37 protein-coding genes, 2 tRNA genes, 1 pseudogene and 1 riboswitch are annotated in these 44,280 nt (G+C 54.1%); of the genes and pseudogenes, 9 read left to right on the top strand and 31 right to left on the bottom strand.

The genetic code is table 11. The features are described 5' to 3' along the window. The first annotated feature begins 232 nt into the window (after nt 1-232). Nucleotides 233-937: an NAD(P)H-dependent oxidoreductase gene (locus SHM7688_RS08020; protein WP_058239426.1), complete on the top strand. Its 705-nt coding sequence runs from the start codon at nt 233-235 to the stop codon at nt 935-937. 45 nt (nt 938-982) lie between these two features. Here SHM7688_RS08020 and SHM7688_RS08015 read toward each other — a convergent pair whose 3' ends face one another. Both SHM7688_RS08015 and SHM7688_RS08010 read right to left on the bottom strand, forming a co-directional pair. Further along, the gene (locus SHM7688_RS08015) at nt 983-1,888 is read right to left on the bottom strand and encodes a LysR family transcriptional regulator (RefSeq protein WP_058239425.1); all 906 of its coding nucleotides are present in this window, start codon (nt 1,886-1,888) and stop codon (nt 983-985) included. Between the two features lie 101 nt (nt 1,889-1,989). After that, nucleotides 1,990-2,457 (bottom strand): DUF1036 domain-containing protein, encoded by a 468-nt coding sequence (locus SHM7688_RS08010; RefSeq protein ID WP_058239424.1) that lies wholly within the window; start codon nt 2,455-2,457, stop codon nt 1,990-1,992. A gap of 302 nt (nt 2,458-2,759) precedes the next feature. On the opposite strand from SHM7688_RS08010, the gene SHM7688_RS08000 reads away from it, so the two are divergent. After that, complete coding sequence (locus SHM7688_RS08000) at nt 2,760-4,418, top strand: thiamine pyrophosphate-binding protein (protein WP_058239422.1); 1,659 nt, start codon at nt 2,760-2,762, stop codon at nt 4,416-4,418. A gap of 182 nt (nt 4,419-4,600) precedes the next feature. Here SHM7688_RS08000 and SHM7688_RS07995 read toward each other — a convergent pair whose 3' ends face one another. The 7 genes from SHM7688_RS07995 to SHM7688_RS07965 all read right to left on the bottom strand — a co-directional run bounded on the left by SHM7688_RS07995 (nt 4,601) and on the right by SHM7688_RS07965 (nt 14,071). Further along, nucleotides 4,601-4,903 (bottom strand): hypothetical protein, encoded by a 303-nt coding sequence (locus SHM7688_RS07995; protein WP_058239421.1) that lies wholly within the window; start codon nt 4,901-4,903, stop codon nt 4,601-4,603. A gap of 119 nt (nt 4,904-5,022) precedes the next feature. Beyond that, nucleotides 5,023-5,222, bottom strand: a riboswitch (cobalamin riboswitch). 234 nt (nt 5,223-5,456) lie between these two features. Next, nucleotides 5,457-6,974, bottom strand: a complete 1,518-nt coding sequence (locus SHM7688_RS07990; RefSeq protein WP_058239420.1) for a sulfatase-like hydrolase/transferase — start codon at nt 6,972-6,974, stop codon at nt 5,457-5,459. A 4-nt stretch (nt 6,975-6,978) separates the two neighbouring features. Further along, nucleotides 6,979-8,640, bottom strand: a complete 1,662-nt coding sequence (locus tag SHM7688_RS07985; protein ID WP_158500680.1) for an ABC transporter ATP-binding protein — start codon at nt 8,638-8,640, stop codon at nt 6,979-6,981. Further along, nucleotides 8,640-9,779 carry an ABC transporter permease gene (locus tag SHM7688_RS07980; protein ID WP_058239418.1) on the bottom strand — a complete coding sequence of 380 codons (1,140 nt, stop codon included), beginning with the start codon at nt 9,777-9,779 and terminating at the stop codon, nt 8,640-8,642. Before SHM7688_RS07980 ends, SHM7688_RS07985 begins: the two co-directional genes overlap by 1 nt. Further along, nucleotides 9,779-10,783 (bottom strand): ABC transporter permease, encoded by a 1,005-nt coding sequence (locus SHM7688_RS07975; protein ID WP_058239417.1) that lies wholly within the window; start codon nt 10,781-10,783, stop codon nt 9,779-9,781. Before SHM7688_RS07975 ends, SHM7688_RS07980 begins: the two co-directional genes overlap by 1 nt. Before the next feature lie 67 nt (nt 10,784-10,850). Beyond that, nucleotides 10,851-12,881 (bottom strand): ABC transporter substrate-binding protein, encoded by a 2,031-nt coding sequence (locus SHM7688_RS07970; RefSeq protein ID WP_058239416.1) that lies wholly within the window; start codon nt 12,879-12,881, stop codon nt 10,851-10,853. Between the two features lie 410 nt (nt 12,882-13,291). Further along, on the bottom strand, nt 13,292-14,071 hold the full coding sequence (locus SHM7688_RS07965; RefSeq protein ID WP_158500679.1) for an inositol monophosphatase family protein: 780 nt from the start codon (nt 14,069-14,071) through the stop codon (nt 13,292-13,294). Nucleotides 14,072-14,326: 255 nt separating this feature from the next. Here SHM7688_RS07965 and SHM7688_RS07960 point away from each other — a divergent pair, with 255 nt between their 5' ends. Next, entirely contained in the window at nt 14,327-14,863 is a 537-nt protein-coding gene (locus SHM7688_RS07960; RefSeq protein ID WP_058239414.1) for a 2'-5' RNA ligase family protein, read from the top strand. On the opposite strand, the gene SHM7688_RS07955 is transcribed toward SHM7688_RS07960, so the two are convergent. The 19 genes from SHM7688_RS07955 to SHM7688_RS07865 form a co-directional block, all read right to left on the bottom strand. Further along, nucleotides 14,860-15,909: a LacI family DNA-binding transcriptional regulator gene (locus tag SHM7688_RS07955; protein ID WP_144432524.1), complete on the bottom strand. Its 1,050-nt coding sequence runs from the start codon at nt 15,907-15,909 to the stop codon at nt 14,860-14,862. The two genes, SHM7688_RS07960 and SHM7688_RS07955, sit on opposite strands and share 4 nt — an antisense overlap. Before the next feature lie 415 nt (nt 15,910-16,324). Further along, nucleotides 16,325-16,891 (bottom strand): hypothetical protein, encoded by a 567-nt coding sequence (locus SHM7688_RS07950; protein WP_058239412.1) that lies wholly within the window; start codon nt 16,889-16,891, stop codon nt 16,325-16,327. Nucleotides 16,892-16,966: 75 nt separating this feature from the next. After that, nucleotides 16,967-19,048 carry a methyl-accepting chemotaxis protein gene (locus tag SHM7688_RS07945; protein WP_058239411.1) on the bottom strand — a complete coding sequence of 694 codons (2,082 nt, stop codon included), beginning with the start codon at nt 19,046-19,048 and terminating at the stop codon, nt 16,967-16,969. 64 nt (nt 19,049-19,112) lie between these two features. Next, nucleotides 19,113-20,324, bottom strand: coding sequence for a PAS domain-containing protein (locus SHM7688_RS07940; RefSeq protein ID WP_058239410.1), 1,212 nt, complete (start codon nt 20,322-20,324; stop codon nt 19,113-19,115). 36 nt (nt 20,325-20,360) lie between these two features. Beyond that, nucleotides 20,361-20,705 carry a DUF8776 family protein gene (locus SHM7688_RS07935; protein WP_058239409.1) on the bottom strand — a complete coding sequence of 115 codons (345 nt, stop codon included), beginning with the start codon at nt 20,703-20,705 and terminating at the stop codon, nt 20,361-20,363. 25 nt (nt 20,706-20,730) lie between these two features. After that, nucleotides 20,731-21,117, bottom strand: a complete 387-nt coding sequence (locus SHM7688_RS07930; RefSeq protein ID WP_058239408.1) for a response regulator — start codon at nt 21,115-21,117, stop codon at nt 20,731-20,733. After that, on the bottom strand, nt 21,114-22,013 hold the full coding sequence (locus SHM7688_RS07925; RefSeq protein WP_188128140.1) for a CheR family methyltransferase: 900 nt from the start codon (nt 22,011-22,013) through the stop codon (nt 21,114-21,116). Before SHM7688_RS07925 ends, SHM7688_RS07930 begins: the two co-directional genes overlap by 4 nt. A 5-nt stretch (nt 22,014-22,018) precedes the next feature. Further along, nucleotides 22,019-22,489, bottom strand: a complete 471-nt coding sequence (locus tag SHM7688_RS07920; RefSeq protein ID WP_058239406.1) for a chemotaxis protein CheW — start codon at nt 22,487-22,489, stop codon at nt 22,019-22,021. After that, nucleotides 22,482-24,686 (bottom strand): chemotaxis protein CheA, encoded by a 2,205-nt coding sequence (locus tag SHM7688_RS07915; RefSeq protein WP_058239405.1) that lies wholly within the window; start codon nt 24,684-24,686, stop codon nt 22,482-22,484. Before SHM7688_RS07915 ends, SHM7688_RS07920 begins: the two co-directional genes overlap by 8 nt. Before the next feature lie 13 nt (nt 24,687-24,699). Then, a complete protein-coding gene (locus SHM7688_RS07910) occupies nt 24,700-25,065 on the bottom strand; it encodes a response regulator (RefSeq protein ID WP_058239404.1) in 366 nt (121 codons plus the stop codon). Next, nucleotides 25,062-25,364 carry an STAS domain-containing protein gene (locus SHM7688_RS07905; RefSeq protein WP_058239403.1) on the bottom strand — a complete coding sequence of 101 codons (303 nt, stop codon included), beginning with the start codon at nt 25,362-25,364 and terminating at the stop codon, nt 25,062-25,064. The genes SHM7688_RS07910 and SHM7688_RS07905 overlap by 4 nt, the downstream gene beginning before the upstream one ends. Nucleotides 25,365-25,738: 374 nt before the next feature. Next, the gene (locus SHM7688_RS07900; RefSeq protein WP_058239402.1) at nt 25,739-26,380 is read right to left on the bottom strand and encodes a DsbA family oxidoreductase; all 642 of its coding nucleotides are present in this window, start codon (nt 26,378-26,380) and stop codon (nt 25,739-25,741) included. Nucleotides 26,381-26,459: 79 nt separating this feature from the next. After that, complete coding sequence (locus SHM7688_RS07895; RefSeq protein WP_058239401.1) at nt 26,460-27,389, bottom strand: AEC family transporter; 930 nt, start codon at nt 27,387-27,389, stop codon at nt 26,460-26,462. Nucleotides 27,390-27,419: 30 nt separating this feature from the next. Then, nucleotides 27,420-28,223, bottom strand: coding sequence for an MBL fold metallo-hydrolase (locus SHM7688_RS07890; RefSeq protein ID WP_058239400.1), 804 nt, complete (start codon nt 28,221-28,223; stop codon nt 27,420-27,422). Beyond that, nucleotides 28,220-29,026: a TatD family hydrolase gene (locus tag SHM7688_RS07885; RefSeq protein ID WP_058239399.1), complete on the bottom strand. Its 807-nt coding sequence runs from the start codon at nt 29,024-29,026 to the stop codon at nt 28,220-28,222. The genes SHM7688_RS07890 and SHM7688_RS07885 overlap by 4 nt, the downstream gene beginning before the upstream one ends. A 3-nt stretch (nt 29,027-29,029) precedes the next feature. Next, nucleotides 29,030-30,181 (bottom strand): DNA polymerase III subunit delta', encoded by a 1,152-nt coding sequence (locus SHM7688_RS07880; RefSeq protein ID WP_058239398.1) that lies wholly within the window; start codon nt 30,179-30,181, stop codon nt 29,030-29,032. Beyond that, entirely contained in the window at nt 30,178-30,816 is a 639-nt protein-coding gene (tmk, locus tag SHM7688_RS07875; protein WP_058239397.1) for a dTMP kinase, read from the bottom strand. The genes SHM7688_RS07880 and tmk overlap by 4 nt, the downstream gene beginning before the upstream one ends. Then, the gene (locus tag SHM7688_RS07870) at nt 30,813-31,982 is read right to left on the bottom strand and encodes a D-alanyl-D-alanine carboxypeptidase family protein (RefSeq protein ID WP_083498990.1); all 1,170 of its coding nucleotides are present in this window, start codon (nt 31,980-31,982) and stop codon (nt 30,813-30,815) included. The genes tmk and SHM7688_RS07870 overlap by 4 nt, the downstream gene beginning before the upstream one ends. 13 nt (nt 31,983-31,995) lie before the next feature. Next, a complete protein-coding gene (locus tag SHM7688_RS07865) occupies nt 31,996-32,871 on the bottom strand; it encodes an SPOR domain-containing protein (protein WP_058239396.1) in 876 nt (291 codons plus the stop codon). Between the two features lie 209 nt (nt 32,872-33,080). On the opposite strand from SHM7688_RS07865, the gene SHM7688_RS07860 reads away from it, so the two are divergent. Beyond that, a tRNA-Ser gene (locus tag SHM7688_RS07860) sits at nt 33,081-33,170 on the top strand. Between the two features lie 695 nt (nt 33,171-33,865). Here SHM7688_RS07860 and SHM7688_RS07855 read toward each other — a convergent pair. Then, nucleotides 33,866-33,952, bottom strand: a tRNA-Leu gene (locus SHM7688_RS07855). A 202-nt stretch (nt 33,953-34,154) separates the two neighbouring features. On the opposite strand from SHM7688_RS07855, the pseudogene lipB reads away from it, so the two are divergent. From lipB to SHM7688_RS07840, 3 genes and pseudogenes are all read left to right on the top strand, one after another. After that, nucleotides 34,155-34,826 (top strand): annotated as a pseudogene (gene lipB, locus SHM7688_RS07850) (lipoyl(octanoyl) transferase LipB); the annotation flags it as partial. A gap of 156 nt (nt 34,827-34,982) precedes the next feature. Further along, on the top strand, nt 34,983-35,468 hold the full coding sequence (locus SHM7688_RS07845; protein ID WP_058239394.1) for a hypothetical protein: 486 nt from the start codon (nt 34,983-34,985) through the stop codon (nt 35,466-35,468). Between the two features lie 163 nt (nt 35,469-35,631). Continuing rightward, nucleotides 35,632-36,078 (top strand): c-type cytochrome, encoded by a 447-nt coding sequence (locus SHM7688_RS07840; protein WP_058239393.1) that lies wholly within the window; start codon nt 35,632-35,634, stop codon nt 36,076-36,078. Nucleotides 36,079-36,141: 63 nt separating this feature from the next. Here the strand turns inward: SHM7688_RS07840 and SHM7688_RS07835 are convergent, their stop codons facing one another. Further along, nucleotides 36,142-39,582 (bottom strand): pyruvate carboxylase, encoded by a 3,441-nt coding sequence (locus SHM7688_RS07835; RefSeq protein ID WP_058239392.1) that lies wholly within the window; start codon nt 39,580-39,582, stop codon nt 36,142-36,144. 177 nt (nt 39,583-39,759) lie between these two features. After that, the gene (locus tag SHM7688_RS07830; RefSeq protein ID WP_058239391.1) at nt 39,760-40,890 is read right to left on the bottom strand and encodes an alpha-hydroxy acid oxidase; all 1,131 of its coding nucleotides are present in this window, start codon (nt 40,888-40,890) and stop codon (nt 39,760-39,762) included. 124 nt (nt 40,891-41,014) lie between these two features. On the opposite strand from SHM7688_RS07830, the gene SHM7688_RS07825 reads away from it, so the two are divergent. Further along, on the top strand, nt 41,015-43,477 hold the full coding sequence (locus SHM7688_RS07825) for an ATP-dependent helicase (RefSeq protein WP_058239390.1): 2,463 nt from the start codon (nt 41,015-41,017) through the stop codon (nt 43,475-43,477). Between the two features lie 77 nt (nt 43,478-43,554). Beyond that, nucleotides 43,555-44,205, top strand: a complete 651-nt coding sequence (locus SHM7688_RS07820) for a glutathione S-transferase family protein (RefSeq protein WP_058239389.1) — start codon at nt 43,555-43,557, stop codon at nt 44,203-44,205. The last annotated feature ends 75 nt before the right edge of the window (nt 44,206-44,280 follow it).

Below are 44,280 nucleotides of genomic sequence, written 5' to 3'. Positions count from 1 at the left end.
GTTCGTCCGAAAATCTGCGTTTCATTGTCCATCCTTTGCTTGGACGGATTACTAACATCTCAATGGCCCGATTTCAGGGGGCTGGGTCAATTGCAAAGCTAACTTCCGCCTCTCCACCTCCCCCCCAACGACATTATCTGCCAAACCCGAATTCTGAATCCCCTCTTGGCGCTCTAACTCCTGTCGCGCATCCGACTTAGGTCTGCTGCATCAGTTAGTCAGAGTGAGCGACATGAAAGACATTCCCTCCCCCTCCGCCGTACAGAGCCAGATCCTTGACGCCTTCAACTTCCGGCACGCCTGCAAAGTGTTTGACCCAAGCCGCAGCATCTCGCCGGCTGAGTTTGACACCATTTTAGAGGCCGCGCGCCTGTCGCCGACCTCCTTTGGCCACGAACCCTTCAAGATCCTGATGATCCAATCCCCCGAGAAACGCGCCCTCTTCCGCGATTTCGCCTGGGGCGCAAACGGCGCCTTCAATGGCACTGACGGGCAAATCGGCACTGCCAGCCATTTTGCCATCCTGCTGGCCAACACCGCCACCTCCATGACCGCAGGCTCCGACCACCTCATGACGTTCTACCGCGAGGTGAAGCAGCTCCCCGAAGAGGTCATCGCCTTCCTCACCGACGCCTACGGCAAGTTTCAGCAGACCGACCACAAAGTCACCAGTGACCGCGAGATCACCGACTGGTCCGGCAAGCAGGCCTATATCGTGCTGGCCAATATGATGACCACCGCCGCGCTGATGGGAATCGACTCCTGCCCGATCGAAGGCTTTGACATGGACAAGACCATCGCCGTCCTCAAAGACAACTTTGGCATTGATCCCAAAGACTACAAACCTGCGGTCATGGTGGCCTTCGGCTATCGCGCAAATGACCCCGAATTTGGCAAGACCCGCCGCAGCATGGACGACACTGTCAGCTGGTTCTGAACCAAGGCGGGCGCGGGGGGATCCTCCCTGCGCCCTTCTCCGCATCTACGCCTTCCACGCTGGCGCTTTGCCAATTTCCTCAATCAGGAAATCCATGAACACCCGCACTTTGGCAGAGAGCTCATTGCTCTTGGGGTAAATCAGCCAGAGCACTGCCCCATCGTCCACGTCATACTCCGGCAACACCCGCACCAGCGCGCCAGATTGCAGCTCCTTGTGCACATTCCACACCGCGCTGAAGGCAATCCCCGCCCCCGCCACCGTGGCAATCTTGTGACTGGCCCCATCATCCACAATCAACCGATTGCGCGCGAGACCTGGGTCAAACCGCCCCTCAGCCCCGTTGCGCCCGCGCAGTTGTTTCACCTCCTGCCCGGCAAAGCCAACCAGATCATGCCCCGCCAGTTCCTCCGGCGTCTGTGGCGTGCCGCGTCTTTCCAGATATGAGGGAGCCGCACAGAGGATGCGGTGATCCTCCGCCAATTTACGCCCCTTCAGACTGGTGTCCTCAAGCGCAGAATTGCGGATTGCGAGATCAAAACTGCCCTCAATCAGATCGTACACCAGATCAGACAGTCGCATATCGAGGGTAATCTCCGGATACCGCGCCAAAAATTTATGCACGATCGGCGCAATATAGAGCTGCGCAAATGTACTGGGCGCGGTGAATCGCAACACCCCTTTGGGTGTCTCCTCTCCCCGCCCCAGCGCTGACAGACCGGCCTCCTCCTGCGCCAGCATCTCACGCGCATAAGGCAAGAACGCCGCGCCCTGCTGCGAGAGGGAAACCTTGCGCGTGGAGCGATGCAACAGATCCGCGCCCAGCGCATGTTCCAGCTTGGCAAGCCGCGCACTGGCCACAGCGGGGGCCAGCCCAAGTTTACGTCCTGCCGCACTGATATTGAGCTTATCCGCCGCAAGCACAAAGAGGCGCAGACTATCTGTATCCATAAGGCCCTCACTTGATCACCAAAGCGTTGCGACACTAAGTGGGGGCTGACAGGCAATCCTGCAACGCAAAAGCGCCGATCCTCGCGGATCAGCGCGCGTACTCACTCCAGAGTGAGGGTGTAATGTGGGCGCTCAGAGGTGATTTCCTTTACGCCAAATTCGACCAGCTCCTCGTCATCATCACAGGTATAATCGTCATAAAGTACCCGCTCAAACCTATATTCTGGGACGCAGAGTTCCGTCTCTGCGTTGCCGCTCCAGTAGTACCCATCATCATCTTCCGCATAGTAATAAAGATAGCTGTTGGAATACTGGCCAAAATTGCCCTCAAAAAGTGTGGAGCAATCGCCCGTTTCAATATTGCGCCAGCCAAATAGGGTCCGATACTCATCGGTGTCGTTCACCCGCCAGGCATAGGCCACATAGATCTTTGAGCCGGATTCATTGCAAATCGTGGCGGAGTAATCATCGTGTCGCCCGCTTGCGCTGTCTCGATCACTGGCAACCCCGGCAGTCGGCAAAAGCAATACCGCCACCACAGCCAGCTGTGTGACCCATTTCAAACCCATGTTCAAAAATCTCCCCAGTGCTGCCCCAACACAATACGTCGCGGCCTTTCAGTCCATGTGTTTTTCTAAAATGACAGCACCGCATCGCGCAACCAAAAGTAATATCAACGCAATTTTCGGAAAAACCTTCCGCCTTTCCAACGCGGCCCTCATTCCGCATGGCAAGGCGTCTGTCTGGAGCAGAGGGCGCATGTCGCGCGCTCCTTCTTTTTCACAAAGTGCCGCAAGGGCATTTTTAAATCGCAGCTCTTGTAACCCGCCAAACGCCCGCCATAACATCCGCGCGAATGACCAAAAGGGGAATGACCGTGCAAGGTTCAAAACACGGCGGCAAAGTGCTGGTAGACGCACTGGAACGACAAGGCATCAAACGCGTCTTCAGCGTGCCCGGCGAGAGCTTTCTGGCCGCATTGGATGGCCTTTATGATGCGGGGATCGAAAACATCGTCACCCGTCAGGAAGGTGGCGCCACGATGATGGCCGATGCCCACGGCAAACTCACCGGGGAACCCGGCGTGGCTTTTGTGACACGTGGTCCCGGTGCCACCAATGCCTCCTCCGGCGTGCACGTGGCGTTTCAGGACAGCACGCCAATGATCCTCTTCATTGGTCAGGTTGCAAGCGATCAACGGGATCGCGAGGCCTTCCAAGAAGTCGACTACCGCGCCATGTTTGGTCCCTTGGCCAAATGGGTGGCCGAAATTGACCGTGTGGATCGCATCCCCGAATATGTCGCACGCGCCTATCGCACCGCCATGTCCGGTCGTCCCGGCCCTGTTGTGCTCGCCCTCCCCGAAGACATGCTGTCCTCCCCCTGTGACGCCACCGTTGCGCCTGCGGCCACGCTGCCGTCTGCCAAGGCCCATGACGACGACGTCGATCAGGTTCTGTCTCTGATGCAAGCCGCGCAGAACCCTCTGGTGCTGCTGGGCGGCGGCCGCTGGACAACAGAGGCCGCACAAGCTGTCGGCACGCTTGCCGAAAAACTGGATCTGCCCGTCGCTGCAACCTTCCGCTGTCAGGACTATCTGGACAATCGCCACGCCAACTACGTGGGCGATGTGGGCATTGGCATCAATCCTCAACTCGCCGAGCGGGTGCGGAACGCAGATTATATCTTCTGCCTTGGCGCGCGTCTGGGCGAAATGACCACAAGCGGCTACACGCTGCTGTCCGCCCCAACCCCGATGCAGAAACTTGTGCATGTGCATGCTGATGCCAATGAACTGGGGCGGGTCTACCATCCCACCCATGCCGTCGCCGCCGATGCGGGCGTGTTTGCGGCCCAGCTTGCCGCCCGCGTCGCCGATCAGCCTGCCATCGCGCCCAGCGCCCGTGTGACCGAAGCCCGCGCCGACTACGAAGCCTGGCAACAGCCGGTGGAGACCCCCGGTGCGCTCAAGATGGAAAATGTCATCCACCACCTCAACGAGGTGCTGCCCGATGATGCCATTCTCACCAATGGCGCGGGCAACTACGCCGCATGGCTCCATCGCTACTATCGCTATCGCGATTTCGGCACCCAGCTTGCGCCGACGTGCGGCTCTATGGGCTACGGTCTGCCCGCCGCTGTTGCCGCCAAGCTGGAACGCCCTGAGCAGGAAGTCATCTGCCTTGCTGGCGATGGCTGTTTTCAGATGACCATGCAGGAATTTGGTGTGGCTTGCGAACAGGGCGCCAATCTGATCGTGCTGATCTCCAACAACGGCATGTATGGCACCATTCGTCTGCACCAGCAGAAGAAGTTCCCCAAACGGCCCAGCGGCACCACTGTGTTCAACCCCAACTTTGCACAGCTGGCCCAAAGCTACGGTGCCTTTGGCGCGGCTGCAGAAACAGACGCGGAATTCCGCGATGCGCTGGCGCAAGCGCGCGCGGCCAACAGCCCCGCCATCATCGAGCTGCGTATTGATCCCAAGGCACTCGGTCCGATGGCCCAGCTCGAAGAGCTTGACAGCTGAATGAAACATTTCGGCGAGGCGGCGTGAATTGTCTTAACGCCGCCCCGCTGATTTTTCGGGCCCCCAAAAGCACCTCCGCGATACCGACGGGAAACCGACGCAATACCGACGTGCCATTTGGACCGTGAGAAAAGTTAAAACAGCCCCAGATGTGGCGCGGCGCCCCCGACCGGGGCAGCGCATTACACCATCCGACGCCGCGCTTTTGCGCCGCCACGACGTCTGCGCTCAGGCATATCCAAAGACAGAACCTGCAGAGGGTTCTGAAGCGACTCCCGCAGCAGCGCACAGAACGCCTGCACCGCCGGATCGGTATCTTCAAAGGCTTCCGCCATCTCCAAAGCCCGCTCCGCTTCTTTCGGATAGCCGACATTCCGAGGCAATCCAGCCAGCCACTGCAAATAGCCCAAAGTGCCGAGCTCTTCCGCTCGTCTTGGGGATTCTGTACGTGTTTGCAACGTATTAAGTGTGCGTTCCAACAGCATAGCGCCCTCCGCGCATGCAGCGTGCCATAAAGAACAGCGATGTCATCGGCCCAGTTGGATCCATCACGATGTCTCTGCTGCCCAAGGCACCCCGCCTGGGTTTGAGTGACTGCGACGCGGGAACCGCGCCGGAGATGGCAGGTCTCCTGACTTACGGGTCATCACGCTCTTGAACCTTCCCAGGCAGAGGCCCAGTGGTATTCTTCAAGTACGCTCACCGCTTACAGTTGCGGGGGCAGTCGTGGACTTGAGCTCTCGCTCGCACCACGTTCCCTTTTCAGCCACTCCAAAAAGCAGCACCATCAAACCCCTTCTGCCACGCCATCTCTAACAGGTCCAGAAAAACTCCTTACACCTGCAGAATTTCCGAAAATCCCAGCCAGCCTCACCAACGCAATCACTTGATAATGATTGATATTTTACACCAAACAAGGTCTTTTCCACGCGTAGCTTTACCGGATCAAACAGAGGTCGAAAGGCGCTCCAAACCATCGTCTGAGAGCCGTGAGTCGGCACAAAACAACCGCCGACTCAAACTGATTTTGATCGAACCCTAGGTGCCAAAAAGGTCCGTCGCTCCATTATCGGACAGGCGCAGATTGCAAAGGGTCTGCTCATTGGCGCGCATGCGATCAACAATCAAAGCCTCAGCTTCTTTCAAGCGCAAATCGATATAATCCTGATCATTCAATACGTTACGCATACAGCCCGGATCTTGCCTTCGATCAAAAAGAAGATCAGGCGCATTAGGGCATCGCACTTGCAAAGCCTCCGCGCCAAGACGTGCAAGCAAGTGAGAGCCCCGAGCATAGTCGCGCGGCTCGACGCCCTCAGGTGCAGGCCAGTTGGACCGGAAATCAAACTCCCAGAACACAGCCTCCCGTGACGGCGCACCCGCATTCTGCAGTTGCGGCATCAGGCTGCGTCCATCCAGTGAATTTCTGGGCTCAACGCCCCACAACTCAAGCAAGGTAGGCATCAGATCAATAGCCGACGTCAACCCTTCACAGACCTGGCCAGCTGGCGCACCTGGAAGCCGCATAACCAAGGGAATATGCTGGCTTTCCGGGAAAAATCCACCCTTACCCAAAAGCCCATGATCTCCCATCATCTCACCATGATCAGAGGTTAAGATGAAAAGCGTATTGTCCCAAACACCCAGCTCTTTCAGGCGGTCCATCAAACGGCCGATTTGTGCATCCACCTCGGAGATCAAGCCATAATAGACCGCCCGAATGCGCCTGAAATCTGCTTCCGTCAACTCGTCCAGCGCCGCTTCTGCGCCCGGGACATAGTCAGAGACCCGAATGTTGCGTTTCAAGAGCGAGATCACTGGATGGTGGGCCAATTCCTCTTCCTGTTCCGCAAACCCTGCCCCCTCTTCTGGCGCATACATCGTATTGTAGGGTGCAGGCGCTCCAAATGGGGGATGTGGATGGATCAGAGACAAATGCGCAAACCATGGCTGATCAGACGGCTGCTCTTCTACCCACTCAATCAAACGCCCTGTCAAATAAGCCGTTTGACTGTGCTCCGCCGCAAAGCCCGTCGGTGCGGTTGAAATGCGCTCTCCCTCTTGCGCTGTCAGGCGGTAGGGGTCTTCAGTCACCTCAGGGCCATAGCCCAGTGATTTTAGCCAGCGACGCCAAGGCGCTGCATTGCCCACAAGTTCCTGCTCCACTTCGAAACCGGGCAAGATGCCCTCATAGGTTTTCAACGCAGGATCTTCTGGAGCATGGCTGCGCGGATCTGCAGAAATATCCGTATAGCCAAAAAGGGTTGGCCGATAACCCGCCCGCCGCGCCGCGCGTGCCATATTGTCAAAACGATGCGCCAAAGGGGAGCCATTGGCCACCCCGCGATTGTTCATCTGCCACAGCCCGGTATACATCGCCGCACGGGCTGGAGAACATGGCGCGGCGGCGGAATAGTGCTGCAGAAATGCAGTGCCTTCTGCGGCCAAGGCATCCGTATGCGGCGTTTTCACCACACCGTGCCCAGCAAGGCCAAGGCAATCTCCCCGCCATTGATCGGCAGTGATGAACAGAACATTGAGTTTTTTTTCAGTCATCGTTTTATCCAGCTCTCAGCACTGGGGCAGCAGCCAGCAATGCCTTGGTATAATCCCGCTGTGGATTTCGAAACAATTCAGGTGTTGGCGCACTTTCAACCACCTTACCCTGCTGCATGACCACAGTATGGTCACAGAGATTGGCCACAACCGCCAGATCATGGCTGATAAAGAGGATCGTAAGACCCAGCTCTTTCTGTAATGATTTCAACAGGTCAAGGATCTCAGCTTGAATAGACACATCCAGCGCCGCGACAGCTTCATCCGCAATGATGAACTTGGGGCGTGAAACGAGCGCGCGTGCGATAGCGATCCGCTGACGCTGCCCGCCTGAGAAGGCATGCGGGAAGCGGCGTAAGTGCTCTACATCCAGTTTGCACAGTCTGGCGATTTCTTTGACCCTTTCATTGGTCTCAGACCGGTTTTTGGTCAACTTCATCATCTCCAGCGGCTCAGCGATGATATCGCGCACGGTCATACGTGGTGAAAGTGCAGCGTAGGGATCCTGGAAGATAAGCTGCGCGCGGCTGCGGTAGTCTTTGAGCTCCGCCTTTTTCAACGACCCAATATCGTAGCGCACATCCCCATCGTCATAAGTGACCGAGCCGCTCGCGAAGTTATTGATCTTCAGCATAGAACGGCCAGCCGTGGTCTTTCCCGATCCACTTTCGCCAACCAATCCAAAAAAGCTGCCTTTGGGAATATCAAAGGAGACTTTATCCACCGCCGTAAAATAGGTGTGACGCCCAAGCAAAGACTTTCCAATTGAGAATTGGATGGTCAGATCTTTCACCGACACGATCGGCTTGTCAGTGTCACCTTCGGTTTTAACAGGTTTGGCCGGAGCGTTGAGAATGCTCTCATCAATGCGGGGCACTGCCGCGAGAAGACGTTTGGTATAGGCGTGTTGTGGTGCTCGGATCACCTCATCAACTGTACCTTGCTCTAGAATTTTTCCTTTCTGCATCACTGCAACGCGGTCTGCGATTTCTGAAATCACGGCAAGATCATGAGTGATGAAAATAACACCCATCCCGAATTCGGCGATCAGCTCTTTCATCAGTTTCAGAACCTGCGCCTGAATGGTAACATCAAGCGCTGTTGTGGGTTCATCCGCAATCAGAAGTTTGGGCCGCGTGGACAAAGCCGTCGCAATCATGGCCCTCTGGCGCATACCGCCTGACAGCTCAAACGCATATTGATCAATACGTTTTTCCGGCATCGTGATGCCAACCCGATCCAGCATATCGATCGAGAGCTCTCGCGCCTCAGGATAGCTCATGCCGCGATGCAACATCAGCTGTTCGGTCATCTGCTTACCAATGGTCAAGGCAGGCGCAAAGCTGGCAATAGGCTCCTGAAAGATCATCGAAATCAGATCACCACGCACTTTGCGGAGCTGCTGATTGCCTTTCAATGAGAGGATATCCACCGGCCCGCCATCCGAATTGATGACCATTGATGATCCTTCAGAGAAGCGCGCATAATTTGGGTTCAGGCGCATCAAGGAACGGCCCGTCACCGACTTGCCGGAACCGGATTCACCAACCAGCCCCAGAACCTCGCCCGGAGCGACATCAAATGACACGCCAGAAACCGCTTCGACGGTGCGATCATGGGTTTCAAAGGCAACATTCAGGTCACGAACAGAAAGCAGCTTTTCCATCATTTCGGCTCCGAATAGGGGTCAGCAGCATCACGCAAGCCATCACCGACAAAGACAAAGGCCAACACCAGCCCAATGAAAAATGGCACAGGGATGAAATACCACTGATAGTTCAACAGCACGTCCACGCGTGTCACATTTTGAAGCATGACACCAAGAGAGTTGACCGGATCTTTCAAACCCAAACCAATAAAGCTCAGCGCAGTTTCACTCAGCACCATGTAGGGGAAGGAGATCACCAGATCGACGATGATGTAACTTGTAAAACTGGGCAGAAGATGGCGGCGAATGATCTGTGCCGCCGAGGCACCGCTCAATTGCGCGGCCAGCACATATTCCGCGTTACGCTCCGCAAGAACATGGGTTCTGATGCGCCGGGCCAGCGTGGACCATCCCAGCAGGCCAAGCAGCATTGAAATAAAAAAGAAACGCTCCTCCGCGGACCATTCCTGCGGCACAAAAGCGGCCATGGCCATAAACAATGGAATGGTTGGCACAGCTTTCACCGTATCCATGAGCGCTTGCAGGATCGTATCAACCCAGCCTCCGAAATACCCGGCAGCACCCCCAATGACCAGCGCAAGAACAAACGAAATCAGAACCCCAATCGTGCCCACGGCAAGGCTGACACCGATGGAGTGCAGCAACCGCGAGAAGATATCCTTACCACCAGAATCCGTACCAAAAACATGCATGAACCCGTCTTCGACACCAAAGAGATGGCGATCCATGGAAAGCCCTAGAAACTTGTAGTCCCAGCCCGATGGGAAAAACACAACATAGTTACGTTCCTCAGTCGGGCGGGTCACCCATCGGAAATTGGTATCCGCACCACGATAGCGCTCCACTTTATGAATGAAAGGCCGGATAGAGCACCCCGCTGCATCGCAAAACTGTGGAATTTGCGGAGCTCCATTCACGTAATCCGCGTTCCGCCCCGCTGCATTAGGCTCATAAGGTGAGAGAAACGGGGCAAAGACACCGCATAGAATGAACGCAATGAGAATGGCCAAAGCCACGACAGCGGACCGTTTGCGTCGGAAACGCTCCCAGATCAGCGTGTATTGACCTGCCGTATAATAGCTTTCATCGCGCTCGACATCTTTGTCGGCGGCCGGGGCTTTAGAGAAAAGTGCCATCAGAAGAACCCCTTTCTTACGCGCGGATCAAAGAGGGCCAAGAAGATGTCCGTCACAAAGTTGAAAATCACGATGGTGGCCGTCAATGCCATGATGATGGCTCCAGCCAATTGCTGATCATTGGATTTCGCCAACGCATCCAACAACAACGCACCCGCATCCGTCAGAACCAAGACGGCCGCGACGATAGGCAGATCATTAAAGATACGGTTCAAATCGTACCCAACCGAATTGATCACAGGACCAAGTGCATGGCGGGAGGGGTATCTCCACAATAATCCCCAGCCAGATTGCCCCCTCGCTCGCGCTGCCGTCACATAAAGCTTGTCTTTTTCGTCAGAGACCAGAGCCCGCACTGTCTGCATCTGAATGGCCGTCGCAGACCATGCCAAAATAACGATCGGCAACCACGCGCGGCTCATCATGTCGGCAAATTTCGCAAATGACCAAGGGGCGTCACGATACGCATCACTGAACAAACCCGTCATGGTTTCGCCAAAGTAGATTGTCGAAAACAGCATGACGCAGAGCGCCAGCAGGAAGTTTGGAAGAGCCAGTCCCATGTAGCTGAAAATACGCAGAGAGCTGTCAAACCAGCCATCGCGCAAATTCGCAGAGATGATGCCAACGGGTACAGAAATTGCATAGGTCAGCAGCAAAGCAACAAATGACAAACCAAGCGAAATGAGCAGTTTATCCCCAATCAGCTGTGTCACATCCACACGCCACAAACAGCTTTCACCCAAATCAAACCGCAAGAAGATGTCTGTCACCCAATTGGCCCAACGGATCACATAAGGCTGGTCGAGCCCCATGCGGATTTCTTCCGCCAAGATGTCTTCGGCCGTGATTTTCAGGCCCTGAGTGTCTTTATATGCGAGAAACCGTTCGGCACAGTTGCCTGGCACAAGTTCCATCAAGGTGAAAACCAGAAACGAAACCAGCAGCATTGTGGTGAATGCTGCAAAGAAACGTGTGGTGATGTATCGTAAAAACGCTGACATGAGCCCTCAGCCTAATAAGAAGCCCGGCCAGCGGTCACCGGCCGGGCAATTGCTTTAAGTACGGATCTTATTCGTCCAGCCACCACTGATCTGGGTGGTAGGGGTGCGCACGGTAGTAGTCGTAGGACCAAGTCTTGAACTCATCAAAGTTCTTCAACTTGTTGGACCGATAGACCAGGTTCTGTGTCTGAACCGTGCCGATATATTGCATATTCGCAAGTTGCAGATCGATGATCTTGGAACCCAACTCGTTATATGCGTCGCTGCCTGGGGTTGTGGCCTGCCATTCGCGGGCCAGCTCAGCAAGTTCTGCCACCCATGCTGGTGGCTCTACGCCCTCTGCACCATTGGTGGTTTCATAGCGTTCCCACAACATGCCGTTACGCTGATGGAAGAAGGATCCAAATGGAACCACCAGACGGTCAATATTACCCTGCATTGTTGCCGCAGGACGGCCATTGCGCCATACAGTTACATCAAGTTCGTTCGCAGACTGAGCGGCGCGATATTCATCAGAGGTCACTTCCTTGATCGCGGTCTGAATACCGGCATCGCTCCAGTACTGAGCAACCGCTTCGACAGTTTCAACAGAGGTCCCCTGAGTGGAGAACTGGATATTGACGGTCAGTTTGGCGCCAGAGGGCAGTTCACGATAGCCGTCGCCATCGGTATCAGCCAGACCAAGTCCATCAAGCAATTCAGATGCCTTGGCAGGATCGAACTGAGTTGCAAAATTAATTTGCTCTTCAGTGGCAAACTCAGGTGCAGGATCAAAAGAAATATACTGCGAAGGTTTGCCCAGCCCCAACTGAGCCAGTTCGTTCAGCTCATCACGATTGATCGCGTGGCTCATGGCCAGATTGAAATCCTGAGACGCGAACACCGCGCGCTTCTCTTCATCTTCGTGAGTATGATTGAAACCGAAGGTCTCAAACGTGATCTGAGGACGCAGGATCACAGTGTAGTTCCCACCATCCTGACCGTCGAGCAGTGCAGGCGCTTGTGGCAGAAGGTTAGATTGAGACTTGTAGTCTGCTTCACCGTTGAGCAACTTGAGCAAACGCACTTCAGCATCAGGGATATACTGCTCATAGATCTCATTGACATATGGCAGCTGCTGACCCGCGGTATCAACAACGTGATAGTAAGGGTTCGCAACAACGCGACGTGTCTCTGTTGTGTCTTCGACCACGATGTGGCTTTCCAGAGTTGGCACAACCGCCGCTGGCAAAGACGCAATTTTACTGGCGTCCTTCAGGTATGGGGACGGCACGTCTTTCCAGTCAGAGCCACCATAGTAGAAAGCGATAACCTCGTAGCCGTTTTCGAAACCGGCTTCTTTGGCCAGTTTATCAGCGTCTTGGTTGATGGCCGGATGATACTGCCCAAGGAAATGCTTGGGCTGGAAAGGCTGACCATAATACTGAGAAATCGCGGCCAGAAAGCCCGGGTTTGGTGCCGCAAAGGTGAACTTGAAGGTCTGTTCATCGATAATCTCGATGCCCATTGGCTCACCGCCAGCCTGCCAGACGTCTTTGATGGAGCCAACGACGTTTTCGTCTTTGGTCATATTCTCCAGCCAGAACTCCACATCCGCAGAAGTGAACGGCGCACCGTCGGACCACTTATGTCCCTTACGAAGAGTGAAAGTGATAGCTGTAAAATCGTCATTCCACTCAAACGATTTTGCGACATTGGGCTTCACTGTCAGCAGGTCGCTGTCAAAGCGGGTCAGGCTTGCATGACGCAGAGACAGAAGATCGGATGTACCTGACTCAGTCGCGTTAGAATAACCATCGATAACGCCACCATATTTACCAACAGAAGCGAAAGGCAGAACAACCAAGGGCTCTTGCGGCAAGCGATCGGCCACAGACGGCAGCTCAGGGTTGCCTACGATACGCGCATTCAACTCTGCGATCGCCGGGTTTTCACTAAAAGACAGATCACAGTTCGCTGCCGCTTCAAAAGCGCCGAGCTCAAACTGCTTTGGGTACGCCCCTTCCAGGCCCTGAGTGTCGGCAACTGTAATCGCCGGGCACTCGGCGAATGCCGCGGTCCCAAGCGCGATGAGGCTGACGGTAAGTAGCGGTCTCATAGGGTTTATTCCTCCGTTGAGCATGAATTTATTTTGATTTCATCTTCGAATTTGAACCGGCGCTCTGAAAGCAAACACCCCCTTCAAAAACTTCATAGACAAGACATGGCACCAAAAACCATGCAATCGTGTGCATATAAAATTCATGAGGCATGTTTTTCTCATCTAAGAAGAGAGCTATTCGTTCGAGTTCACGGGCAGCGTATAGCGACGAAAGCTAACGTTTTTGTGACAAACATCGCAGTGGAAAACCTTCTTTAATTTCAATACAAAAGCCCCGCCCTCCCTAACCAGCCACACAGAAAGCGGTTCTCAGCCCTTCTAAAAACCTCAGCAAAACGACACCTCATGGCCAAAGACTTCGCCATTTCAGGCATAGATAATTGCGTAATGCTCACCATGCTTCTCCACTAACCCGAAATCATGACGTCAAATACCCGCTCAACCTCAGGGCAAACTCCGGGCGCCGCGACACAAACAGGCCCTCCCTGGGCTACGAGCTCAGCAAAATTAGGCGCATGGACAATGGCCCCCGCCTCCCTTGCTACCAGCAGACCAGCGGCCACATCCCAAGGATTGAGATGCGCCTCAATGTACCCCTCCGCTCGTGCCATACACACCTGAAGCAAACTCACCGCGGCGGAACCAACACGACGGTACTCCATTCCCAATTCCAAAGTACGCTCTACACCGCGCAGATAAGACTTCCGGCCCGCACGCTCTGAACGCCCCAAAAGAAGCAATGCATGCGCAGCTTCGCCGCAACCAGACACCACAAGGGAGCCTTCCTTGCAATATGCACCGACCCCACGCTCAGCCCAGACCGAAATACCCAATGCAGGCGCAACGATAGCACCACACGCCAAGCCCTTTTGATCCGCAAAAGCAATGGACACAGCCCAATCCTCCAAGCCGTGAAGGTAATTGGTCGTGCCATCAATTGGATCAATAATCCAAAGTCCGACCCCATCACCGGTTGCTCCACCTTCCTCGCCAAGCACCGCTTCTTCAGGAAACACCTCAGCAATGCGATTGCGAATAAACCGCTCAGTTGCGAGATCCGCATCAGATACAAAGTCCTGCGGACCCTTTGACTGAATCGAGCTCCGTTTCAAATCTCGACGCAGACCAAGAGCGAGCTCACCTGCTTCATGCGCAATAGCGACCAGCTCGCGACACCGAGATGACAAGTCAGATACTTCCTCCCGCAAAAGCGACGCCACCATCTACACCCCCAGAGGCCAAGGTTGAGAACACGAACCAACGCCAGATCCGGCCAAAAGAAACATCTCGCACCCTCCATTTATGATCAGGTGATCACGTGATCACTGTTGCCTCTTAAAAAATCCAAATCAACAAAAAATCTAAGTTGATTTCATTTTTTTTTGCAAATACGACATGTGATCACGTGATCATATCGACTCTTAGGCATTTTTCAAACCCCCATGAACACCTCAGCCGATCTATTTTCTTTGTGGCTACTCCTGCCACCTGACGTTTCGAAACGCCTGCGCCAACACATAAATCGCCTTAGCGAACTCGCCGATAGCCCGCGCTTCGAACCCCACATCACCATCGCCTCAGACCTCACCTGGGAAGACTGCCTTGAAATTGAACACAAGGCATCGATCCTGAACTGCACACAGGAAGATACACTTAGATTTGACAGGATCGCTTGGGGAGAGCGCTACTTTCAGTCAATTTATCTGCCTGTTCGCCTTCCCGCCCCAATTGCGGCCCTACGCGAAGAAGCTTTCGCCAAGCGGGACGTACAACCAGATTTCCCACCACACATAAGTGTCGCATACGGCGCAAAAAAGTCACCCGAACTGGGGGCTCCCATCGCAGAGATAGAAGACGAGTTTAGCGGGTTGCAGACCGCCATTGGCAGCTTTGCACTGGTAGCATCCTCGGAGAACCGCCCGATTTCGCAATGGAAAATCCTACGCACAACAAGCGCGCGCATTCACAACCCAGACTAGTGCGTATTTCGCAAGATGATTTCCGGCTTGATTGCAACATGCCGAGACGGCGCCTCAGGATTGGCCAGACGTTCCGTAAGCAGCTCCATAACCCCTTCGACAGTTGAAGAAATAGGGTTCGCAATAGTTGTCAGCTGAAAATCCGGCCATTGCGCCATAGGGATATCATCGAACCCGATGATGGAAACGTCGTCCGGCACGGCAACCCCAAAGCGCGCGCGGACAGCAGAAAGCACCCCCAAAGCAAGGGCATCGTTGGAGCAAAAAATGCCATCAGGCCTTACACCGGCCCCAAAAAGCTCTTCGGCTGCACCTTCCCCCCCTGGAAAACTAAAATCACTATGCACCACGCGCACCGGTGACAATCCATGCGCCCCCAAAGCGCCCAAGAACCCACCGAAACGCTCCTTTTCGGAAACGAGGTGTTTTGGCCCGCCAACATAGGCAATTCGCCGGCGCCCCCTATCATGCAGACATTTGACGGCGAGCCCGACACCGAGCGAATTCTCGCAGCACACGGAATCGCCGACGCTACGATCATCCGGACGCGCGCCTGACAAAATCAGGGGTATCCCCAATCTACCGCACTGCTCCGACAGTGCAGAATCCAGACTTCCAGCACGCAAAATCATAGCCTCAAGAGGGTACGCCAAAACATCCAGAACATGTGACTGTAACAAATCATCGTCCCCTCCACTTAAAACCACAGGCCACTTTCCATTGCTCGAAAGGCGCTCCACAAGCCCACTAACAATTTGAGCATCGTAAAAGTTTGAGAGGTTTCCAGAAACAATTCCGATCAGCTTGGTATTTTGCCCCTTTAAACTCGCGGCGAGGGCATTAGGCCGATACCCAAGTTCATTGGCTACGGCCACGATTTTGGCACGCTTTGCCTCAGAAAGATAAGTACCTTCGCGAAAGCATCGCGACACCGCATGCCTAGACACGCCAGCCCTGTCAGCAACATCCTGCGCTGTAACCCGCTTACCCTTCATATCCTCGCCGTAGTATTGAAAGTTAACTTGAGTAGGCAAAGATCGCAACAAATCCGCACATGCCCATACTCACCACAATTTGTGATAACTTGAAATGTCTCTAAAGTACAAATGTGTATGCAGATCCGTTATCCGGAATCATTGCCGCCAATTCTTCTGTCATGACCGCTTCCTCACGAAACGCGACAGACGATTGACCAAGCGTCCATAGCGCTAAGTCCTAAAAGGCAGCTTCCCAGCCTAATGCGGCATCAACAAAACCTGGCTTTAGCTCCCTTCACTTGGGATTGTCGCCAGAATAGAATGGCCTCCATCTTGCAGCCCCCTACTGGCAAACAATACCAACTAAGTGACAAACTGCGCAGAAAACTTCAATCTCTGACTTGCCTTGTGTTTTGCCCACTCCAGAGGCGGAGTTCTAAAACCGCAAATGACACAAGCATCACTGATTGGGCGCCTGACATTACTAGAACAATTGTACATCGCCAATGCTGCTGTCCATCTTTGGCTTTCGCGCAACCGGTTTGGGGACGGAATCTTCTTCTAGGATGCGGGTGTCCTTCATGAAGCGGCGTTGAATTCGGCCACCAACCGGCCAGAAACGAAGGTTGCGACCGCGTTGTCCACCAAGACAACAATCAACCAGTTCAAAGCCTTCGTTTCTGACAAACCAAGTCGCGAACTCTGCGTTTTTTGTGCCGATGTCGATCCGGCTGTTGAACATTTTTGCGCCACCAAGAAGCTTAACACGCAGCCGATCCCTACTGGCCCCGGCTTGGATCAGCCCGTTCACGAGAAGCTCCATAGCATGCACACCATGACTCATCGCGCCCGCACTACTGTCATCATTCCCCGGTAGCAGGAAGTGGTTCATGCCTCCCACCCCAGCGAATTCATCCCACATGCAGGCCGCAACGCAGGATCCGAGAATTGTTGTCATCACCAATTGATCGTCATTGGAGACTTTAACGTCACCCTGCAAAAGAGCTTGAACTTGGTACCCTTTGATCGCTTCTGCTTCACTTAGGCTCATAGCGCGTTCCGTTTTTTGGTTGATTTTCGTTGAGATGACACAATCGCATCATGAGATGCGTGACTAAATTGGATGTCAAAAGTCCTCCCAATTCTCGTCTGCCACAACACGTTCGATCGGGCGTTTTTTCTGTTGTAGCTGCGTCTGTCGGTGCGCCTCAATGCTTGCCACTGGAACATCCTCTTGATCAGTGTTTATCTTTTTTGCCCGGGCATGCGGATCGGGATTACTGGCACACTTCGCGACGCCCTTATCAACTGATTTCTTTTTGCCGCACTTACTGACCTTTGCGTCCTGCTTAGCGTCTGCATCCCACTCCTGCTCGATGGCTGTACGTTCCGCGTCAGCTACAACAGAACACATGTCTGCTGCCGGAGACTGTGTTGCGGATCTAATGTGCCTAACTGATTTTTGTGGTGCCAGCCCATCAACAGCCGCTGGCGCTAGTTGAAAGACTTTCAACAGATCAGCCATGCCTACAGCTTCTTCGACGAGATTGCGGCTCGCCGCGGATGATTCTTCGATAATGGCCGCGCTGCGTTGTGTAACGCGATCAAGCTCGGTCACACTCTCTTTGATTTCGCGCAGATTGTCTGCTTGATCACGCGATCCCGTTGCAATCAGGGCAACCAGTTCCGAAGCTTGCGTTACACCTGTAATAATCTCCTGAAGAGAGGCGCCGGCTTTGTTCACCAACTCGCTTCCTTGTATGACTTGCTCTCCGGAGCGCATAATGAGCTCTTTGATTTCACTTGCTGAATCTGAAGCGCGCTGAGCAAGAGCGCGGACTTCAGAAGCAACAACCGCGAAGCCGCGACCCGCCTCACCCGCACGCGCAGCTTCTACACCGGCATTCAAAGCCAAAAGGTTTGTTTGAAAGGCGATATCATCAATCACGCCAGTGATGGCAGCGATTTGCTCAGAGCTCTCTTCAATATTACGCATAGCCTTAACTGTCAGTTCAACAACTTCTCCACCAGCCTGCGCCTGCTTGTGGTTCTGCATGATCCTCGCGCGGGCCTCTGCGGCGTTTTCTGCCGTTGTCTCCACGGAAGAACTCAAGCTTTCAATCGCTGCCGCGGACTCCTCTAGAGTAACAGCCTGCGCTTCTGAGCGTTTGGACTGACCTATGATGTTGTCGGAAATGTCTCGTGCGCTAGATTTTACAGATTCTGCTGCTTGCGTGGCGCCGGAAAGGACCCTCTGCAGATTGGCAAGAACATCGTTGAAATCCTCACAGACCCGAAGATAGTCTTGATCAAGACTCGAGAACTCTTTGATATCAATAGGTTTATCAACACGGCCACCTGCAATCTCCGCGAGGCCCGCCCCCAAACGATCAAATAGCCGCATGCGTGCTTGATCTTCGGCAGCACGCAGATCACGTTCTTCTTCGTCTTTCGTAAGGCGGTCGCGAACATGAAGGAGGCTTGTTGCTATTTTGCCGACCTCATCTTTTCTCTCAATAAATGAAATCTCTGATTGATAGTCGTGTTCTGCGAGTCTTTCCAACTCACGACCAATTTGCAGGACTGGGCGCGTGACCATGCGACCGATCAGAAGGATCATCAAGCCAATGCCAAAAACCGTTGCGATTGAACTGACAATCAAACTTTTGAAGGCATCTCCCGCCGCTAGGGCCTGCGCAGGGGACAGATCCCAAGCTATGAGAAAGAAACCAACAGGTTTGGAGCTGCTTGTCGATTTTATCGGGGAAGCCGCAACCACCACTTCGGAAGTGATCAAAGAAGCCTGTGCCTCTCCTCGTTCTAGGAGTTCCTGCGCTTCAGCCATTGTAGCTGCGACTGAAGGCGCACGCCCTTCTGTAGCATCGAAGGCAGACAGGTTGCCTTCACTCACATGTATGACATCAATCGCGACAATACTTGGATCCTCTTCCAACACGGATTCGTAAATTGCCGAGACTCGTGTGCTGTCCAAAAACTTGGTAGGCGCACCGAGCTGGCTTGCCACCAAATCAGAAATCAAACCAGAGTTCTGTACCAGTACTGCTTCCAGCGACGCCCTTTTGTTCGCCACTTGTAAATTGTAGCTAACAATCAAAGCAAAGATGGCGATCAGCGCCACGGCTCCGGCTAGTTTCGCCTGAATGCCAAGGCTCGTCATGAAAGTGCGAAATCGTGCGAACACAATCATCTGGTCTTCCCGTTCAGTGATTTGTCCGATCGCAAAAGCGGATCAAGACGTACAAAACAAAGATTTAGAGCGAAGCACCTTTCTGTGTGATCTGAGACGATTTGGCCGAAAGCTCTGCAAGATGACGGTCGGTGTTGTCGTGAAAGTTTTCCAAACGCGCAATGATACCGTCGAGGCCGCTGTCTACATCACGCATACGACCGCTTTCGACTTTGCAGAGCAACTTCACCACATCCAGCCCATTAATACGACGCCGCAAGCTGCGACAGATATCTGGGATTGATTTGCCAACAGATGCGATTTCAATCAAACGCGTGCGGCTGAGTTGTTGCAGCCTCTCATTGTGATCTTCCAGTAAACGCAGACCTTCTGCAGCCATACTAGCATCTATTGTCGCATCGCTTCTAGCTTGCTTCAGCAACTGTGCCATTTGAAGCGCCGCTCGGCCATGGCCCACAGCATCAGACATCTGGCGCAATGCCCCGGATTCAGGATCATGCAAACGCCCTACTAGCCCATGCATCTCCTTGGCCATAGCGTCGTAGTTCTGGGAAATAGTACCGAGAGCTGCGCCAGCGCCCTCAAGACGTCCGGCCAGGATCCGCAAGTTCACGGGTTCACCGCGAACGCGGGCAAAACCCTGCTCAATACTGTTCACAAGATTTTGCATATCACATACGAGGCCGGCCAAGTCATCCATTAAAGCGAAAGATGTAACATGCTCGGCGTCAACAATGTTTCGGAGTTTAAATTCCTCGTTCAAGATGCTGTATCCGTAGCTCTTAATGTCATCGTAGCCCATCTCTTGGAGCCTTTCGGTCAAGAGCGTTGCGCTGTGCTCGGGTGTCATGCCCGACGCTTCTTCTTTCAAGAGATCCGCATATACAGCTTTGGTTGCCTCAAATAACTCCGAACCCGGGCGAATACGGGCGGATAGATAGCCGTTTTCTGTATGTGTGATCACAGCTAGAACCCAGTAGTAACCGCCAGATTTCGTCTTGTTTTTGACATAGGCGCAAACCGGTTTGCCTGCCTTCAAATGATCCCACAAAAGATAGAAGACTCCCTTAGGAGTGTCCGGGTGACGAACGAGTTTATGGGGCGCGCCGAGAAGTTCGTCACTTGTGAAACCAGAGACCTCACAAAACCGCGGGCTTGCGAAACCAATCACACCACGTTGATCCGTTGCAGAGGTTAGAATTTGTTCAATGGGGAAGCGCACCTCGTTAGACGCAGTATCTGCCCCGGAGCTTGCGATCTTGGTCATGGCGTTCATTTTGACATTCCAGTTTTGACTGATGAGTTGTTAGGCTCAGAAGAGGTTAACGGTGCCCGCGTCGGGGGACATGTCTGCGGCTTTGTCGCGGCTACACAAGCGCGACTTTAGGTAGTCCAGCCGCACACTGTTTTTCAGATCCTTCACGCTCAAATCAGGCCCGGAACCAATCATTTTGGACATGCTGGTCAACAGCACAGCGATGTCGTCGAGATGCTGAAAGAGCGCATCAACCCGCTGCAGATCGCGAATTTTAGTTTGGTCAATGCCAGACAAATCCAACTCGCAAGTAAGGTTGTCCAAAGCATGAGCAATAGACGCCAAGTCCGCCACGTCTTCCGCGATCGTGGAAAGGACATCTGCTGTGGTGCGTGTTGTCATGTGAAATCCCTCTCATGTGCCCCCATCACAGGGGGCCCACGACCTTCTCGATACAAGCTTTCAATTGGGCCGTTTGGAAAGGCTTCTTGATGAAGTTATTCATACCCAACTTCACACCCTTGTTGATAGTATCCGGATCTGCACGACCCGTTATCAAAATAAAGCCAGTGCGAGCGGTAGCTTTGTTGGTACGAATACCCTCCAAAAGCTGCAGACCGTCCATGCCGGGCATATTGAAGTCTGACAGAATCAGGTGCACAGGCTTGGACGCCAGACTGCGCCATGCAGTGGCGCCGTCATTTTCTGTACGGTAGTTGGTGATCCCGATTTCATCGAGCGCCTGTGTAATGAGACCACGGCTGGTGGACATGTCATCTACGACCAGGATATGCAGCTTATCTTTCAAGCTCATTGTATGTTCCCCATGTGCAAAGTTGCATTGGATTTATTATTTCCAACGCGAGAGGTGTCTGTTGAAAAAACGCCTCGCCCAACCATTGTGAATAGTTCGGCATGTTCAGGGCCAATCCCCTCGGAATGGCCTATGAAGAGGAGTCCGTTCTGGCAAAGCTGCTCGCCAAACCTTTGCCAAAGCCGACTCTGGGTCGGCGCATCAAAGTAGATCGCAACATTGCGACACATAATGATGTCAAACTTGCCCGTGAACGGCCACTCGCCGTGCAAATTCAAGCGCCGGAAGCTGATCAGATCACGCACTTTGTCGTTCACTGAACGCCGCTCTCCAGACCTATCCACAGGCATGAAGTACTTGTCTCCCTGACCGTTGGGGAGCGTACCCGTGGATGACGCTGGATAGACACCGCGTTTGGCAGTGGCCAAAATTTCGGTATCAATGTCGGTCGCCAAGATTTTGACGTCCAAATCACCGGCCTCAGGACAGGCATCCAATACGTTGAATGCCAAGCCATAAGGCTCCTCACCGCTGGAACATCCTGCAGACCAAATACGAACCCGTTTGCCTTTACGGGCCTGGTTCATAAGGTCAGGTAAGATGTCGTTGGCGAGCTGTTCAAAATGATGCCCTTCGCGATTGAAGCGCGTCATATTGGTTGTATACGCGCTTACAAACCGCGTTTTCTCATCCTGCCCTTGAGCCGAAAGCATGTAGTCGATGTAACCATCGACGGTGTCATAACCAGTGGCGCGCAAGCGCTTTGAAAGCCGGGATGCAACCATCGTGCGCTTGTGCGGTTGTAGGTCTATGCCCATCATCTCCCGCACCAGCCCGGCAATGCGGGCAAAGTCCGCATCACTGATTGAGCCTTCTTCAAGTATATGCTGCGCCATCTGATTCATGCTGCTGACAAAGTTTCTTGAGGCATGATCTGATGTACGTCGATCGCCCGTACGATGGTTTCTTCAAGCGTATAAACGCCCCGAATAAACGCCGTTGTCTTGGTCGAGGAAACCTCCGGTGTTGGTTTCATTTCTTCGGTGTTGACGGTGATAATGTTGGAAACCGCATCTACTAGGAAGCCTACGCTTTTTTCGTCGATATGTGCGATGATGATCACATGGCGAGATTCTGGGATGGTTTTTCCCAGACCAAGACGCATAGACAGATCGATCACAGGAAGAACCGCGCCCCGCAGGTTCATCATACCGACCACATAGTCTGGGGCATGTGGCAGCGTGGTCGTGCTCGTCCAGCCGCGAATTTCCAGCACATGACCGATGTCGAGGCAAAAGGCCTGTTCACCGATTGTGAAAGACACAATCTCAATCCGATCGTCTGTCTTCTCGAGTGTTGCTTGTTCAGACATAAGAGTTCACCTCTGCGAGTTCGGACCCCTTGCGCAGCCCTGGATTGCCGTTACCGGGCGATGGGATCATTTGGTCAGTATCCACAATCAAAGCGATCTTGCCGTTGCCTAGAATTGTGGCGGCCGCGATACCCGGGATTGACTGATAGTTCTGCTCCAACCCTTTGATGACGACTTCGCGTTGTTCAACGATGCCATCCACAGCAAGCGCAGAGCGCCGCCCGGACTCACCCTCAATCAACAAAAGCGATTGATTGTTGAAGTCATCCAAGGGCGTTCGGAAGCCAAGTGCTTCTCCGAGATCCACAATCGGCAGCATGGAGTCGTTCACTGACAGACCGCGATCACCATCACAGAAATCGTGTATGTTGGCCTGTCCCGGTTGTAGTGTTTCACGCAATGCCACTGTGGGGACCACCAGAGATTCTCCGGCGACTTCGATCAGCATGCCCTCCATAACCGCTAGGGTTAGCGGCAACGATATGGTGATTGTCGTTCCCTTTCCGGGTTCAGACTGTAGATTTATACGTCCGCCAAGAGCTTGGATTTCTGAACGCACCACGTCCATGCCAACCCCACGACCAGAGAGCTGAGAAATCTCATCAGCCGTTGAAAAGCCTGGTCGGAACAACAGATTATCGATGTCGCTATCCGTCAGATCATCCTCCGGACGCACCAGCCCCTTTTCTTCGGCCTTCTGGCGCACTTTGACGCGATTCACGCCAGCACCATCATCCGACAGAGAAATCACCACCCGACCGGAACGGTGTGCCGCTTCCAGCTTGATTGTTCCCATTTCCGGCTTACCTGCGGCGACGCGATCTTCTGCCTTCTCCAGACCGTGGTCAACGGAGTTACGGATCATGTGCGTCAAAGGCTCAACAAGTCGTTCCGTGACCGTCTTGTCGACCTCGGTGGCTTCTCCCACCATCACCAAACGTGACGTTTTACCTGCCTGACGGGAAGATTCACGAACGATCCGACTCATTCTCTGAAACAATCCCCGTACGGGTTGGGCACGAATAGCCATAACGCTTTCCTGAAGTACTCCGGAAAGTGTTTTGAGCTGTCCGATGGCTTCGCTAACGGCGCTGTTGGCGGACACAGGAAGTTCATTCATCGACTGGCGCAGCATGGCTTCGCTGATCACAAGCTCACCTACAAGATTGATCAGGCGGTCGACCCGATTCAGGTCGACACGGATCGTACTGTTGCGCGGCTCAGACGACTTTTTTCCGCCGTCTCCACCTTTGGCCTCCTGCTTCTCAGTTTTTGTCAATGCTGCTGGCGCCTTAGCTTTAGGCTTCGGAGCGGTGTTTACAGGAGCTGCTGCGACTTCCTCTACGGGCGCCGGAGCTGGCTCTGGTGCTTCAGGCTCATCTTCGGCAACAGTTTCGGAGATGGTCAAAGAGCATTGACCTTCCACAAACTCAAAAATTTCGCGGATCGCGCTTTCATCTATGCCGTCATCCGGACGCAGCGTCAGCGTCCATGAGATCGCAGCCGGTGCATCTTGCAGGCTCTCTAGAGGAGCAACCTCGCTGCGATCCGCTGCGACAGTCAAGTCCCCCATTTCACCAAGTGCTCGGAAGAGAAGAGCTGGGTCGTGCCCCCGAGCATAAAGTACCGGCTCAGCTTTGAAGGTGACCACATAATATGTTGCACCGTCGGCAGCAGGCGACAGAGTTGGCAAGCCAAGTAGATCGCCCGGACCTTCATCGTCGCCGCCCAGATCCAGACCAATGTCCAATGTCAGCGCGACAAAATCGTCCTCGGAAACTTCGTTTGCGTCGTCTTCGTCGTCGCCGGATCCACCGTTGGCGTTCTGGGTTGTCTGCTTTAGTTCGGCAAGGACAGCCGCACCGTCAGAATCCGGAAGGTCGTTGTCTTCGCGGGCTGCATCCACCAAATCGCTCAGGTGGTCAAAACCGGAGAACATAAGAGCGGTGATGGTGGGGTCTACGTCCAACTTGTTAGAGCGTAGGTCATCCAGCACATTTTCAAATGCATGGGCAAATTTAATCAGGCGATCAAGGCCAAAAGCCCCGGCGCCGCCTTTGATGGAATGCACGGAACGGAACATCGCATTGATGGTTTCCGCATCCGAGGTCTCGTTCTGGAGATCATCCAGACCGGTCGACAGAACCTCTAGCAGGTCGTCGCATTCCTCAAAGAACATGTCACGAAGATCGGACATCACTCAGTTCCTTTCAGACAACCAGACGGTTAATGATTGCAACAAGCTTCTCGGCATCAAAGGGTTTGACGATCCACCCCGTCGCGCCAGCAGTACGAGCGCGTTGCTTGAGCTCTTCGCCACTTTCGGTGGTAAGCACTAGTATAGGCAGCGAAGCGCACTCAGGGCGGGCACGTACGCCCTCGATCATGCCGAAACCATCCAGGCGTGGCATGTTGATATCAGTGATGACGAGGTCTGGATCGGAGCCGCTCAGTTTGTCGAGCCCGTCTACACCGTCCTCGGCAAGATCAACGTCAAAACCAGCATCAGTGAGAGCGGTTTGAATCATCGCGCGCATCGTTCGCGAGTCATCAACGGCGAGAATCTTGGTTGTCATGCGTTGCCCCTTTCAACAAGACAGTCATGGGGCAGGCCGAGCCGCTCCATGCCTTTCAGGAATTCATCGGATGGTTGTTTCAATTCAAAAGCTAGGCCGCGCGCATCCCATTCCGCGCGTGTCGCTAAAAGCAATTCTGCTCCAGCTCCGCCGAGGAATTCCACATGGTGCGCATCAAGTGCCAGTGGCTGACCGCGAGAGGCTTCGATCGCAAGTCGAAGTTCAGAGCAGTGAGCAAAATCCAGCTGCTGCGGCAGCGCAATGCAGTCTGGTTGAGGAGAAGTGTTTTCTGTGTTCATGGCTCAGTTGGATTTCGGTTTCGGACAGGCTGATTTGAAGCAACGTAATGCGACATGCCTTAACACCGCGTTACCCCCTGTCCCCTCGGTTCTAAGACGCCAAAATTATTGAAAAGCTCTGAGGCTACTCCGTTTGAAAGGAGTGATTTAAGGCACTGAAAAAGAAGATAAGTTTCAGATCTTCGGGTGCGGGATTCACGTCGAGCATTTCAGTGCGAGAGAATGGCACAATGAGAAACAGCACCCGTAAGGACGCTGCGAAACTGAGCTATAGGATTTGGTGCTAGGCTGTGGAATCGCACGCGGTTTTGTGTTCAGCAAGAATCCTATTGGTTCTCGTTGCTAAGATGCGATTTTAGCTTCAAATAGCGCTTTTAAGAACCGGCGATCTCGGTGAGAATTCTTGTAAAAGTCTCGACGCCCTGTGCTCCGGACGTGGCCTGTTTGGCGGCGAAAATCATAGTTGGAACGCCAGAGACACCGCGCGATGTCCAGAAGAACTGTTTCTTTCTGACCTCTTGCGCATAGGCTTGGCCGTCTAAAGCCGCTTGTGCTGTTGCAACATCCAATCCAAGTGTGGCGACTACATCTAGCAAGACACTCTCGTCACTCACATCACGTCCGTCTGTGAAATAGGTATCAAACAATGCAAGTTTCAACCGATGTGTTTGACCGATGGTGGAGGCCCAATGCAACAATTGATGCGCTTGAAAGGTGTTGTAGATGCGGCTCTCTTCCGTCCAGTTAAATGTGATGTTCAGCTGCGCTCCCACTGCCGAGAGATGTGCGCGAGCGTCCTCTGATTGTTTTGCCGTTGAGCCATATTTCCGCATGATATGCTCTTTTAGGTTTTCCCCCTCAGGAACCATATCGGGATTGAGCTCGAAAGGATGCCAATAGGGCTCAATTTGAATGCCCGCGTTTCTGGATGCTTGCTCCAATTGGCGGAAACCGACAATGCACCAAGGACATACAACGTCAGATATGACGTCGACACGAATAGGATCAGAGGTCACGAGATTTTCCCTTACGGCTGGAGCGTTGTTGCATGCTTGACGACAACCAGAGCAAGAGGCAAATCACCCTTGGGTGATATCAAGGCAAAGCCCCCAACCACAGCCAGACCGATACAACAGAGAAGGCCGTCCCGATCAGGACGGTAGAGGCCGCTACCCGCATGCCTCTGCCATACATATTTGCAAAGAGATATGCATTTATGCCTGGCGCCATGGAGGCTGTGACAACCGCTGATCGTAGGCTCTCTGTCGCGATGCCGTTGATTGAGCCGAACCCATAGGTGAGAGCAGGGTGCAACCCGAGAGAAACTGCGCAACAAAATAGAATCGTGCGCATGTCGCCTTCTGGCCGGTATCGATACAAGACACCGCCCATGCCAAACAATGCTGCAGGAAGAGCAGCCGAGGCCAAAAGGTTGACGGCATGCATCGCTGATTCGGGAACAGGCACACCACCAAGGTTAACTGCAAATCCAAGACCAATACCTAGTATCAGCGCGTTTGAGAACATTGCCTTGAGCACCGTGAGCAGGACGCGAGACTGTGCTGTACGGCGCGCGCGCATGACTTCCATAGTTGTTATGCCCAAGCCATAGCAGAATGGCGCATGGATAGAGATAATGGCGTAGTTTCCAGTCAAACTATCTGTGCCATAGGCCCTCTCCATAATTGCCAAGCCAAGAAGCAACGAATTTGAGAACAGGCAGACAAAACCAATAGCGGTGGCGTCCTCCCAATCGCGTCCAAACAGAAACCGGGCGCCAATCAATCCCGTTCCAAAGCACAAGAAGGCAGCGCCATAGAAGCTGCCCATCATGCTCATGTTGTATTCTGCGGCGAGATCCAAATTTGATATCGCACGAAAAAGCAGCACAGGAACCGCGAAATTCGTCGCAAACCGCATGAGGCCATCGACATTGGTTGGGCTGAAATAGCCTCGCCAAGCTGCCAAATAGCCAAAACCGATCAAAATAAAAACTGGCATGATGACGGAGATCAGCGTTTGCATGGGCGTATGTCTCCGCGCGCACAGAGGGTGTTATAAGTCGAAGACCACCTTCATGCCGTCAAAAGCCGGAACGACATGATCCGGCGTTTCTGCGGCAACTGTGTCATAGTCCAGATCGATATGCATGTTTGTCAGAATCGCCTGTTCGGGCGCAAGTTTTTCGATCCACTCAAGAGCCTGATCTAAATTCGCATGCGTCGGGTGCGGGGCACGACGCAGTGCATCAACGATAAAGCACTTCTGATTGGCCAATTTCGGCCAAGACTCATCATAGATTTTCGCGGCATCAGGCATGTAAACAACGTCATTCACCCGAAACGCCAATGCATCAATGCTGCCATGGTCCACGCGGATGGGCTGAAAAGTGATATCGCCGCCTGCCCCAGAGATGACGAAGTCATCTTCATCAATTGTGTGTAGCTCTAGGATCGGAGGGTATGGTGAATCCGACGGTTGCACAAAGGCATAGCCAAAGCGTGACAAAAGATCGTTCTGCGTTGCCCCATCCGCCCAGACTGGCACACGTTTGCGCATATTGAAAACGATCATGCGCAGGTCATCAATGCCATGCACGTGATCGGCATGAGGATGCGTGTAGACGACAGCATCCAGTGCGCCCACATCTGCCGATAGCAACTGCTCTCGCATGTCCGGCGACGTGTCGACCAACACTGTGGTCTTGCCTGCGTTAGTTTCCTTTTCAATCAGAAGGGAACACCGCCTGCGTCTGTTTTTTGGGTTGTCAGGATTACATTCACCCCAGAGGCCGCCGATACGCGGCACCCCTCCTGAACTGCCGCAACCTAGGATCGTAAAGGTGAGGCGTGATGTCATGCGGCGTCAGCTTTCAGTTTTGCTTTGCTGAACAGGCGTTCGAAATTTGCCTGTGTTTGAGCTGCAAAGGCAGGATAGTCGAGATTGAAAACCTCCGCACCGATACGCGCTGTTTTCTCCACATAGGCGGGCTCGTTACGTTTGCCGCGATAAGGAGGAGGCGCAAGGTAAGGTGCGTCTGTTTCCAACAATATGCGCTCGACAGGGGCTGCTGCAAAAATATCTCGCACGTCTTGAGAGCGCGGAAATGCAGCAATGCCCGACATGGATAGATAAAAGCCCAAACCCAGCATGCGTTTTGCCAGCTCCGGACCAGAGCTGTAGCAGTGCATCACACAGGAAAAGTCGCCTTGTTTGTGCTCTTCTGTGAGAATGGAAGCCATGTCTTCATCAGCATCGCGGCTATGAATGATCAGCGGCAGCCCCGTTTGACGCGCAGCTTCAATATGGATTCGCAGCGACGTTTGCTGCACCGCCTTACTGTCCGCCGTGTAGTGGTAATCCAGACCTGTCTCGCCTATCCCGACCATCTTTGGGTGCTGAGCGATTTCCACCAGTTGATCCACGGTTGCCATGGGTTCGTCTGCCGCGCTCATGGGATGCGTTCCGGCCGCATAGAAAACAGGTGTATGCGCTTCGGCGATGGCGCGCACCGATGGCTCATTTTTCAGTTTTGTGCATATCGTGACCATTCTTGTCACACCAGCCTCTGCGGCCCGTGCAATAATCTCAGGCAGTTGGCCTTCGAAATCGGGGAAATCCAGGTGGCAATGGCTATCGGTAATGGGTGGGACGTTTGACAAGGTTCAGGCAGCCGCTGTTTGGTGTATCTTGAACACCGTATCCAGCACCAAAGAGGCCGGGTCAAGGTTCACGGCCTTGCCGTGGCGCGTTCTGTCTGTAATCTCCTGAGCAGCTTGCGCCCATGCGCGCGCTTTATGCGCAGAGGGGGCCAGTCGCATCAAAGTCTCGGCCTCATGAGGGACAATTTCCACTGGCGGCGGATGGCCCAATGCACCTGTGCGTGCGAGACGTGTCAGGAAAAGGTCGATAACCGTCAATAACATTTCAAAGCGAGCTTCAGCACCTTTGGTGCCAAGAGAGTTCACCAGGTTCAACGCCTTGGCACGATCAAATCCACGCGGCCCCGCGAACAGATTGAGCAACTCGGCATAAAGTGGCAGCCCGTCCTGTTGTAGGATCCGCAAAGCCTCGCCAACAGATCCTCCCGCCATTTCGGAAAGAGCTGGGCTCTCACCTGCTTCAAAGCCTGCTTGCTGTAGCGCAAGATGCATATCGTCTGGAGAGAGAGGGTGCAGACGCAGCTCCCGGCACCTCGACCGAATAGTAGGCAAGAGCCTTGAGGGTTGATGTGAAATCAACAGCATGATCGTTCGCGCAGGCGGCTCCTCAAGCATTTTGAGCAAAGCATTTGCGGCGTTTACGTTCATCTCGTCAGCACTGTCCACAATAACCACACGGCGTCCGCCGTCAGCCATGGACATATGTAGGAAGCTACTGAGCTCACGTACTTCGTTCACGCGGATCTCGGCAGCAAATTTGCCTTCTTGTCGCGACTTTTCTCGTGCACTGTCCGTGCTGCCGGCAAAGCCACGTCTCAACAAGAATACACCCGGTTCGGACAACGCGCGAATGCGGTGTGCAACAGGGTGTTCCGGGTCTACGTTGAGTGATGTGTGCTCAAGGGGTTCAGTGGCGAACATCCCACCACCCCCTTCTGCCGGTTGGCTGAGCAGGAAGCGAGCAATACGCCATGCCAGCGTTGCTTTTCCAACCCCCATTGGCCCGGAAATCAACCATCCATGATGCAGACGATTGAAGTTGAACGCGGTAAGGAAGTCTTCCTCAGCACCCGCCTGACCGTAAAGATGGTCTGTTTCTCGCGGATGCGGTGCGCCTTCTACGCGATCAGGTTCATGTTGAGGATCTGCGCTCACGCGTTCAGACCTTTTTGAAGATGCGGCGTGACGGCGGAAAGCACATCGCCCGCCACAGCCTCCTTGTCGTCAACGCCATTGATAACAACAAACCGCTCGGGAAATTCTTTTGAAAGACGAAGGAAACCTTGGCGCATCTGCTGTTGCAGGCCTACTCCAAAATCTTCAAAGCGTTCTTCACTGGTTTGGCGGGACTTGGCGCGGGCCAGCCCGACAGAGGGATCCATGTCAATCAGTACAGTCAAATCCGGTTCTCGCCCGATCATCAGGCTGTGCAACTGATCCACAAGTGAACGCAGATCTCCTCTGGAGAGACCCTGATACATGCGAGTGCTATCTGCAAAGCGGTCGCAGATTACGGTTTTCCCAGCAGCAAGCGCTGGCAAAATTGTACGCTCTAAGTGATCACGTCGCGCCGCGGTAAACAGCAAAATCTCAGTTTCTGCAGACCAACGATCCGGGTCACCTTCCAGAACAAGGCTGCGAATTTCCTCAGCCCCGACCGATCCTCCGGGTTCGCGGGTTAAAATCACATCATGTCCCAAATCACGCAGTTGATCCGCCAACAGCGCTGCCTGTGTGGATTTGCCAGAACCATCAATGCCCTCGAAGGAAATAAAACGGCCTTGGGTCACGAGGCACCTTCGGCTTGAGGACCAAACTGAGAAATCAAAAGGCTGGTTGCTGTCCGCAACCTCACCATGAAGCCCCCCTCAGGAACATCAGTCTCCGCGACCAAGGGAATACGCATTTCAGGCAGATCATCTGGGGACAGCACTAGCTCCGCCAAGGGCATGCCTTTGGTGATGGGGGCTTCGATCGGGCCGTTGAAAATCACTTCCCCCTTGACGGCACTGCGAGACAAGACTGGAAGCAAAATTTCAAGATCTTGGGCAGGGACAAGACCCACTTTGGGAGTTTTCCCCATCCATACATCCGCTTGTGCGACACGCTCCCCCTCCCGAACCAAAGTGGTTTCGGAAAACTGGCGGAAAGCCCAGTTTACGATCTGTTCTGAGACTTCTGCGCGATCCTTCGCGCTATCCAATCCTGAGAAGGCAAAAATCACCCGACGCGGGCCCTGCTTGGCAGATCCGACCAGCCCATAGCCCGCTTCTTGCGTGTGGCCGGTTTTTAACCCATCTGCACCAATGTCCAGCCGCAGCAATGGATTCCGGTTCTGAGTGTTCTGTGGTGCCCGTCCATCAAACGGGAACTCGGTCTCAGAGAACATCGGGTAGAACTCAGGAAAATCGGTAATCAACCGATTTGCAAGCAGAACCAGATCACGCATGCTCATTCGGTGGCCTGAAGCGGGCCAGCCATTTGAATTTACAAAGGTTGAATTGGTCATGCCCATCTGACGGGCGCGGCGTGTCATTTGGCGCGCGAAGCCTGCTTCTGTGCCGTCTGGGCTGAGCGTTTCCGCCAAAACAGCACAGGCATCGTTGCCGGACAAAACAATCACGCCGCGTAAAAGGTCTTCGACTTTCACACGATCGGTCGTGTCCAGAAACATCGTGGAACCACCATAGTTCATGGCGTGTTGGGACACCGGCAATGTTTCACTCATGGACAAGCGGCCATCCCTGACAGCTTCAAAAGCCATGTAAAGTGTCATCAATTTGGACATGGACGCTGGCGGTAAGGCATCATCGGCGTTTTTGGCCATCAAAACCGTGCCCGTTGTCTGGTCCATCACAAAGGCAGCTTTTGCTTTGGTCTCAAAGGCCGCAGCCTGTACGGCAAACACCACGCCACATAGAGTTGTCAGCATAGCTTTCAGAAAGGGCTTGTGCATCGAGGTCTCTCCGTCAATTCGTTACCGCGTAGGCGTCGGTGAAGCCAATGCCATGAACTTTGTCTGTCATGGATTTTAACTCAGATTTGCTGCTGGCCGGACCGACCAGCACACGCCAGAACTGTTTGTCACCTGATGTGGTCTTGCGAATGAGTGGCGTCAGTCCGGCCCCGGACATTTGCGACGCAGCGCGTTTCGCATTGGCTTCTACCGAGAAGATACCAATCTGCACGTAAGGCTTTGTCAACGAAGACGACATGGGCTTGGGGGCAACTTCAGATTTTGCGGCTGTCGTTGCAGACGCTTCGGCTGCAGCGATGGCGGCCGAAGCAGCGGCGATCGGCTCAAGCGGGGCTTCTTCAACAGCGCTTGGTGATACATCCTCGGCTGTGGCGTCGGGGGCTTCTGGCGTTTCTTCGGCAACAGCTTCTCGCCGCAAGGCTGTGACGTTGAGCGCGACGGGTTGTCCTGCGATCATACCCAGTGCAGCAGCTGCGTCAGAAGAAACTTGAATGCGGGGACCGGGGATGTCCCGTTCCCGTCGGAAAAGTGCACCAATCACGAATTTACCATTGGATTGGTTGCGGATGATAACGCGCTCCGGATCATTGACATCTGGATGCGCGGCCCACACGCCGCCCAGGGAAGGGCGACCGTCCCAAAGCCCCGACTCTGACGTAGAGAAGACCTCTGGTGCCTCCACATCGCGCTCCACCAATTTCGTCGTCTGCCCCGCCGTTCCGACCTCTTGTTCAACAGGCCCTGATCCATTTGAAGCAAAGGGATTTGATACATCCGAGCACGCTGACAGCGCCGCAGAAGCGGCCAGTGTGACAGCCAGAAGTTTGCGGTGTGAGTGGATTCCCATTACGCCTGAAAAAAATGTCATTCGGGTCCCTTTGCCTGCTCGTCGTTACGCGAATGTATTGCGTATGTTTGGTGCTGGTCCTTTTGCGATTTCGCGCTTTGCCAGCTTTGTTTTGCGCAAACTCTACCCTGCACTCTTGCGCAAGGAAAGTCCGCCTGTGCCTCTGCGCAAAAAATTGCACGGGTTTTTCACTTGAACCTGTGTAATTTGCAATTTAGTGAAGCTCTGTCGGAGGAGTGGCAGAGTGGTCGAATGCACCGGTCTTGAAAACCGACGAGGGTTAACGCCCTCCGTGGGTTCGAATCCCACCTCCTCCGCCATGATTGGCACAATACTAGCACCTCAAGGGCTCAGCCCCGCCCGCCTTTCGCAAACGTGATTATACGCTAGTGTGGCAGCTCAGACAGCACACTTTGACTTTCAAGCACTTGCCTTGGCCTTGTTGCACAAATCGGTTCAGGGATTCACTGTTTGAAGCCAGTGTGATAGCTGGGCGGCATGAGCAGTTGGGTCCCCGCGAAGCACAAGACCACGAACTGGTCGACTTACAATGGCGCGTTGAAGCAGCGTAGATCGTTGTCGATGCTGAAACACGCATGGGATCAACGCGGCGATTAGGCCAAGCAAGCCAAAGCTGAAATCAAACGCCAGCACAAAGAATTGGATAAACAGCAAGACGCGCTTGTCGAGCGTATGGTCGAAACCACGAATCCAAAGGTTATGGCTGCGCTCGAAACCAAGATTGCGAAGCTGGAAGAGGACAAGCTTTTACTGACTGACAAGCTATCCCAAAACACAAAACCGAAGAGCACACTCGGCGAAATTATCGAACTATTGAGAGTCTTCCTCTCAAGCCCTTGGAATATCTACGAAAAGAGGTCACTGGAAGTGCGCAAAACCATCCTGAAAACAGCTTTCAAAGCACCATTGGCATACGACCGCCAAAACGGCTATCGAACCCCACAAGTGTCTGTAATCTTTAATTTTTTAGAACATTTCACATCAAAATGTAAAATGGTGCGGTCGAGAAGACTCGAACTTCCACTCCGGTTAAAGAACAGCGACCTCAACGCTGCGCGTCTACCAATTCCGCCACGACCGCACTTGCCCTGGTGGGTGAGGGGCTAATACCGAGAGCTGGCGAGGATGTGAAGCCCCAAAAGACCTGTTTTGAAAATTTTTCTGATTGCATCAGGCTCTGCCCCTCTTCTTCACCAGACTATTAACCCCATCGACACAAACACAGCGATTGAACACCCTGTAAAGCAGGCTTAGATAAATGGGCACGGAAAGCAGACGGGTGGCCTATGGTTGAATGGATTCACAGCAACGATCAAGTCGCATACGATGTCGCCTTGGCGTTTATGGAGCAGCGGGTCCGAGACATTCACGAAGGGCGTGCAGATGAGTGTATCTGGCTTCTGGAACACCCCCCACTCTACACGGCAGGCACATCCGCAAAGCGCGAGGATCTGACCGATCCCGAACGCTTTCCTGTTTTTGAAGCCAGACGCGGCGGGCAATATACCTATCATGGACCAGGACAGCGCGTGGTTTATATCATGCTGAATCTGAACACTCGTGGGCGGGATATCCGAAAGTTTGTCGAAAATCTCGAAACATGGGTTATCGAGACACTCGCCGATTTCAACCTAAAAGGCGAGATCAAGCCGGGACGCGTTGGCGTGTGGATCGAGCGCGATGACAAACCCTTGCAAGCCAATGGTCACAACGCCGAAGATAAGATCGCCGCAATTGGTATCCGGCTGAAAAAATGGATCAGCTTCCACGGCATCTCGATCAATGTGGAACCGGATCTTTCCCACTTCGAGGGAATTGTGCCCTGTGGCATCTCAGAACACGGCGTGACGTCCCTTGTGGACCTTGGACTACCTGTCTCCCTAGAAGACGTTGACGTCGCCCTCAAGCGTAGTTTTGAGCAGGTCTTTGAGAGCCAATCTCCGTCGGCTTCCTAACTGACGTCCGCGCCTCTCTCAGAAGAAAACGCACCCTACGCAAGACAAAATTAACTCCGCGTTTGCTAGCATCAAGCACACGCGCGCCTACTTTGCGTGTCTGACGGCTTCTGAATGATATCTGAAATGCACGACACTGTGAAAGGCGGATAGTCCATGCGCACTCTGAAGACCTCAACGATCTGCATGATCTTGGCCCTAACCGGGAGTGTTGGTCATTTTGCACACGCGGAACAAAAGACGGACGCCAAACAGAGCTTTTTGCGCAAAGCCTTCACAGAGGACAAAGGTCTACTTGCGGGGCTTGGCACCCTCATCCACCCGCCACAAAAGGATGCGCAGGAAGTGTCCCAACTGCCTTCAACCGACACAGCCAATAGACGTTCAATTCGCGATGTCATTCGCTTTGATATAGAGAATGGATCGGTGTACGGCCTCTTCACCGGCACAGGAACTTCCGAAGCCAATAGCGTCGCAAGAGCTTCCGGTAGCTCTGCGGTGGTTGGTTTTGGTGTGGAGCGCCCGATCGAAGATGGGGTAGCGCTCAACTTTGAGGTCTTTCAGAACACCGACACAAGTGAATCACGTGGCAGCCTTCTGGAAAACACCAAGGCAGCCCTGCGCCTCCGGCTGAAGTTCTGACCTCCCTGCCCGCGCGATGCCCTGCTTGTGTATCCGCGCCCGATCGTCGCGGAAGGCGCATCAAGGCCCCGTTTGAGTTGTTTTGATTTGTGCATTCCCCATCTTTGCCTAAGTGTATGAGCGCGGAATGCGCATCGTAGAAATCTAATACGAGGAAACTCACATGAAAGTTGCAGCAGCAGCAATGGCCGCCGTTTTGGCAGCCTCGCCACTTCTTGCAGAAGCTGATGTCGAAGCTGGCGAAAAAGGCTTCAAGAAATGCAAAGCCTGCCACTCCATCGTTAACCCGGAGGGAGACGTACTCTACAAAGGCGGCAAAACCGGCCCCAATCTCTATGGTGTTGTCGGACGCGCCGTTGGGTCTGAGGACTTCAAATATGGCGCAGGACTGCTGGAAGCGAACGAAGCCGGCGCCGTCTGGACAGAAGACATGCTTGCCGCCTATGTGGTGGACCCCAAAGCATGGCTGAAGGACAACGGGTATGCCACCAAGTCCAAAATGTCCTTCAAGCTGAAAAAAGGCGGCGAAGATGTCGTTGCCTATCTCGCATCGCTGGCCCCAGCGCCGGTCGCAGAAGAGCCCGCTGAGGAAGCCGCACCAAGCGAGTAAGCATATAAAGCCCCCACATCATGCAGATGCGGGGGCTTTTTTCTGTGCGCGAAGATGTCGATGTCACTCTAACTCGACCAACAGATCTTTGGCGTCGATCTGACCTCCCGGGGCGATATGGACGGCTTTTACAACCGCATCACGCTCTGCGTGGATGCCCGTTTCCATTTTCATCGCCTCAATCGTGAGCAGCAGATCACCTTCTTTGACTTCAGCACCTGCACTGACCGCTACCGAAGCCACAACACCAGGCATTGGCGCACCGATGTGGTTGGCATTGCCAGCTTCCGCTTTGGGGCGTGATGCCGTTGCAGACTTTACCAGACGATTTGGCACTCGGATCACACGTGGCTGGCCGTTGAGCTCAAAGAAAACTTTAACTTCACCATTCTCATCCGTTTCACCAATCGCCTGTAGCCGTATTTCCAACGTCTTGCCTGGATCGATTTCAGCGGTGATTTCCTCGCCTGGCTCCATTCCATAGAAGAATGTACGTGTTGGGAGCGCTCGAACAGGACCATATTGGCGGTGACGTCCCATGTAGTCGAGGAAGACCTTAGGATACATGAGATAGCCATTCAGATCTTCATCATCAACTTTGAAGCCCTCGAGCAAAGCGGAAAGCTCCGCGCGGGTGTCTTCCAGATCAATCGCCTTGAGGTGCTTACCCGGGCGCTCTGTGTTCGGCTTTTCACCTTTCAGAACTTTGTCGATGATCTTGGACGGGAAGCCGCCATGTGGTTGCCCCAAGTTGCCGCGCATCATGTCGACCACGGAGTCCGGGAACGCCAACTCTTTGCTGGGATCTTCGACCTCCTCACGCGTCAAGCCTTGGCTCACCATCATCAGCGCCATATCCCCAACCACCTTTGAAGAAGGGGTAACTTTGACGATGTCACCAAACATCTGGTTCACATCCGCATAGGTCTGCGCAACCTCATGCCAACGCTCTTCCAGCCCCAGGCTACGCGCCTGTGCCTTGAGGTTGGTGAATTGCCCGCCGGGCATTTCATGCAGATAAACCTCAGACGCGGGTGCTGCGAGACCACTTTCAAAGGCCGTGTATTGTGCACGTACCCCTTCCCAGTAATCACTGATTTCCCGCACAGACTTGATATCGATACCGGTGTCGCGATCCGTATTGCGGGTGGCTTCCACAATAGATCCAAGACATGGCTGAGACGTCCCACCAGAGAAAGCGTCCATGGCCGCATCAACCGCATCTACACCGGCATCCGCTGCGGCGAGAATCGTCGCACCGGCAATGCCCGATGTGTCATGCGTGTGGAAGTGAATCGGCAGGCCGACCTCTTCTTTCAATGCCTTGACCAAGACCCGCGCAGAAGCAGGCTTCAGCAAACCAGCCATATCTTTAAGGCCGAGCACATGCGCACCAGCGGTCTCAAGCTCTTTAGCCATATCAACATAGTAGCCAATGTCATATTTGGCCCGGTTCGGATCCAGAATGTCCCCCGTGTAACAGATGGTACCTTCACAGATTTTGCCGCTCTCAACTACCGCATCCATCGCGACGCGCATGTTTTCAACCCAGTTCAGGCTGTCAAACACGCGGAAAACATCCACACCCGTGGTTGCTGCCTGCTTCACAAAGGCCTGCACCACGTTGTCTGGGTAGTTGGTATAGCCCACACCGTTTGAGGCCCGCAGAAGCATCTGTGTCAACACATTCGGCATCGCGACGCGCAAATCACGCAGACGCTGCCAAGGGCATTCCTGCAAGAAGCGATAGGCCACATCAAAGGTGGCTCCCCCCCAGCACTCAACGGAGAAGAGCTCTGGAAGGTTGGCGGCGTAGCTTGGCGCCACTTTGATCATGTCGATAGAGCGCATGCGCGTCGCCAGAAGCGATTGGTGCCCGTCGCGCATCGTCGTATCGGTTAGCAACAGTTTCTTCTGCGCCTTCATCCAATCCGCCACGGCCTGCGCGCCCTGCTCCTCGAGCAAGTTGCGCGTCCCCGGGGTGATGTCGCCATGCTTGGCGGGCGGCATCGGAGCCTTCAGGTCTGCCGCAGGCATTGGGCGGTCCGTTGTTTCCGGATGCCCGTTGACAGAGATATCCGCGATATAGGTCAGCACCTTGGTACCCCGGTCACGCCGCTTTGCAAAACGGAACAGATCCGGGGTCTCGTCAATGAACTTGGTCGTGTATTGATTGTTCAGGAACGTCGGGTGCTTCAGCAGATTTTCCACAAACGCAATGTTGGTCGAAACACCCCGCACACGGAATTCGCGCAGCGCCCGATCCATCCGTGCAATCGCCTTTTCTGGCGTTGGAGCCCAAGCAGTCACCTTGGTCAGGAGAGAATCATAGTAGCGCGTGATGACCCCACCAGCGTAAGCGGTGCCTCCATCCAGACGAATGCCCATACCAGTGGCAGAACGATAGGCCGTGATCCGGCCGTAGTCTGGAATGAAATTGTTCTGCGGATCCTCCGTGGTCACACGGGTTTGCAACGCATGACCATTCAGACGAATATCATATTGCGTAGACTTACCGGTGGCTTCCGCCAGAGACTTGCCTTCTGCGATCAAAATCTGCGCCTGAACGATATCAATGCCTGTGACCTCTTCGGTCACTGTGTGCTCTACCTGGACGCGCGGGTTGACTTCGATGAAGTAGAACTTACCGGTGTTCATATCCATCAGGAATTCGACGGTACCTGCGCATTCGTAGTTTACATGCGCACAAATGCGACGGCCCAGCTCACACAGCTCTTCACGCTGTGCTTCGGAAAGATATGGGGCAGGAGCGCGTTCCACAACTTTCTGGTTGCGACGCTGCACCGAACAGTCACGCTCATAGAGATGGTAGATATTACCCTTGGTATCTCCAAGAATTTGCACTTCGACGTGACGCGCGCGGGTGATCATCTTTTCCAGATAACCTTCACCGTTTCCAAACGCAGCCTCCGCTTCACGACGCCCTTCCAGAACCTTCTCTTCCAGTTCGTCTTCGCCAAGGATCGGACGCATGCCACGCCCGCCGCCGCCCCAAGACGCCTTGAGCATCAAAGGATAGCCAATTTCAGCCGCGTCTTTTTTGATGGCGTCCATGTCATCGCCAAGCACTTCAGTCGCTGGGATCACAGGCACACCAGCTTCAATCGCCACTTTGCGGGCAGAGGCCTTGTCGCCAAGCGCACGCATGGTTTGCGCCTTCGGCCCAATAAAAGTGATGCCATTGGCAGCACAGGCGTCCACAAAATCGGGATTTTCCGACAAAAGACCATAGCCGGGGTGGATCGCATCCGCGCCACATTCTTTGGCCACACGGATGATCTCATCGATGCTCAGATATGCGGCAACCGGGCCCATTCCTTCGCCAATACGATAGGCTTCATCCGCTTTAAAACGGTGCAGTCCAAGTTTGTCTTCCTCTGCGAAGACCGCCACGGTCTTCTTGCCCATCTCATTGGCAGCGCGCATCACACGGATCGCAATTTCGCCACGGTTGGCAATTAGGATTTTCGAAAATTCAGGCATGGGCAGGCTCCCCCTCGCTGGTGTCTGTCCGAGTGTTCGTAACGGCCTTAGACCGCGCGAGCCTTGCCGCGCAATACCAAGGACTGCGTAAAGATGTAAGATTTATGAAAGGATTTGCTCTCGAATTTGGATCCGATACCGTCAATTCTTTCTGCACCTGCGACACAGGACGGAATTTCAGAGGAGAATATCCGCCAAGCCATCATAGTGGCGCAGACCAAGCTGCCCCAGATTTGCCTCCAAATCCTTTGCAAGAATCTCCAGAAGATGCGCCGGACCTTTCGCTCCCAATGCGGCCAGCGCATAGTGGAACCCCCGCCCAAGGAAGACAAAATCGGCCCCCATGGCGCGGGCGCGCAAGATATCCAAACCCGTTTCAAAGCCACTATCGACGATGACCGGCAGATCACAGGCCGCACGGATCTCTGGCAAAACATCAATGGTTGCAGGTGCAGCATCAAATTGACGCCCAGCGTGATTGGACACCCAAATGGCATCGACGCCCTGTTTTTGCAGCCGCGCTGCATCCGCACTGCGCATCACGCCTTTGACAACAAAATTTCCCTGCCAATTGTCTCTGAGCCAAGACACATAGTCCCAATCTGGCGAGGTGCGCAGCAAGTAGCCTGCGTGGGCCGTAGAGCTCATACCGGTCATATTTGATGCATATTGGTCGATCAGCCGCATTCTCGGCATGCCAACCCGCGCGATGCCTGCCGCCCAATGTGGGCGCATCGCGACCTGCGCCAGCAACCTTGGCGTCAATTTGGGGGGCGTGGTGAGACCAGAGCGCACCTGGCGTTCGCGTCGACTGGCAACCGGCACATCCGCTGTCAGGACCAATGTGGAAAACCCGGCCGACTTGGCGCACTTCAACACATCTTTGCGAATATCTTCGTCACGCGGTGGATAGAGCTGAAACCACGCATGCTCCCCGATATGTGGTGCCAAATCTTCGGGTGTCTGCGTCGCAACCGTGGACAGACAATAGGGAATATTCGCATTGGCCGCCGCAGCAGCAAGCTTTTGTTCCGCATGCGGCCAGATCAGGCCAGACATGCCAACCGGGGCGACGCCGACAGGCAAGGCAAACCGCTGCCCAAACAGCGATGCCGAAAGATCAACGTCCAATTCCCCATGTAAGATCGAGGGCTTAAAGAGCACCGCATCCAAAGCCGCGCGATTGCGTGCCTTGGTGCGCTCTTCGCCTGTGGCGCTATCTAAATATTCCCAGACAAATTTGGGAATACGCTTCTGCGCGCGGCGGCGCAGATCGGACAAGGCGGGATATTGGGCATGAAGATCCATGGCCGGACCGTCCTCCCTTTGGTTACAAATGTCCAGTCGACGCAAATACCTATTGCACAACCCCAGCCAGAACATAAGAAGAACAGGCTTTTGCCTGAGAAAGCTTTCCGATAAGTTGCCCCCCATGAGCAGTTTTGACGAATTCGACGCCTTCGAAGGCGCTTCCCTGTCGGCGCGAGCCATGATGGCGCGCGATCACCAAAGTGATCAAGGCAACCGAAAGTACTTAGATGGCTTGAACCCCGCCCAACTTGAGGCCGTTCAACAATTGGACGGGCCAGTGTTGATGCTTGCGGGCGCAGGTACAGGGAAAACTAGGGCTCTGATGGCACGGGTGGCGCACTTGATTACCTGCCATCGGGCGAACGCAAGTCAAATCCTTGCAGTAACCTTCACCAACAAAGCCGCTAAGGAAATGCAAGTTCGGTTGCAAAATACGCCGTATGACATGCAAGAGCCTATTAGATGGATGGGCACCTTCCATTCGATATCTGCAAAAATGCTGCGTCGTCACGCCGAACTGGTCGGACTGAAAAGCAACTTCACGATTCTCGATACAGATGACCAGCTACGCCTTCTGAAACAATTGGTTGCCGCCGCCAATATCGACGACAAACGCTGGCCCGCGCGGCAATTGGCCTCGCTTATTGACGGCTGGAAAAACCGCGCCCTGACGCCAGAGAAGCTGCCCTCTGCTGACGCGGGTGCCTACAACAACATGGGCGGCACCCTATACGCCCAATATCAAACCCGCCTGAAAGAGTTGAACGCCGTGGATTTTGGCGATCTGCTTTTGCACATGGTCACCATCTTTCAGGACAATCCGGACATTCTGGCCAACTATCAACGCTGGTTCCGCTACATCCTTGTGGACGAATACCAGGACACCAACGTCGCACAATATCTCTGGCTGCGCCTGCTGGCCTCAGCCCACAAAAACATCTGCTGCGTTGGGGATGATGATCAGTCGATCTACGGCTGGCGCGGCGCCGAAGTGGGCAACATCCTTCGGTTTGAAAAGGATTTCCCCGGCGCGCATGTGGTGCGATTGGAACAGAATTATCGCTCTACCGGCAACATTCTCGCCGCCGCCTCCAGCGTTATTCGTGGCAATAAAAACCGCCTTGGCAAAGAGCTTTGGACCGAAGCGGATATGGGCGACAAGGTGCGCCTTATTGGCCATTGGGACGGTGAAGAAGAAGCGCGCTGGATCGGTGAAGAGGTCGAAGCCATGCAGCGAGGCACACGCGGCCTTGCTCCCAAATCACTCGAAGACATGGCGATTCTTGTGCGCGCATCCCATCAGATGCGCGCCTTTGAAGACCGCTTTCTGACCATTGGCCTGCCCTATCGCGTCATCGGGGGACCACGCTTTTATGAGCGTTTGGAAATCCGCGATGCCATGGCCTATTTCCGGCTGGTGGTCAGCCCGGACGACGATCTGGCCTTTGAACGGATTGTAAACACCCCCAAACGCGGATTGGGAAATGTCGCGCAGCAGAAAATTCAAACCTGCGCACGCGCCAATCGTGTGAGCCTCGTAGAGGGCGCGCGCATTCTACTCGAAGAAAAAGGCATTGGCGGCAAGGGGGCCAAAGAGCTTGCAACCCTTCTGGATGGGCTGGACCGCTGGCGCAAACAAGGCACGGCGCCAATTGTAGAAGTCCCATTAGACGATGATGCTGTGATCGATGACGGCGCCACACAGACTGCGATGCGCCTCCAAGAGAGCGCGCCGGAGCTCAACCACGTAGAACTTGCGCAAGTGATCTTGGATGAATCCGGCTACACCGCCATGTGGCAGAACGACAAAACGCCAGAGGCGCCGGGGCGTCTGGAGAACCTGAAAGAACTGGTCAAGGCACTGGAAAGCTTTGACAATCTTCAAGGGTTTCTCGAACACGTCAGCCTGATCATGGACAATGAAAGCGAAGACGCGGAACAGAAGATCTCCATCATGACATTGCACGCAGCCAAAGGGCTTGAATTTCCAGCGGTATTTTTACCCGGCTGGGAGGACGGCCTGTTTCCAAGTCAGCGCAGCATGGATGAGAGCGGCCTCAAGGGCCTCGAAGAAGAGCGGCGGCTGGCTTATGTGGGAATCACCCGCGCCGAAGAAATCTGCACCATCTCGTTTGCAGGAAACCGCCGCGTGTTTGGACAATGGCAAAGCCAGCTTCCGTCTCGCTTCATTGATGAGCTCTCTGAGGAAAACGTCGAGGTCCTCACGCCTCCGGGGCTCTATGGACATGGCGGTGGATCACGGGACTTTGGCGGCAGCTTTGGCCAGTCCGGCCTTGAGCAGTCTGCCATGCGGGCCGATGCCTACAACTCTCCGGGCTGGAAACGCATGCAATCCCGCGCGGGCCAATATGGCACCAGCCAGCCCAAAGAGAGCGCTTCATCCGCGATCAACCTGACTGCGGAAAGCAGCTTTATGGTGGGTGAACGCGTCTTCCATCAAAAGTTTGGCTATGGAAATGTGCTCGCCATTGAGGGGGAAAAGCTCTCTGTAGGCTTTGACAAAGCCGGAGAGAAAAAGCTGGTCGCGCGCTTCCTCAGCAAGGCCAATGACATTCCCTTCTGACCTGACGTCGACGGTGCCCTGCTGGCGTTGACAGAACGTCAGACGGGAAGGTCATCTGGTTCAAACAGGAGGACCAGATGATTTTTTATGACTGCGCCACTGCCCCAAGCCCGCGCCGCGCTCGCATGTTTATCGCAGAGAAAGGTCTGCGCATTGAAACCCGCCAGGTGGACCTGCGCAACGACGGCCATCGGCAGCCGGATTTTCTGCAACTCAATCCTTATGGTACGGTGCCGGTGCTGATCACCGAAACAGGTCAGAGTCTCACCGAAAACATCGCCATTGCCGCCTATTTGGAAGCGTTACACCCCACGCCAGCGCTCATGGGGGACACCGCAGATGAAAAGGCTGCCATTTTGATGTGGAATGCCATTTGCGAATCACATGGCGGCATGGCGATTGCCGAAGCCCTGCGCAATGGCTCCCCTGCCCTCAAAGGACGCGCGTTGCCGGGTGCCGTGGACTTTGAGCAAATACCGGCCCTTGCAGAGCGCGGGCTAAAACGTCTTGGGTTGTTTTTCACCACACTCGAAACCCGCCTTCAGGACAGTGACTGGCTTGCCGGAGACAGCTTCAGCATGGCGGACATAACGGGCTTTGTTTTCTGCGATTTTGCACGAATCGTTAAAATGCCGGTTCCTGCCGACAATCAGGCGACGCAGGCATGGATGTCAAAAGTGCAGAGTCGCCCAAGCGCTAGCCTTCGAGACCATGACCCAGCCCCTTGATCCGGGCCGTTTGGATGTAGAATCCGTTCCTGTTTCTTTCTTGTGATTAGGTTGCGGTCAAGGCCTGCTGAGCGG

This window comes from Shimia marina (assembly GCF_001458175.1).
Lineage (GTDB): Bacteria > Pseudomonadota > Alphaproteobacteria > Rhodobacterales > Rhodobacteraceae > Shimia > Shimia marina.
This window is presented reverse-complemented; position numbering and strand designations above follow the sequence as displayed.

Bases quoted from the DNA above. Each gene is read 5' to 3' on its own strand.
- SHM7688_RS08020 (WP_058239426.1), top strand. From the start codon at position 233: ATGAAAGACATTCCCTCCCCCTCCGCCGTACAGAGCCAGATCCTTGAC.
- SHM7688_RS08015 (WP_058239425.1), bottom strand. From the start codon at position 1,888: ATGGATACAGATAGTCTGCGCCTCTTTGTGCTTGCGGCGGATAAGCTC.
- SHM7688_RS08010 (WP_058239424.1), bottom strand. From the start codon at position 2,457: ATGGGTTTGAAATGGGTCACACAGCTGGCTGTGGTGGCGGTATTGCTT.
- SHM7688_RS08000 (WP_058239422.1), top strand. From the start codon at position 2,760: ATGACCGTGCAAGGTTCAAAACACGGCGGCAAAGTGCTGGTAGACGCA.
- SHM7688_RS07995 (WP_058239421.1), bottom strand. From the start codon at position 4,903: ATGCTGTTGGAACGCACACTTAATACGTTGCAAACACGTACAGAATCC.
- SHM7688_RS07990 (WP_058239420.1), bottom strand. From the start codon at position 6,974: ATGACTGAAAAAAAACTCAATGTTCTGTTCATCACTGCCGATCAATGG.
- SHM7688_RS07985 (WP_158500680.1), bottom strand. From the start codon at position 8,640: ATGGAAAAGCTGCTTTCTGTTCGTGACCTGAATGTTGCCTTTGAAACC.
- SHM7688_RS07980 (WP_058239418.1), bottom strand. From the start codon at position 9,779: ATGGCACTTTTCTCTAAAGCCCCGGCCGCCGACAAAGATGTCGAGCGC.
- SHM7688_RS07975 (WP_058239417.1), bottom strand. From the start codon at position 10,783: ATGTCAGCGTTTTTACGATACATCACCACACGTTTCTTTGCAGCATTC.
- SHM7688_RS07970 (WP_058239416.1), bottom strand. From the start codon at position 12,881: ATGAGACCGCTACTTACCGTCAGCCTCATCGCGCTTGGGACCGCGGCA.
- SHM7688_RS07960 (WP_058239414.1), top strand. From the start codon at position 14,327: ATGAACACCTCAGCCGATCTATTTTCTTTGTGGCTACTCCTGCCACCT.
- SHM7688_RS07950 (WP_058239412.1), bottom strand. From the start codon at position 16,891: ATGAGCCTAAGTGAAGCAGAAGCGATCAAAGGGTACCAAGTTCAAGCT.
- SHM7688_RS07945 (WP_058239411.1), bottom strand. From the start codon at position 19,048: ATGATTGTGTTCGCACGATTTCGCACTTTCATGACGAGCCTTGGCATT.
- SHM7688_RS07940 (WP_058239410.1), bottom strand. From the start codon at position 20,324: ATGAACGCCATGACCAAGATCGCAAGCTCCGGGGCAGATACTGCGTCT.
- SHM7688_RS07935 (WP_058239409.1), bottom strand. From the start codon at position 20,705: ATGACAACACGCACCACAGCAGATGTCCTTTCCACGATCGCGGAAGAC.
- SHM7688_RS07930 (WP_058239408.1), bottom strand. From the start codon at position 21,117: ATGAGCTTGAAAGATAAGCTGCATATCCTGGTCGTAGATGACATGTCC.
- SHM7688_RS07925 (WP_188128140.1), bottom strand. From the start codon at position 22,013: ATGGCGCAGCATATACTTGAAGAAGGCTCAATCAGTGATGCGGACTTT.
- SHM7688_RS07920 (WP_058239406.1), bottom strand. From the start codon at position 22,489: ATGTCTGAACAAGCAACACTCGAGAAGACAGACGATCGGATTGAGATT.
- SHM7688_RS07915 (WP_058239405.1), bottom strand. From the start codon at position 24,686: ATGTCCGATCTTCGTGACATGTTCTTTGAGGAATGCGACGACCTGCTA.
- SHM7688_RS07910 (WP_058239404.1), bottom strand. From the start codon at position 25,065: ATGACAACCAAGATTCTCGCCGTTGATGACTCGCGAACGATGCGCGCG.
- SHM7688_RS07905 (WP_058239403.1), bottom strand. From the start codon at position 25,364: ATGAACACAGAAAACACTTCTCCTCAACCAGACTGCATTGCGCTGCCG.
- SHM7688_RS07895 (WP_058239401.1), bottom strand. From the start codon at position 27,389: ATGCAAACGCTGATCTCCGTCATCATGCCAGTTTTTATTTTGATCGGT.
- SHM7688_RS07890 (WP_058239400.1), bottom strand. From the start codon at position 28,223: ATGACATCACGCCTCACCTTTACGATCCTAGGTTGCGGCAGTTCAGGA.
- SHM7688_RS07870 (WP_083498990.1), bottom strand. From the start codon at position 31,982: ATGCACAAGCCCTTTCTGAAAGCTATGCTGACAACTCTATGTGGCGTG.
- SHM7688_RS07865 (WP_058239396.1), bottom strand. From the start codon at position 32,871: ATGACATTTTTTTCAGGCGTAATGGGAATCCACTCACACCGCAAACTT.
- SHM7688_RS07845 (WP_058239394.1), top strand. From the start codon at position 34,983: ATGCGCACTCTGAAGACCTCAACGATCTGCATGATCTTGGCCCTAACC.
- SHM7688_RS07840 (WP_058239393.1), top strand. From the start codon at position 35,632: ATGAAAGTTGCAGCAGCAGCAATGGCCGCCGTTTTGGCAGCCTCGCCA.
- SHM7688_RS07835 (WP_058239392.1), bottom strand. From the start codon at position 39,582: ATGCCTGAATTTTCGAAAATCCTAATTGCCAACCGTGGCGAAATTGCG.
- SHM7688_RS07830 (WP_058239391.1), bottom strand. From the start codon at position 40,890: ATGGATCTTCATGCCCAATATCCCGCCTTGTCCGATCTGCGCCGCCGC.
- SHM7688_RS07825 (WP_058239390.1), top strand. From the start codon at position 41,015: ATGAGCAGTTTTGACGAATTCGACGCCTTCGAAGGCGCTTCCCTGTCG.
- SHM7688_RS07820 (WP_058239389.1), top strand. From the start codon at position 43,555: ATGATTTTTTATGACTGCGCCACTGCCCCAAGCCCGCGCCGCGCTCGC.